Source organism: Leeuwenhoekiella sp. LLG6367-2.1 (genome assembly GCF_045055775.1).
Classification (GTDB): Bacteria; Bacteroidota; Bacteroidia; order Flavobacteriales; family Flavobacteriaceae; genus Leeuwenhoekiella; species Leeuwenhoekiella aequorea.
The window spans coordinates 3,322,205-3,379,875 of sequence record NZ_CP159331.1 but is presented as its reverse complement, the minus strand read 5'-3'; the positions used below and the strand labels follow the sequence as shown (position 1 = coordinate 3,379,875).

49 protein-coding genes and 2 pseudogenes (2 of these 51 running past the window's edge) are annotated in these 57,671 nt (G+C 34.7%); 21 read left to right on the top strand and 30 right to left on the bottom strand.

The genetic code is table 11. The annotated features are described in order from the left end of the window. Together ABVM53_RS15070 and ABVM53_RS15065 are read right to left on the bottom strand one after the other, a co-directional pair. On the bottom strand, positions 1 to 750 hold the 5' portion of the coding sequence (locus ABVM53_RS15070) for a RagB/SusD family nutrient uptake outer membrane protein (RefSeq protein WP_371456688.1). The gene continues 855 nt to the left of window position 1, outside the view; 750 of the gene's 1,605 nt are visible here — the first part of the coding sequence; the start codon lies at positions 748 to 750; its stop codon lies beyond the left edge, outside the window. Between the two features lie 10 nt (positions 751 to 760). Next, positions 761 to 3,679, bottom strand: coding sequence for a SusC/RagA family TonB-linked outer membrane protein (locus tag ABVM53_RS15065; RefSeq protein ID WP_405327725.1), 2,919 nt, complete (start codon positions 3,677 to 3,679; stop codon positions 761 to 763). 222 nt (positions 3,680 to 3,901) lie between these two features. Here ABVM53_RS15065 and ABVM53_RS15060 point away from each other — a divergent pair, with 222 nt between their 5' ends. From ABVM53_RS15060 to ABVM53_RS15045, 4 genes and pseudogenes are all read left to right on the top strand, one after another. Then, on the top strand, positions 3,902 to 4,918 hold the full coding sequence (locus ABVM53_RS15060) for a LacI family DNA-binding transcriptional regulator (RefSeq protein ID WP_405327722.1): 1,017 nt from the start codon (positions 3,902 to 3,904) through the stop codon (positions 4,916 to 4,918). 65 nt (positions 4,919 to 4,983) lie between these two features. Further along, positions 4,984 to 6,867 carry an alpha-amylase family glycosyl hydrolase gene (locus tag ABVM53_RS15055; protein WP_405327719.1) on the top strand — a complete coding sequence of 628 codons (1,884 nt, stop codon included), beginning with the start codon at positions 4,984 to 4,986 and terminating at the stop codon, positions 6,865 to 6,867. A 20-nt stretch (positions 6,868 to 6,887) separates the two neighbouring features. Then, positions 6,888 to 8,621, top strand: coding sequence for an FAD/NAD(P)-binding protein (locus ABVM53_RS15050; protein WP_405327716.1), 1,734 nt, complete (start codon positions 6,888 to 6,890; stop codon positions 8,619 to 8,621). 71 nt (positions 8,622 to 8,692) lie between these two features. After that, positions 8,693 to 9,301, top strand: a pseudogene (locus tag ABVM53_RS15045) (magnesium chelatase domain-containing protein); the annotation flags it as partial. 69 nt (positions 9,302 to 9,370) lie between these two features. Here ABVM53_RS15045 and ABVM53_RS15040 read toward each other — a convergent pair. From ABVM53_RS15040 to ABVM53_RS15030, 3 genes are all read right to left on the bottom strand, one after another. Further along, on the bottom strand, positions 9,371 to 9,559 hold the full coding sequence (locus ABVM53_RS15040; RefSeq protein WP_405327713.1) for a hypothetical protein: 189 nt from the start codon (positions 9,557 to 9,559) through the stop codon (positions 9,371 to 9,373). Between the two features lie 3 nt (positions 9,560 to 9,562). Beyond that, a complete protein-coding gene (locus ABVM53_RS15035) occupies positions 9,563 to 9,718 on the bottom strand; it encodes a hypothetical protein (protein WP_405327710.1) in 156 nt (51 codons plus the stop codon). A 420-nt stretch (positions 9,719 to 10,138) separates the two neighbouring features. Next, positions 10,139 to 10,774 carry a recombinase family protein gene (locus ABVM53_RS15030; protein ID WP_405327708.1) on the bottom strand — a complete coding sequence of 212 codons (636 nt, stop codon included), beginning with the start codon at positions 10,772 to 10,774 and terminating at the stop codon, positions 10,139 to 10,141. Positions 10,775 to 11,236: 462 nt separating this feature from the next. Here ABVM53_RS15030 and ABVM53_RS15025 point away from each other — a divergent pair, with 462 nt between their 5' ends. Beyond that, positions 11,237 to 11,428, top strand: coding sequence for a hypothetical protein (locus ABVM53_RS15025; RefSeq protein WP_405327705.1), 192 nt, complete (start codon positions 11,237 to 11,239; stop codon positions 11,426 to 11,428). A gap of 140 nt (positions 11,429 to 11,568) precedes the next feature. Here ABVM53_RS15025 and ABVM53_RS15020 read toward each other — a convergent pair whose 3' ends face one another. Together ABVM53_RS15020 and ABVM53_RS15015 are read right to left on the bottom strand one after the other, a co-directional pair. Continuing rightward, a complete protein-coding gene (locus ABVM53_RS15020) occupies positions 11,569 to 14,181 on the bottom strand; it encodes a hypothetical protein (protein WP_405327702.1) in 2,613 nt (870 codons plus the stop codon). 225 nt (positions 14,182 to 14,406) lie between these two features. Next, complete coding sequence (locus ABVM53_RS15015; RefSeq protein ID WP_405327699.1) at positions 14,407 to 14,691, bottom strand: hypothetical protein; 285 nt, start codon at positions 14,689 to 14,691, stop codon at positions 14,407 to 14,409. Positions 14,692 to 14,934: 243 nt separating this feature from the next. On the opposite strand from ABVM53_RS15015, the gene ABVM53_RS15010 reads away from it, so the two are divergent. Together ABVM53_RS15010 and ABVM53_RS15005 are read left to right on the top strand one after the other, a co-directional pair. Next, entirely contained in the window at positions 14,935 to 15,249 is a 315-nt protein-coding gene (locus ABVM53_RS15010) for a hypothetical protein (RefSeq protein WP_405327696.1), read from the top strand. A 584-nt stretch (positions 15,250 to 15,833) separates the two neighbouring features. Beyond that, complete coding sequence (locus ABVM53_RS15005) at positions 15,834 to 17,324, top strand: ATP-binding protein (protein ID WP_405327693.1); 1,491 nt, start codon at positions 15,834 to 15,836, stop codon at positions 17,322 to 17,324. 7 nt (positions 17,325 to 17,331) lie between these two features. Here the strand turns inward: ABVM53_RS15005 and ABVM53_RS15000 are convergent, their stop codons facing one another. Continuing rightward, positions 17,332 to 18,849, bottom strand: coding sequence for a tyrosine-type recombinase/integrase (locus ABVM53_RS15000; RefSeq protein WP_405327690.1), 1,518 nt, complete (start codon positions 18,847 to 18,849; stop codon positions 17,332 to 17,334). 129 nt (positions 18,850 to 18,978) lie between these two features. Here ABVM53_RS15000 and ABVM53_RS14995 point away from each other — a divergent pair. Then, a pseudogene (locus ABVM53_RS14995) lies at positions 18,979 to 19,929 on the top strand (YifB family Mg chelatase-like AAA ATPase); the annotation flags it as partial. Between the two features lie 139 nt (positions 19,930 to 20,068). Beyond that, the gene (locus tag ABVM53_RS14990) at positions 20,069 to 22,939 is read left to right on the top strand and encodes a M16 family metallopeptidase (RefSeq protein ID WP_405327688.1); all 2,871 of its coding nucleotides are present in this window, start codon (positions 20,069 to 20,071) and stop codon (positions 22,937 to 22,939) included. Between the two features lie 50 nt (positions 22,940 to 22,989). Here ABVM53_RS14990 and ABVM53_RS14985 read toward each other — a convergent pair whose 3' ends face one another. Together ABVM53_RS14985 and ABVM53_RS14980 are read right to left on the bottom strand one after the other, a co-directional pair. Continuing rightward, complete coding sequence (locus tag ABVM53_RS14985) at positions 22,990 to 23,814, bottom strand: hypothetical protein (RefSeq protein WP_405327685.1); 825 nt, start codon at positions 23,812 to 23,814, stop codon at positions 22,990 to 22,992. Between the two features lie 60 nt (positions 23,815 to 23,874). Continuing rightward, positions 23,875 to 24,612, bottom strand: coding sequence for a hypothetical protein (locus ABVM53_RS14980; RefSeq protein WP_405327682.1), 738 nt, complete (start codon positions 24,610 to 24,612; stop codon positions 23,875 to 23,877). A gap of 136 nt (positions 24,613 to 24,748) precedes the next feature. On the opposite strand from ABVM53_RS14980, the gene ABVM53_RS14975 reads away from it, so the two are divergent. The 6 genes from ABVM53_RS14975 to ABVM53_RS14950 all read left to right on the top strand — a co-directional run bounded on the left by ABVM53_RS14975 (position 24,749) and on the right by ABVM53_RS14950 (position 30,403). Then, positions 24,749 to 25,972 carry an Nramp family divalent metal transporter gene (locus ABVM53_RS14975; RefSeq protein ID WP_405327679.1) on the top strand — a complete coding sequence of 408 codons (1,224 nt, stop codon included), beginning with the start codon at positions 24,749 to 24,751 and terminating at the stop codon, positions 25,970 to 25,972. Beyond that, positions 25,969 to 26,721, top strand: coding sequence for a 5-oxoprolinase subunit PxpA (pxpA, locus tag ABVM53_RS14970; RefSeq protein WP_405327676.1), 753 nt, complete (start codon positions 25,969 to 25,971; stop codon positions 26,719 to 26,721). Before ABVM53_RS14975 ends, pxpA begins: the two co-directional genes overlap by 4 nt. Next, positions 26,718 to 27,446 (top strand): 5-oxoprolinase subunit PxpB, encoded by a 729-nt coding sequence (gene pxpB, locus ABVM53_RS14965; protein WP_405327673.1) that lies wholly within the window; start codon positions 26,718 to 26,720, stop codon positions 27,444 to 27,446. Before pxpA ends, pxpB begins: the two co-directional genes overlap by 4 nt. Beyond that, a complete protein-coding gene (locus ABVM53_RS14960) occupies positions 27,439 to 28,305 on the top strand; it encodes a biotin-dependent carboxyltransferase family protein (RefSeq protein WP_405327670.1) in 867 nt (288 codons plus the stop codon). Before pxpB ends, ABVM53_RS14960 begins: the two co-directional genes overlap by 8 nt. 180 nt (positions 28,306 to 28,485) lie before the next feature. Further along, positions 28,486 to 28,980 carry a hypothetical protein gene (locus ABVM53_RS14955; protein WP_405327667.1) on the top strand — a complete coding sequence of 165 codons (495 nt, stop codon included), beginning with the start codon at positions 28,486 to 28,488 and terminating at the stop codon, positions 28,978 to 28,980. A gap of 775 nt (positions 28,981 to 29,755) precedes the next feature. After that, positions 29,756 to 30,403: a response regulator gene (locus ABVM53_RS14950; RefSeq protein WP_371456675.1), complete on the top strand. Its 648-nt coding sequence runs from the start codon at positions 29,756 to 29,758 to the stop codon at positions 30,401 to 30,403. Here ABVM53_RS14950 and ABVM53_RS14945 read toward each other — a convergent pair. The 5 genes from ABVM53_RS14945 to smpB form a co-directional block, all read right to left on the bottom strand. Continuing rightward, on the bottom strand, positions 30,400 to 31,830 hold the full coding sequence (locus ABVM53_RS14945) for an aldehyde dehydrogenase (protein ID WP_405327664.1): 1,431 nt from the start codon (positions 31,828 to 31,830) through the stop codon (positions 30,400 to 30,402). The genes ABVM53_RS14950 and ABVM53_RS14945 overlap by 4 nt on opposite strands. A gap of 65 nt (positions 31,831 to 31,895) precedes the next feature. Beyond that, positions 31,896 to 32,417: a DinB family protein gene (locus ABVM53_RS14940; protein WP_405327661.1), complete on the bottom strand. Its 522-nt coding sequence runs from the start codon at positions 32,415 to 32,417 to the stop codon at positions 31,896 to 31,898. A gap of 9 nt (positions 32,418 to 32,426) precedes the next feature. Then, positions 32,427 to 32,813 (bottom strand): hypothetical protein, encoded by a 387-nt coding sequence (locus ABVM53_RS14935; RefSeq protein ID WP_371456672.1) that lies wholly within the window; start codon positions 32,811 to 32,813, stop codon positions 32,427 to 32,429. A 33-nt stretch (positions 32,814 to 32,846) separates the two neighbouring features. Next, positions 32,847 to 35,306 carry a DUF5686 and carboxypeptidase regulatory-like domain-containing protein gene (locus ABVM53_RS14930; RefSeq protein ID WP_405327658.1) on the bottom strand — a complete coding sequence of 820 codons (2,460 nt, stop codon included), beginning with the start codon at positions 35,304 to 35,306 and terminating at the stop codon, positions 32,847 to 32,849. Between the two features lie 47 nt (positions 35,307 to 35,353). Beyond that, positions 35,354 to 35,818, bottom strand: coding sequence for an SsrA-binding protein SmpB (gene smpB, locus ABVM53_RS14925; RefSeq protein WP_371456670.1), 465 nt, complete (start codon positions 35,816 to 35,818; stop codon positions 35,354 to 35,356). A gap of 82 nt (positions 35,819 to 35,900) precedes the next feature. Here smpB and ABVM53_RS14920 point away from each other — a divergent pair, with 82 nt between their 5' ends. Then, positions 35,901 to 36,653 carry a DUF6503 family protein gene (locus tag ABVM53_RS14920; RefSeq protein WP_405327655.1) on the top strand — a complete coding sequence of 251 codons (753 nt, stop codon included), beginning with the start codon at positions 35,901 to 35,903 and terminating at the stop codon, positions 36,651 to 36,653. Here ABVM53_RS14920 and ABVM53_RS14915 read toward each other — a convergent pair. After that, the gene (locus ABVM53_RS14915) at positions 36,631 to 37,176 is read right to left on the bottom strand and encodes a phosphoglycerate mutase family protein (RefSeq protein ID WP_405327653.1); all 546 of its coding nucleotides are present in this window, start codon (positions 37,174 to 37,176) and stop codon (positions 36,631 to 36,633) included. The two genes, ABVM53_RS14920 and ABVM53_RS14915, sit on opposite strands and share 23 nt — an antisense overlap. 120 nt (positions 37,177 to 37,296) lie before the next feature. Between ABVM53_RS14915 and ABVM53_RS14910 the strand changes: the two genes are divergently transcribed. Both ABVM53_RS14910 and ABVM53_RS14905 read left to right on the top strand, forming a co-directional pair. Further along, positions 37,297 to 37,482, top strand: coding sequence for a CsbD family protein (locus ABVM53_RS14910; protein WP_371456667.1), 186 nt, complete (start codon positions 37,297 to 37,299; stop codon positions 37,480 to 37,482). A 78-nt stretch (positions 37,483 to 37,560) separates the two neighbouring features. After that, complete coding sequence (locus ABVM53_RS14905) at positions 37,561 to 38,853, top strand: anthranilate synthase component I family protein (protein ID WP_405327650.1); 1,293 nt, start codon at positions 37,561 to 37,563, stop codon at positions 38,851 to 38,853. On the opposite strand, the gene ABVM53_RS14900 is transcribed toward ABVM53_RS14905, so the two are convergent. Next, entirely contained in the window at positions 38,850 to 39,485 is a 636-nt protein-coding gene (locus ABVM53_RS14900) for a Crp/Fnr family transcriptional regulator (protein ID WP_405327648.1), read from the bottom strand. The genes ABVM53_RS14905 and ABVM53_RS14900 overlap by 4 nt on opposite strands. Before the next feature lie 19 nt (positions 39,486 to 39,504). Continuing rightward, positions 39,505 to 41,259, bottom strand: a complete 1,755-nt coding sequence (locus tag ABVM53_RS14895; protein ID WP_405327646.1) for a mechanosensitive ion channel family protein — start codon at positions 41,257 to 41,259, stop codon at positions 39,505 to 39,507. Between the two features lie 340 nt (positions 41,260 to 41,599). Here ABVM53_RS14895 and ABVM53_RS14890 point away from each other — a divergent pair, with 340 nt between their 5' ends. Beyond that, positions 41,600 to 43,135: a glycogen synthase gene (locus ABVM53_RS14890; protein ID WP_405327643.1), complete on the top strand. Its 1,536-nt coding sequence runs from the start codon at positions 41,600 to 41,602 to the stop codon at positions 43,133 to 43,135. Positions 43,136 to 43,271: 136 nt separating this feature from the next. Further along, complete coding sequence (locus ABVM53_RS14885; protein WP_405327641.1) at positions 43,272 to 43,865, top strand: DUF4202 domain-containing protein; 594 nt, start codon at positions 43,272 to 43,274, stop codon at positions 43,863 to 43,865. 32 nt (positions 43,866 to 43,897) lie between these two features. On the opposite strand, the gene moaA is transcribed toward ABVM53_RS14885, so the two are convergent. The 8 genes from moaA to glp are packed head-to-tail and all read right to left on the bottom strand — an operon-like array spanning position 43,898 to position 49,696. Continuing rightward, positions 43,898 to 44,905 carry a GTP 3',8-cyclase MoaA gene (moaA, locus tag ABVM53_RS14880; protein WP_405327638.1) on the bottom strand — a complete coding sequence of 336 codons (1,008 nt, stop codon included), beginning with the start codon at positions 44,903 to 44,905 and terminating at the stop codon, positions 43,898 to 43,900. After that, positions 44,898 to 45,815 carry a bifunctional molybdenum cofactor biosynthesis protein MoaC/MoaB gene (gene moaCB / locus ABVM53_RS14875; RefSeq protein WP_405327635.1) on the bottom strand — a complete coding sequence of 306 codons (918 nt, stop codon included), beginning with the start codon at positions 45,813 to 45,815 and terminating at the stop codon, positions 44,898 to 44,900. Before moaCB ends, moaA begins: the two co-directional genes overlap by 8 nt. A 30-nt stretch (positions 45,816 to 45,845) precedes the next feature. Beyond that, complete coding sequence (locus ABVM53_RS14870; protein ID WP_405327632.1) at positions 45,846 to 46,274, bottom strand: molybdenum cofactor biosynthesis protein MoaE; 429 nt, start codon at positions 46,272 to 46,274, stop codon at positions 45,846 to 45,848. Positions 46,275 to 46,302: 28 nt separating this feature from the next. Next, a complete protein-coding gene (locus tag ABVM53_RS14865; RefSeq protein ID WP_405327630.1) occupies positions 46,303 to 47,349 on the bottom strand; it encodes a HesA/MoeB/ThiF family protein in 1,047 nt (348 codons plus the stop codon). An 8-nt stretch (positions 47,350 to 47,357) separates the two neighbouring features. After that, a complete protein-coding gene (locus ABVM53_RS14860) occupies positions 47,358 to 47,597 on the bottom strand; it encodes a MoaD/ThiS family protein (RefSeq protein ID WP_405327627.1) in 240 nt (79 codons plus the stop codon). Further along, a complete protein-coding gene (locus ABVM53_RS14855) occupies positions 47,594 to 48,172 on the bottom strand; it encodes a molybdenum cofactor guanylyltransferase (protein ID WP_405327625.1) in 579 nt (192 codons plus the stop codon). The genes ABVM53_RS14860 and ABVM53_RS14855 overlap by 4 nt, the downstream gene beginning before the upstream one ends. A 7-nt stretch (positions 48,173 to 48,179) precedes the next feature. Further along, positions 48,180 to 48,518 carry a winged helix-turn-helix domain-containing protein gene (locus ABVM53_RS14850; protein WP_405327622.1) on the bottom strand — a complete coding sequence of 113 codons (339 nt, stop codon included), beginning with the start codon at positions 48,516 to 48,518 and terminating at the stop codon, positions 48,180 to 48,182. Between the two features lie 2 nt (positions 48,519 to 48,520). Then, positions 48,521 to 49,696 (bottom strand): gephyrin-like molybdotransferase Glp, encoded by a 1,176-nt coding sequence (gene glp, locus ABVM53_RS14845; protein ID WP_405327619.1) that lies wholly within the window; start codon positions 49,694 to 49,696, stop codon positions 48,521 to 48,523. A gap of 275 nt (positions 49,697 to 49,971) precedes the next feature. Here glp and ABVM53_RS14840 point away from each other — a divergent pair, with 275 nt between their 5' ends. Next, positions 49,972 to 52,290, top strand: a complete 2,319-nt coding sequence (locus ABVM53_RS14840; protein ID WP_405327616.1) for an FdhF/YdeP family oxidoreductase — start codon at positions 49,972 to 49,974, stop codon at positions 52,288 to 52,290. Between the two features lie 75 nt (positions 52,291 to 52,365). Here the strand turns inward: ABVM53_RS14840 and ABVM53_RS14835 are convergent, their stop codons facing one another. From ABVM53_RS14835 to ABVM53_RS14820, 4 genes are all read right to left on the bottom strand, one after another. Continuing rightward, a complete protein-coding gene (locus ABVM53_RS14835) occupies positions 52,366 to 52,782 on the bottom strand; it encodes a response regulator (protein ID WP_405327614.1) in 417 nt (138 codons plus the stop codon). A gap of 2 nt (positions 52,783 to 52,784) precedes the next feature. Next, positions 52,785 to 55,436: a PAS domain S-box protein gene (locus tag ABVM53_RS14830; protein ID WP_405327611.1), complete on the bottom strand. Its 2,652-nt coding sequence runs from the start codon at positions 55,434 to 55,436 to the stop codon at positions 52,785 to 52,787. A 232-nt stretch (positions 55,437 to 55,668) separates the two neighbouring features. Next, entirely contained in the window at positions 55,669 to 56,937 is a 1,269-nt protein-coding gene (locus ABVM53_RS14825; RefSeq protein ID WP_128756899.1) for a serine hydrolase, read from the bottom strand. 59 nt (positions 56,938 to 56,996) lie between these two features. Continuing rightward, positions 56,997 to 57,671, bottom strand: partial view of a PEP/pyruvate-binding domain-containing protein gene (locus ABVM53_RS14820; RefSeq protein WP_405327608.1) — the 3' portion only. It continues 2,232 nt past the right edge of the window; 675 of the gene's 2,907 nt are visible here — the last part of the coding sequence; the start codon falls outside the window, past its right edge — the gene reads right to left on this strand; the stop codon is at positions 56,997 to 56,999.

Here is a 57,671-nt window from a genome sequence, read left to right as displayed (position 1 = left end):
AACCTCAGCGTTTAAATATAATTTTGCAAGAAGCATATTTGCCACTCCCTGATCTACGCGTGCGTATTCATTTTGTCTTGCAGCAATAAGATCTGGTAATGCAGCAAGTAGTTCTGACTCAATAAAATTAAATAAATCTACACCTACTAGTTCTGGTACCTGATCAAAACCTACAGCATCATTTTCGGTAACTGAAGGAGCCTTGCCAAACATATCAAGTAAGTGATAATTAGCTAAAGCACGTAATACGCGTGCTTCTGCACGATAAGTTTGTATAGTTGCCGTTAGCTCTTCACTTTCGCCTCTACCGCTTAAAGCCTCTGTAGTGGTTTGTCTTAAAAACTCATTTGCTAATGCGATTTCGTAAGAAGCTCTTGCAAAAACCCCTAATATTAGCGGATTGTCTGAGCTCCAGGTATTGCGTTGCATACCACGAAGACCAGGATCATTTTCATACGTCCAGATAACCTCATCTGTAGATAAGTTTTGAAGGTTAAATAAACCACGAATATATTGTCCTGTACCGGCATCAAGACCAGCAATATTAGATCCTCCCGGATCACTTATACTTGTTAAACTTAAGTTTGCGTAAACACCTGCAAGCGCTTGCTTATAAGCTCCTTCGTTTTCAAAAAAGCCATCAGCTAAAAGCTCATCATCATCTTCTGGTGTTACATCTAAATCTGACTCGCAAGAAATGAATACTCCACCCAGGAGTAGCATTAATACGAATGTTCTTAATTGTAGCATATTTTTTATATTAAAATCCATAATTCAGTCCGAATAAGAAAGTGCGCCCTCTAGGGAAAATTGTATTGTCTACACCATTGTTAGTTATTTCTGGGTCAAGACCTGAGTAATCTGTAATTACAAACACGTTTTGAACACCTCCCCATAATCTTAAGGTACCTTTGCCCATTTTGTCTGCATCAAAGGTGTAACCTAGCGTAATGTTATCCATACGTAGAAAATCTGCATCTTCTAGGTAATAATCAGATAGTATAACATCTGGTGTATTTACAAAATTGGTTTCCAGCACCTGCGTAGGAACATTGTTTAATACCGTTCTAAAAACATTACCATATTGTGCATTACCAGAATTCACATTGTTATAGATGTCATTTCCAAAACTTGCTCGTAGATTAAAGCTGAAATCCCAATCCTTATAATTCATAGTAGATTGAAAACCCATTGTTACATCTGCACGACCATTGCCTGCGATGTATTTATCATCATCATTTAAAATACCGTCATTATTAACATCAACATAAGCACCTTCTATAGGAGCTCCTGCAGTATCGTATAATTGTCTATATACAAAGAATGAGTTAGGAGCAAAGCCTTCACGTTGAACTTGTATAGTATTACCCGTACCACCTGAAATACCTTGAGTCAAAATATCTTGTCCAAAGGCAAGTTTATTTATCTCACGGTCGATATACGTCGTGTTGTAATTAACATTCCAATTAAAATTGTCATTAGAAACGACATTGTAATCAATTACAAACTCAACACCCTGAGTCGTAAATTTTCCGATGTTCTGAAACCCTTGATTAGAAAAGTTTACCCCATCAGGTACCGGAGCTGATGATAATAAATCATTAGATTCTTTACGGAAAAAGTCTAAAGAACCACTAAGCTTTCCGTTGAAAAAGCCATAATCAATACCAGCATTGTATTCTGTAATTTCTTCCCATTTAATACCTGCATTTCTGAAGAAAGGCTGACCTATTGTATAGTATTGATCACCAAATAGATATTGAGATCTTGAATCACCCAATCCATAACGAGATAAATAATCATACTGTGAAGAAATATCCTGTTGACCGGTGATACCATAACCTAAACGTAGTTTTAAAGCACTTAAAGTTTCTGAATCTTTTAGAAAATCTTCATCAGAAATTTGCCAAGCACCAGATACTGCAGGGAAATATCCAAAACGCTCATCTGGACCAAAACGTGAAGTACCGTCGCGACGAATAGAAGCACTTAAAAAATATTTGCTTTGGTAATTAAAGTTACCACGTGCAAAATAGGCAAGTAAAACAACGTCTGGACTTATAGTGTTTTCTGGAGGAGCAGAGTTAGGATCACGAACGTTATTTGTTGTGAAATTTTCATTTTCAAATATTTGATAGGAATATCCTGCTGTAATTTCGGTATTAAAATCTCCAAAAGCTTTTGTATGCACTAAATACGCGTCAAATAAGCGGTTAGAAGATTTAAAATCGGTGTCAGAACGTTGTCCTAAGGTTTCACCTTCTTCCGCGTTAGTACCTAAAGCACTGTTGCGATCAACTTCATAAAAACGGTCTGAAGTACTCTCATCAAGACCCAGGTTTACGACTGCACGTAAAGGCTCATAAAAGGGTAGTTTATAATCTACTTTGAAGTTTCCGTAATAACGACGAACGCTAGCAATATCTTGGGTTTGCATTAGCTGGGCCACAGGATTACGAGGTACATTTCCTAATATAAGTCCGTTTGCTCCGGTATATTCATAAAACCCTCCGTATTGTGAATTGGGATCATAAATAGGTTGTGTAGGATTAAATTGTAAAGCGTTACCTTCTATACCCGGTGCAAATTGATTGCGCTCAAAGTTTAAGTTAGCATTGAAGTCAATTTTTAAATTTCCTTCAAAAAAACGTGGATTTAAAGATAGCGAAGTAGTAGTACGCTCAAACGATGAAGTTTTACGTAATCCTTCCTGGTCTGCATAACCTACAGAAAGTCGTGCAGGTAAATTGTCTGCCAGAGCACCACTTACAGATAAGTTGTGCTGTGAAGAAAATGCATCCCGGTAAATAGCATCTTGCCAGTCTGTATTTGCATTTCCTAATAAATCTACACGGTCGGGAAATCGCTCTGTTACTAAACTACGGAATTCTGCTGCGTTAAATACATCAATTTTATCGGTTAGACGTGATACACTTGCTTGGCTGTCAAAGCTTACTTTTAAGCCTTGCTTTCCTTTTTTAGTAGTAATAATAATAACGCCATTTGCACCACGGTTACCATAAATTGCCGCTGCAGAAGCATCTTTTAAAACCGAAAAAGATTCAATATCTGCAGGGTTGATAGAAGAAATAATAGAGCGGGTACCATTTGCAACATTGCTTACCGGTAAACCATCTATTACAATTAATGGATCGTTAGAAGCATTTAAAGAAGCACCACCACGTATTCTAATTTCAGAATTAGATCCCGGCGAACCTCCTGTGTTTACGGTTAAACCGGCAACCCTACCATTAAGTAAGTTTTCTGCCGTTACATTGTTACCTTTATTAAAATCATCTTCTCCTATAAGTGCTACAGACCCTGTAAGATCTTTCTTTGTGGTAGTACCATAACCTACAACAACTACAGCATCTAATTCTGAAGCATCTTCGGTGAGTGTGACATTTAATGTGCCCTGGCCGGTAAACGGTATCGTTTGCGTTCTAAAGCCGAGATAAGAAAAAGTAATTTTAGATCCTTGATTTACACCTGAGAGGGTATAATTTCCATCAAAATCTGTTGTTGTTCCATTGGTTGTACCATCTACTATAACATTAACACCGGGAACGGGTTGTTTAAGTGTGGCATCAACTACAGTTCCACTTATTACCGATTGCGCAATCGTTGTAATTGGCAATAAGAGTAAGAGAAAAAGCGTTCGTTTAAATAACATTTTCATAAAATAGTTTGAGTTGAGCTTTAATTTTTTTGAATAGAATTATCTTTAATTTGCTTGTTTAATGCAACAAACTTACCTAAAACGATAGGTTAATAGGGCATTGCTTAGTGTTAACTATACACACTCTAACGTTTTCGTGTTGATAAGTTTTTCGCAATTAAAAACCCTTGATTTTATCAAATAGTTAAATAAAGGGTCAAATTTGAAGTGCAGATTATTATAATGAAAAGAAAAATTACACTTAAAGACATAGCAAAAGAGCTCGACGTCTCTATATCTACCGTTTCTAAAGCGCTTAAAAACAGCAATGAAATAGGTTTTGATACCCGAGAAAAAGTTCAGGCGTTTGCAAAATTATACAACTATAAACCTAACAATATTGCCGTTAGTCTTCAAAATAGTCGAACAAAGCATATTGCCTTATTCATACCAGAAATTGTACATGATTTCTTTACAACTGTTCTTAAAGGAGTGGAAGAAGTAGCTCATAAGAATGGATACAATGTACTGGTATGTGTATCTAACGAATCTTTTGAGAAAGAAGTTTTAAGTATGGAGATGTTTGCACGTGGAGGAATTGTGGACGGATTTATTATTTCACTATCTAAAGAAACGCAGTTAAAGGAAGATTACAATCATTTAATAGAAATTGAAAATCAAGGGATGCCTTTGGTTATGATAGACAGAATTACAGATAAGGTAATATCAGATAAAGTGATTGTAGATGATATGCGCGGCTCTTATACTGCAATTAGTCATTTAATTAATCAGGGGCGCAAGCGTATCGCATTAATCACTACGGAAGATTACATTAGTGTGGGATCTCTTAGAAAAAAGGGATACAAAAAAGCACTGGCAGATCACGATATAGAACTTGATGAGCGTCTTATTTTGACTATAAATAATATAGAAGATTCAGATAAAGCGATCGAAAAGTTTATTAGAGAAACGACATTTGATGCGGTTATGGGTGTAAATGATGTATTTGCAGTAGTAGCTATGAAGGCTTTGCAAAATCAAGGAAGAAAAATACCCGAAGACGTTGCGATTATAGGCTTTTCTGATGGCAAATTACTTAAATATGCAGCGCCCACAATATCTGCGGTGAACCAGCACGGTGACGAGATGGGTAAAGCTGCAGCTCAAATGCTTATCGATCGTCTAGAAAGCGATAAAGAAGCTGAAAATTATAAAACAACTGTAATTACAACAACACTCATTGAAAGAGAATCTACTTAAAATATTAATTCATGTGTTTGATTCAGTAAATAGCTATTATTAAAAAATATTCAGATTATATTAAAATGATTAGAAACGCAGGACTGGTTATACTTATCTTAACCCTAATTTTAAGTTGTAAAACTGAAAGAAATACACAATCTAGCACCGCTATGAAATTAAAGAATACGCCTAAAAAAGAAGTTGTTTATCAAGTTTTTATCCGACTTTTTGGAAATACAAATACAACCAATAAACCCTGGGGAACTTTAGCCGAAAACGGAGTAGGGAAATTTGATGATTTTAGTAGTCTAGCCTTAAAACAAATTAAAGATTTAGGTGCCACTTACATCTGGTATACGGGAGTTCCGCATCACGCAGTTATAACAGATTATACGGCTTATGGTATTTCAAATGATGATCCTGATGTAGTAAAAGGTCGTGCCGGTTCGCCCTATGCGGTGAAAGATTATTATCAAGTAGATCCTGATATGGCTAATGATCCCGCAAAAAGAATGCAGGAGTTTGAAGCGCTTATTAAGCGTTCTCACGATGCTGGTCTAAAGGTTATAATTGATATTGTGCCTAATCACGTGGCTCGTAAATATGAAAGTTTGAATACTCCTGAGGGATTAATTCCCTTCGGAAAAAATGACGATACCTCAGTCGATTATAAACGAGATAATGATTTCTATTATATACCTAACACCGAGTTCAAAGTGCCAGAATGGCAAAATGGATACCTTCCTTTAGGTGGTGAATTATCTGATGCGTTAGATAATACATTTAAAGAATCTCCGGCAAAATGGACAGGCAATGGCAGTAGAGATGCTCAACCTCATCAAAATGACTGGTATGAGACTGTAAAAATTAATTATGGTGTATGGCCAGATGGTGGAATTGATTTTGAACCCTTACCTCAGGAGTCTTCACAATGGGAAATTAAAGAACATCAGGAATTTTGGACTGGAAAAGAGGTGCCTGCGAGTTGGGTTAAATTTAAAGATATAGCACTTTTCTGGACAAATAAAGGTGTTGACGGATTTCGATTTGATATGGCTGAAATGGTTCCTGTGGAGTTCTGGAGTTATATGAACTCTGCTATAAAAACCAAAAATCCCGATGCATTTCTTCTGGCTGAAGTTTATAATCCATCATTATATAGAGAGTATATTTTTAAAGGAAAAATGGATTATTTATATGACAAAGTGGAGCTGTATGATACCATAAAAAATATAATGCAAGGTCACGGAAGTACAGACCATATTGCACCAATTGTAGAGCATCAGAAGGACATTGCTGTAAATATGCTTCATTTCTTAGAAAATCATGATGAGCAACGTATAGCAAGTCCGGAGTTTGCAGGAAACGCAGAGAAAGGAAAACCGGCAATGGTCGTTTCTACATTATTATCCAGTTCGCCTACCATGATCTACTTTGGTCAGGAGCTGGGAGAACCGGCATCAGAAGATTTGGGTTTTGGCGATCCTTCGCGCACTTCAATTTTTGATTATGGTAGTGTTCCTTCTGTTGTACGCTGGGTAAATGATAAAAAGTTTGATGGTGGAAAATCTTCAACGTCAGAACTTGAATTACGTGATTTTTACAAGCGTTTACTGAATTTCAGTACCCAGAATTATGCAATTACCGGGGAGTATGCAGATATTCACGCACATAATAGACAAAATACAGAGTGGTATAATGATAAAGTTTATTCATTTGTTCGCTGGTCTGATACTGAAAAATTAATTGTTGTAACCAATTTTGATGCGCAAGACACATTTGGATTCGAATTGCAACTTCCGGAATCAATAATAAAAAAATGGAACCTCTCTAATGGAAAATACCAGGTTATTGATCAGTTGTATGGCAACCAAGAAGGAGAATTAAATATTTATGAAGGAAAAGCGGAGTTGAGAGTAGATATAAAACCCCTACAATCATTTATTTTTAAAGTTATTCAAAGTTAGATTTGTATTAATAATCTACTATGTCAAAAACGCTAAAGGTTGCAATAATAGGAGTAGGTCCCCGAGGTCTGGCTGCTTTAGAAGCATTATTTTTAGCAAAAGAAGAATACAAATCAAGTGTATCTATACAGGTAATACTATTTGAAGATTTCAAATTTCCCGGTGCAGGTCCTATATGGAATCCTGATCAGGTTATTACAAATCTATCTAATGTAAGTGAGCGTCATTTATTCTCAAGTTTAAAAGGTAGAAAAGAAATTGATTATAACGGAATTTACATTCCGGGATTTCCATCTTATGCGGAGTGGAGTCAATCTGAAGCACAAATTAATAAATCTAACATAGACTATTTTCCGCCCCGCGCCACATTAGGTATGTATCTCTATGAGCGCTTTGAGTCCATTAAAAGGAGCTTGGTTTCAACCGGAAGTCTTACTCATATCGAGCAAAAAGTTGTTAAGGTGAGCCCCTTTGAAAATCAATGTAAGATTATAGACGTTAAAAATTGCGTTCATATCGTTGATGAAGTTGTGCTAACTGTGGGACACCAGAATACCCAATTGACAAATCAGCTAGAAAAATGGAAATGGCATGCATCCGAAAATAAAAGTTTAAAGTTATTTGAAGATCCTTATCCGGTAGGAGCATTAGAAACTTCAGTAATAAATACAAATTCGATTATTGCATTAAGAGGTTTTGGTCTTACCATGATTGATCAATTACGTGCATTAACAATAGGATTTGGTGGTGAATTTGTAGAAGATTCTGATTCTGAGTTAAGATATATTCCGTCAGAAAAAGGTCCGAAGAAAATTCTGGTATTTTCATTAGATGGTTTACCGCCGGTTCCAAAACCTTTAACTGCTGAAATAGATAATTGGTTCAAACCAACAGAAAATGAATATAAAGCTTTTCGTAATTCCTTAGATACCGCCTTAAAGGAAAAACAAAATCTAAAAAATGCAACATTCTTTATAGATGCTCTTGCCACTCTTAATAGCTCTGTTTACAGAAGGCTTGGGTATAGATCACGTCAAGATAATTCTGATAAAATTTCACTACAAACGCTTACTAGAGATCTTATAAACAATTCACAATTATCGCATATACTCATAACCGATTTAACCTTACCAGCATCAGAACAAATGCAACTCTTCGTGAATATGGCAGTTGGCAACCAAGAGATTAGTTTAGATTATTGTCTAGGACAAGTGTGGCGTTATGTTTTAGGAGTAATTTATAAAGACTACACCTATCTCGATATCAATGAGGAAGTTTTAGTAGAAATTGTACAGCTTATTGAAGCCAGCAAGCGATATTCTTATGGACCACCTGTGTTAAGTTTGCAGCAACTAATTGCAGTGCACAAAGCCGGAGTTTTGGATTTAAATTATGTGTTAGATCCTAAAATAAAGTTACATCCTGATGGTTGGGAATTATACAAAAAGAACAAAACCTGCATTGCAGATACATTGGTAAATTCTGTAGTAGATCCTCCGCAGTTAACCGCCGTCACTAGCAAAATAATCACAAGTTTATTAGCTGATCTTCACGTAAACCCTGTTGGACATAAATTGGGTTTACATACTTTGAAAGATGGCAGACTTTACCGGGAAACTGGTGAAATTATCGAGCATATAGCTTTTTTGGGAAGATTAGCTAAAGGTAGCGTTATTGGGGTAGATGATCTTATTGAATGTTTTGGTAAACCGGTGAGTCGATGGGCAAGCGGTATTTTTGACAGATTGAAATAATCGCTATAAATCTCATTATCAAGGGTTAAGTTTCTAAGAAAAGTTTATTTTTAGAAATCTAACTTAAAATTATGTTAACTAAAGTTTACGGTTCGGCCGTTTTTGGCGTTGAAGCCACTACAATTACTGTTGAGGTAAATATTGATAAAGGGATAGGATATCATCTTGTGGGACTTCCAGATAATGCAATTAAAGAAAGTAATTACCGAATAGCAGCAGCCCTTCAAAACAATAATTTCAAAATTCCGGGAAAGAAAATTACGCTGAATATGGCACCGGCAGATATGCGCAAGGAGGGTAGTGCATATGATCTTACGTTAGCAATAGGGATTTTAGCCGCCAGCGGACAAATTAATGCCGAAAATCTCGATGAATATATTATAATGGGCGAACTCTCTCTGGATGGTAGTTTACAACCTATTCGAGGCGCCTTACCAATAGCAATAAAAGCACAGGAAGAAGGTTTTAAAAAATTTTTACTACCCAGTCAAAATGCTCGTGAGGCAGGAATAGTAAAAGACATAGAAGTATATGGCATAGATTCAATTTCACAGGTAATTGATCACTTTGATAATGGTGCAGAACTCGAGCGAACCTATGTAGATACGCGGAATGAATTTTTTAATGCCTTAGAGCATCCCGATTTTGATTTCGCTGATGTAAAAGGTCTAGTATCTATTTAGTTAATGTGTTATATTATAGATTTTTATAAATATTTTTTGTTATAGTGTACAACAATTGTACATTTCTTAGCTATTTAATTCTTCTTTTATACGGTTTAGGTCTTCTATTACATTTAAAGAAGTACCATCTAGGAAAACAATATTAGTAACGTTTATTCCATCCCTATGTAAAACAGAACTCATACTTTTTATACTGGTAATTATATAGGTATGCTTTTTGTCTAATCCTTGTGGTGTTAAGTCAATAGTTTTCATAAATTATCTTCTATATGAATTATCGCGACCCTCTTCACAAAGTTCTCTGGCTTCACTCCTTGACATACCATCTTCAACAAGATTATCAATACAGCTATCCATTTTACCTCTACAAGAGGTAAGTAAAACTAAAAGTAAGCAAACACCTAAATATTTCATTTTTTTGATTTTAGAAAGTTAAAATACAATAATAAATTGATAAAATAATTTGTTTGTTCGGTATCTATGTAGGGAGCATCCCTAGTAAATGGGTTTATTATATACCCTTAGATATCTAGCTTGCATATCTTGCACCCCCTACGCCCATAACTGTAAGATATTCTTGATAATGCACCCCAAGTTATCAATATGTTGTTCAGACCTTACTAATTTCCCCTCGTTGTTAATATACTCTTGTATAAGTATTCTACAATCAAAAGTTTGCTGACCTGTTGAGACCCCAATACTTGGAGAATCTCTTTTAATCGCAACACAATTAAATTTGTGATTATTCATTATATTAATTTTAAAGTTGATACAAATATAATCATTTATTTATCACTATCGATTTTAGTTATATAAATAAATATTTAAATAGCCTTAAGCTATTGTTTGTATATCTGTTAATGCTTTTTTGACCTTTTGTACGGTTGCAGGACTTACCTTGGCTGCTTCGGCTGTAAGTCTTATGCTATTTCCTTGCTTCAAATATTTGATAACGGTCTTATGCTTGGCTAAAAAATCTTTAGTGTCCTCAACGCTACCGCGAACACGCCCTTTGTAAGTACCTTTGGCTTTTGCTATCGCTATACCTTCTTTTTGACGTTCCAGCATCGTTTCGCGCTCCATCTCTGCCACGTTAGCCATTACGCTTACGATTAACTTGAATGTGCTGTTAGGTTTACCATCTACTAAACTAGTAATTCCTAAATTCTCGACCATTAGGTTAACCCCGTTGTTAGTGAAGTAGTTAACAGTATTGAGAACATCCAACAAATTACGTCCTAGTCTATCTATACTACTAACTGTAATGTAATCAACCTCATTGTTAGCGATTGCATACATTAGCTTAATTGCCTGTGGACGTTCACCAAATGGAACTGAACCACTTATAACATCATTATACAGGGTGTCACCCTCGTTAGCTTTTGCTAATTGTCTTTCTAGCTTCTGGTTTGCTGTTGAGATTCGGTTGTAACGTGCTTTCATTCCCTGTACTGTTTTTGATTGAGACAAATATAATATATTATCTTTTACTGTACTAATTTTGGGATATACTTGATTAGCACACTTCAATCTTAGAAAAACCGTTAAAATAAAATATAATAATGTACCATAAATAGACCATAATCTAAATGTGGTACAAACTAAAAGCATACCATCTACGCACATATGTAAGAATCATACATCATTCAATTTTTAAAACCTTTTACATTTACTCAATAATCATATTAACGATTTCTGTTTATGTCTGGCTAACTCTAAAAAACTGTGTCACAACGTATATGTTTTCTATTGGTTAGATTGCATAGAATCTTATAGAAGTCAATAATAACGGGACTTGTAGCGTTGTCCTTTTTTATTTTGAACTCAAAAGGTAGTTTTGATTTATAACTTAGTAAAGGATGTCAAAACCTGTACTTTGGTAGGATTGAGTAATAGGGTAATTTGGTTTTTGTATTAGAAATAGTTGGTATTATGAATAAGGTATTAGATTTTTTTGGTGGTGGTGGTGGTCTGTTGATAGTTGTTTTTTTTACAATATCAGGTTTTCTATTTAGCACATTTATTATGCTTTTGATATGTAATAAACTCAATACAAATAAAACAGTTAAACAAATGGAAAAACTTCTTAAAGCTGTTAGTCGTAATAATAACCCCCGTCCTTAGTTTTATTCTCTATACATACCATTTCTTAGGACGTGGGTAATTTTAATTATACAATCTCAATGTTTACAGAACTTAACAACGTTTAATACATTTTATCTGTGGTGTCAATCCCCGTAAACCAACACCAAAAGAATGTATTACTATATATGCCAGTTGGGTATCAATACACCTTCATTAACTGCTAAATTCGTTGTCAATCCCTTATAATCACTACTGTCATTAAATATCTCAACGTGGTATCTGTACCCGTTAACCTCGGTTGGTAACTCTAGGTGGTTATCCTCAATCAACTCCAACGGCATAATGATGGCATCGTGAAAACGGTAGGACTTGACAGGTAGAATACTCTGGTAATTCTGCATTAACTTCTTTTCATTTAACGTCATAACCTCATAAAATGCTCCCTTTTCTGTATTTGCTGTCAACCTTGCCAATTGTTCAGCCTGCTCTGTTGTGTAACCACAATCGATATAAAAACGTTTGGCATCACAAACTCTAAGCTTATGATTGTTCAGAGTTGCGTTGTATAAAGTCTTAGCTTCATTCCTACTAATCCCCCTTATACGCATTAAGTTCTGGTACACACTTAAACCTATATCAGTACCTAAAATTTGGTTTACAATTTGAGGGTTAGCACTTGTTAGGTCAACTGCAATGGTCTTAACTGGTATTATACATCTTAATGCCTTGGGTAACTGTGTTAGGGGGGTGTACTCTCTGTTCTTAGTTTCCGTTTTTATACCAACTTTGCCGTTAGTCAAAAGGAACACCAAACCGTTTAGCATCTTATTTTTAATTACCGTTCTGGTGTTATGATTAACATATTCGCCCGTTTCGTCAAGTTCCCTAAAAATCTTGATTGAAACCGTTTTTAACCAGTTAACCTCTTCTAGTTGAAGTTGGATATCTAAGCCAATTAAATTGCCAGTAATTAAATTCTGTACATTTCGTACACGGTGGGATTTATCGTTAACCAATGGCTTATACAGGTCGGAATTGTAAAAAACCTCGTATAACTTAATCTCACGTTCTATCACATCGGGAAGGATGTTATTTGAAACCTTATGACAGGAATACAGGTATTGCCAGTCGGTTGGGATTTGTGATCCGATAGGATCACAACTACCAACGCTCTCATATATCCGTTTTGCCGTGGCTAGTTGTTGGGTTGTTAACTGTTCAAATAAGTACTCTGTGTCTGTGTTTGCTCTTAGGTATAAATTAACCGACTTGTAAAACTCGTTAGGTCTAACTCTGGTACTATTCAACTTATCAATTAAAACTGTTGCCCTTGTGGTCTTTAATATATAAGCGGTCAGGTACTCAAAGCAAAGCTTATGGTTGTAACTCCCATTATCTTTGGTCTTAAGATTATATTTAATACGGTTGTATGATTTTAGTAACTCAATAGAATCCAGTTCCAACAAGTTTCTTAAACGTTCTGCGAAGGTTGCACCTGCAATACGTCTAAAGCTTGTCGGCTGTTCAACCTCGTAATCACTTACATTAAATCCATAACCCTGTAAAGTGCTTCTAAATACCGAATCATTATATAATTGGTAATCCATAATCTTATATAAACAAGGCTCTAACAATAAACCACGATTAACGTACAATTGCGGTGTAATCTGCTCTATACCTTCAACCTCGTATGAGTAGGTTGCCCCATGGGCAACCGTTGTGTAATAACTAACGGTTGATTGGTACAGCTCGTAAGCTTTATTTATCTCATTCAAGGACTTAGGGTAATACTCATTACTCATCTGTATATTCACAAATAATGCATCGTGAACAGATTTCCGACAACGCCCGTAGCATTGTACCGCATCATTAACGCTAATCTTAAACGCATCGTTCAGTTGGTCGCTAACTATACAGATACTGCAATCCCTATCTATATCAAACCCTGCATAGTAGGTACTACTTAATAAAAGAACGTCAATATCTACATAATCTAAATCCTCAACTACATCCCCACGTTTAAACGGCTTCAATTTGGTATTTAATGTTTTTCCCGTCAAATTGGCTACTCTCAAATCCCTAAAATCCTTGTGAATATTGATATTATTAGAGAATACAACCACTAAACGCCCCTTAGAAACCTCATCATAAACGAACTGCTTAACGTGGTTACGTTTGGTTGTAATCTGTATTGGTTTCTGTTCCTGGTCTGCTCTGGTAAGTTTGAAAAATACCACATCTTTATCCTGTGGCACATCTATATTCTTAAAATTGGGTGTTGCTGTGGATAGCTTAAAGTGTGCTATCCATTCATTCCAAACCAACTCCAAAAATACACCCATAACAGAACGATACTCACTCTGTACTGTGTATGCATTAAACTCGTCTAAAAAAATTGGTATGTTAACCAGTAGCTTATATAAGTCTGCCTTACGTTCCTTAATAACTGCTATCTGGTCGGGAGTACAGTTTATAATTATATTCTGTTTGTCGTCTTCTGTATTATTTAAGTAGGTATAAACCTCATCCCAATTATTAGCCGACTGGCTGTAAATGAAGCATTGCTTATCGCTGTTATAGTTCCCGTTCTTCTTGCTCTCAATCATCCCAACGTTAGGACTAATTATAAGACAGTTTCCGTGTGTGTAGTTAAGTAGAGCAGTAGTACACCCAATGCCTGTAGAACCCTTAATTATGTAGGTATTTCGTGAAAAATCGGTAATAGCTTCTAAGGCTTCACCATTTACATATCTACCATTAAATTCAACTTCATTAATCTCATATTCAAACATTTATAAGTTCGAATTCGGAGCAAATGCAACAAGAAAACCCTTGATTTTTCGGGTATTATTTACTATACTTGTTAGGAGGTTTGCCCTCATTCTGCACCCCGTTACTCTATGCTAACGGCTTTAACTTGGGTGCAGATTATTTATAGGTGAGAAGTCTGGGTAGTTATGGAAGTTTGCGCTTTTGGCTACCTTTTCTTTTGCCCTTATCTCTAGGCAGTTTTAGTATTAGTTTACTTGAACTATATACTTAGAATAAAGCGTTTTAAGACGTTTAAACGTGTTGTATCGACCACTTGTACTATTACTGTATTCGGGTGTACCATATTCGCCCGAAATAGGCTGTATTAGGTTTACCCACCTTGTCTTTATATGCTTGAAAGCTTCCTTAACATCCTCATAGTGATTGAGGAAGATTAACAACGTAAACATATCTTTTCGTTCCTGTAGGGTTAGGTTATTCCATTCCGTGTTTATTCCATACTTGGTCGTGTCATTCATTAAATAAATCATTCTTTTCTTTTTTTATAAATTTTATTATCGTATACAACAATTATAGTATATGTTCCAAAGAAAGTCAAGTATAATTACTATTATTTATTCACTTTTATCATATTATTATTAAATATACGTATATATTAACAATAACATAATTAATTTTATGTTTTTCAATTTTTAATAGCTTACTTGTTAATAAGATTTTTTTAGAATATAGGAATAATACCATAATATTGTAATGATTCCAATTACTATATTATGAATGATGAAAAAGAAATAATTGATGACTCTTATATTGAACAGCTTATTGATGCTGCTTATATTGGCGGTAATGGTCGATTTATGGAGGTAAGTGATACAGGTAAGAACTTTGCCAGATTAGAGGGTGGCACATATAGTTATAGAAGTCCTAAGACCTTCGGAGTTGTAAAGCAATTTGAAGGTGTTGAGTTGAGAAGATTAAAAAAGATATTTATGGGGTTGATAAGTCGGTACAATTACTTTAAGATAAAGGAATATCAATACAGCTATCGCGGTGGTGAGTGGCATAGAACTTATGATTTGGGCAAATAGATAATCGTCAAAATCAGTACCTAAATGCCGTCACGTGTACGGGTAAATACACCTACTTAATTTTTAATGTTATGGTTATCAATATTATAAACGATATTTACACCACCCTAACCCCCTGTAGTTAGTTTCTCTCTAGTAAATGATTTAACGCGGTAACCTTTCTTACTATTCCATTATTACCATTAATTATATATAAAGTTAATGTGGTATTTAAATTTTTTACAAAATTTTTGAGATATTTATAGTAAAAAGAAATATGATTATTAGAATGACAATAAGCCAGTATGCCAGATTACATCATTTATTTGGTTTTAGGCATACTGTAAATGTGAAGGGTAAGGAATTGGCTAATCAATTAAGGAGGATTTACGATGTACACCAAACGAAATAAAAACGAGCCGACGTACTATAAGGATAGGGGAGATAGCCGTTTAGTATTGCTCTCAACTCTTAAAGGTAGGATTATAGTTTTTGTCGTAATAGCTATACTATTGATTTGAGGTTATCTGGTAGAATAGATTTTATTTATTTCCTATATGTATGTTAAATCTGATTAGTGCATATTTGCTAATTAAATTTAGAGAATGAAACAAGTTAACCTGCTCTCGGTTTTTAACGCTTATAAAAAATTAACAGACGCTGTCTACGGAAAATATTTTAATTATTTAGGTTTTGAGATAAAAGTTAATGAGCTTAAATGTCTGGAATCTCTACTTCCAAACCTTCTGAATGACTATTACGATATATTAAATTTAAATAATTTCTATGTTGGTTTTAAGATACCTCAAATAAGTAAAGAATTTGACTTATTGAGGGTTGGAACTAAATACGTCATTAATATTGAGTTAAAAAGTAGGAATACTGGAGAAAAAATGCTAACCCAGTTAGAAAGGAATAAATATTATCTAAATTCTCTAGGTCTAGAAGTTTTTAATTTTACATATGTTTCTAGTGAAAATACTTTATATAGGTTAGGGGATTATTCTTTACTAGAGCCAATCAATTTTAGCATATTAAAGAAACTTCTTAACGAACAAGAAATAGGTAATATTGATAATATAGGTTCATTGTTTAATCCTTCAAATTACTTAGTATCTCCCTTTAATTCTACTGAACGTTTTGTGAATGGCGAATATTTTTTAACAAATCAGCAGGAAGAATTTAAAAAAACAATTTTAGCTTTATTTGGTTCAGCTAATGAAAGTTTCGTGTCCATATGTGGAAAAGCAGGAACTGGTAAAACTTTACTAACATATGACATTGCTAAAGAATTTTTAAATTACGGGCAGAAAGTTTTGTTCATTCATTGCGGTAAATTAAACAATGGTCATCAGATTTTAAGCGAAAATTATAAATGGGAAATACTAGCCGCTAAGTATTTGAAATTAGAACGGGATTATTCTGAGTATTCATTAATTGTTATTGATGAAGCACAAAGAATTTATCCAAATCAACTCGAATACGTAATAAATAAAATTAAACAAGCTAAACTCAATTGTATCTTTTCCTTTGATAATGAGCAATGGTTAAGACGTTGGGAAGCTAGTAATAATATAAGTGAAAGAATACAGAATCTTACAGCGTCAACAGTTTGTAATTTAACTGATAAAATTCGGACAAATAAGGAAATAGCATCTTTTATTACCGCTTTTTTTGATAGGGCTGCACCAATTTATACTTTTAATAGAGAGAATATTGAGCTTCACTTTTTTTCATCTCACCAAGCCGCTAGGGTTTATTTAGAGTATCTAAAACCATTTGATTGGACTGTAATTAATTATACCCCTGATAGTAGAATTACTTATCCGTATGAGAAGTTTGCAATCGGTGGTGCAGATAATACACACGAAATACTAGGGCAGGAATATGATAAAGTTGTTGCAGTCATTGATAGTCATTTCTATTATAATGATAAAAATCAGTTATCCACTAAAGGATATGAGAGCAGACCTTATTATCACCCTTCTAAAATGCTCTTCCAGATAATGACACGAACTAGAAATGAATTATGTCTAATTATTATTGAAAATCAAGAAGTTTTCAATAGATGTTTGTCAATAATAAATAATAAATAATAAAATCTCAATTGAAGGTATTACTTAACACCTCATTTATATCCAGTAGCTTGTTATTTGGTAATTGCTGTATGTATGCTTGAGTGGTTGCTATATGGCTATGACCTAATGACTGGCTAACTGCTACTAAATCTGCGTTATTATTGAGTAGTAGCTGTGTGTAGGTGTGTCGTGCTACGTGGCTAGTTAAATTAGTTGCAATATCACATTGTTCAGCAATTTTCTTTAGGATTTGGTTATAGTAGGAGCGTGACCCAGTAAGACTTGTATACTGCTTATCTGTTAGGTCTGCACCGTCTTTATAGTAGCTAAACTCATCATTATCTAGGAAGTGGAAAACAAACTTTGACGGGTCGGCAACTTCCGTAATTGTATGGATGTACAGATTGTAAATGTCGGCTTCAATATTCTTAATAGTCGTTTGAAGGGTTGCTAATCTTTCATTTATAGAGCCGCGTTCGATAAGCTTTTCAAATTCCGTGCTAGTGGCTTGTATACCTGCATTCTCATTATACTTAATTGTAATATCATTTACCCATTTTTTAGATTTTTGAGTTTCAAGTTCCTTTTCGGTTTTCTTCAAATTAATTAGCCTTATCTCTCTTTTACGTTCTAAAGACTGTATTTTATCACTAAACGTATTATCTAATTTAGATAGTCTGCTATTAAGCATTTTTAAAGCTATTAGAGTTAATCTAAGCCGCATTTTCTTCTTAGTCTTATATTGTGTGTACTCCATTATTAAAGACCCTTCCACGCTCTTGAAATCACCCCAACGTAACAACTGAACATCAGAACACCGTAAACCTTGGGTGAACAGTTGGAACAGGAATATATCTCTAAATTCTTCTATACATACACCTAGATTATTATATCTTACTTTTCTGTGGTCTACAAATTTATCTTTAGCAATTAATCTGCTAACCTCATCTTGTGTAAGTGTCTTGTTGGCGGTCTGTGTGTATTTCATTTTTAACAACGCAAACGGGTCGTTTGTATAGTTTACTAAACCAGACTTTACCGCTTTGTTAATTATGCTTTTAAAGCTCTTTAGATTGTAGTTTGCTGTGTTAATGGCACTTCCACAATTTCTTATGTATGTATGGAATCCGTTAACGTATTGAGGTGTAAGTTGTGATAACCTCAAATCTCTGTGTCCTTCTGTTTTTAAATAAGCTTTAAACCTATTCCGAATATCAATATATTTCAACCTTGTACCATTGTTTAAAGTAGTTGAAATAACCTCATCATAAAAATCTAAGATTGTCTTACTTGTTGTCTTTAATGCTTGGGTGGGGGTGTCGTGTTTGGCTAAATCCCTTAACACATCCTGTATTTTTTCGTTTATGGCATCCGCGTTACTTTCAGATTTACTAACACGTTGTTTGTCGTCTAACCAGTTCTTACCACTAATTTTAATACCTAGGGTCTTAAACGTGGTCTTACGGTTTTCAATCACCCTAATTTTTAAATACCCATCTTTATCGTCCTTGTTAACTGGTCGGTAAACTATCTTAATACTCATCGTACAACCTTTAGATTTGTACAACAATTGTACAACAAATTGATATAATATTGCGTATGTAATTAAAATAAATTATTTATTATATTGATAAACAGTTTATTATATAATTTAAATATATACAATTCAGTTGTAAAAGGGCAGGAGTCCATAAAGCGTTGTATGGAAATTGCAGCTGCTGGAGGTCATAATATAATTTTAATAGGTCCGCCAGGAGCTGGTAAGACAATGCTTGCAAAAAGATTACCTTCCATATTGCCGCCTATGACATTACGAGAAGCACTTGAAACAACAAAAATACACAGTGTTTCAGGAAGAATGCGAGAACACGTAGGTCTCATGGCTCAACGACCTTTTAGAAGTCCGCATCATACCATATCTGATGTTGCTTTAGTAGGAGGTGGTGCATATCCGCAACCGGGAGAAATATCCCTTTCGCATAACGGAGTTTTATTTTTAGATGAATTGCCAGAGTTTAAGCGCACTGTGCTTGAGGTAATGCGCCAACCATTAGAAGACCGCGAGGTAACCATTTCGCGTGCAAAATTTACAGTTACCTATCCCAGTAGCTTTATGCTTGTAGCAAGTATGAATCCCAGTCCGGGAGGATATTTTAACGATCCTAATGCACCAGTATCAAGTACTCCGGCCGAAATGCAACGCTATCTAAGTAAGGTGAGTGGTCCTCTTTTAGACCGTATAGATATTCACATAGAAGTCACACCCGTACCATTTGATAAGTTGTCTGATGAGCGAAAGGCCGAAAGCAGCGTTTCAATTCGGGAGCGGGTAACTAAAGCCCGCGCATATCAAACAGAACGCTTTAAAGAAAACACCAGTGTTCATTACAACGCGCAAATGAATGTGAAGCAAATACGTACACATTGCGCTCTGGATGAAAATTCAAAGAATCTTTTAAAGACGGCTATGGAAAAACTCAATTTATCTGCCAGAGCGTATGATCGTATATTAAAGGTTTCCAGAACCATAGCAGATCTAGAAGATTCTGCCACTATCGAAAGTCATCATATTAGTGAAGCCATTCAATACAGAAGTTTAGATCGGGAAGGGTGGTTGGGGTAGCCCATTAAATTATCTTCATCATTTTTAACTTTTTATTACATATACTTTAGCACTTTTGTAACTTAGTTGTTCTAAATGCGTCATTTATAAATAAATACCGAACGTATTTATTGTTCTTATTAATCAAAAATCAAATTCAATGATCAAAACAAAATGGACACCGATGGCTCTTATGCTATCTCTGTTTGTAGTATCATTCGTTTCCTGTGATGACAAAGCAGAGAAAAGCGAAGATATTGCAGAGGCAAATCTCTCAATCGATTATGAGAAGTACGAATTAGAAAACGGCTTAAATGTTGTTTTACACAAAGACACGAGTGATCCTATAGTGTCTGTTGCTATTCAATATGGTGTAGGTTCTAACCGGGAGAAAAAAGGGCGTACAGGTTTTGCTCATTTATTTGAGCATATGCTATTTCAAGAGTCAGAAAATGTTCCGCAGGATCAATTCTTTAAAACGATCCAGGATGTAGGAGGTACGCTTAATGGTGGGACCTGGCAGGATGGAACAGTTTATTATGAAGTAGTACCTAACAATGCTCTGGAGACTGTGTTATGGCTTGAGTCTGACCGTATGGGATTTTTAATAAATACCGTGACCGAGTCGGCATTTGCAAATCAGCAAGAGGTGGTTCAAAATGAAAAGCGCCAGCGTGTAGACAACAATCCATATGGCCACACAAGTTGGGTGATAGATAAAAATTTATTTCCAGACGGGCATCCGTATAGCTGGCAAGTAATTGGAGAACTTGAAGATCTTCAAAATGCAACAGTGGCAGATGTTAAAGAATTTTATGACAAATATTATGGTCCTAATAATGCGACACTAGTAATAGCAGGAGATTTTGATGATGCTAAAACAAAAAAGCTTGTTGAGAAATATTTTGGTGAAATAAAGAAACGTCAAGAAGTTGAGCCATTAGCGGTACAAAATGTAACCCTTGATGCAACTAAGCGCTTATATCACGAAGATAATTTTGCAACTGCGCCGCAATTAAATATGGTGTGGCCTGCAGTAGAATTTTACACAGACGATGCCTATGCATTAGATTTTTTAGGTGAAATACTTTCTGACGGAAAAAATGCGCCGCTGTATCGAGTTCTAGTAGAAGATATGAATCTTACGTCTCAACCTTATGCTTGGAATAGTGCAGATCAAATTGCCGGAAAATTTAGAATTTCAGTTACTGCTAATTCCGGAGTCGATCTCGATAGTGTAGAAACAGGTATTACTAAAGCCTTTGCTCTGTTTGAAAAAGAAGGAGTTAAAGAAAGCGATATTGAGCGTATAAAAGCGGGGCAGGAAACCGAGTTTTATAACGGTATTAGCAGCGTTTTAGGAAAGTCCTTTCAGCTTGCTCAATATGATGTATTTGCTGGAGATCCTGATTTTATAGAAAAGGATATTCAAAATATAAAAAATGTATCGGCTGCAGATGTGATGCGCGTATATGAGAAGTATATAAAAGGAAAGCCATTTATACTAACCAGTTTTGTTCCTAAGGGACAGTTAGATCTTATAGCTGAAAATTCGGAAAAAGCAGAAATTGTTGAAGAAGAAATCACTGAAAATGTTCAAACGGAAATAGTAGAAAATACGAAGGAAATAGAGAAAACTCCATCTAAGTTTGATCGTTCCGTTCCTCCGGCAATGGGCGATACCCCAAAATTAAATATTCCGGATTCTTGGACGGCAAAACTACCTAACCAGATGCAGGTATATGGTATTGTACAAAACGAACTACCTCTTGTGAATTTCAGCCTTGTAATGGACGGCGGTCACTTACTTGATGATTTAAGTAAAAATGGAGTAGCAAACTTAATGAGTGATATTCTTATGGAAGGTACCGCTTCAAAAACTCCACTAGAACTTGAAGAAGCCATTGACCGGTTAGGAGCTAGTATTTATATGTACACAACAAATGAGTCTATTGTGATTAGAGGAAATACACTAGCCCGTAACTTCGATAAAACGATGGACCTTGTACAGGAAATCATTTTAGAACCCCGATGGGATGAGAAAGAATTCGCACGTTTAAAAACAAGCACTATTAATGGTATAAAGCGTTCTGATGCTAATCCTGAAGTTATTGCTAACCGCGTTTATAACAAAATGCTTTATGGTGAAGAACATCCTTTAACGCAATCTACATCTGGTACCATAGAGTCTGTAGAAGCTATCACAATGGAAGATTTGAAAGCTTATTATGAAAATTACTTTTCACCTTCTGTAAGTAAATTTCACGTTGTGGGAGATGTTTCAGAAAATAAAGCCTTAGCGGCGTTAGAAGGATTTAAAGAAAACTGGAAAGCTAAAGACGTTAAGATTCCAGAATTTCCTGTAGCTAATAATAGAGATAAAACATCATTGTATTTTGTAGATGTTCCTAATGCTAAGCAATCTGTTATTAATATAGGATATATTGCTATGCCGCGTACCGATAAGGATTTTTACGCTGCTGAGGTCATGAACTATAAGTTAGGAGGTTCATTTTCTGGTAATGTGAATTTAGTCCTTCGGGAAGAAAAGGGATATACCTATGGTGCACGTTCTGGTTTTAGCGGAACAAAAATACCGGGAACCTTTACAGCTTCTTCAAGTGTACGTACGAATACAACTGGTGAGTCTGTGAGTATCTTTAAAGATGAGATTGCCAACTATAAGGCGGGAATTTCTGAAGAGGATTTAGCTTTCACAAAAAATGCGCTTATCAAATCTAACGCACGTCGTTTTGAAACTCAGGGTTCGTTATTAGGAATGCTTCAAGAACGTAGCGCTTATGGTTTAGATGCAAATTATATCGAAAAAGAAGAGGCTACGATTAATAATATGACGCTAGAACAACACAAAGCCTTAGCTAATAAATATCTGGACGAGTCTAAAATGGCCTATTTAGTTGTGGGGGATGCTGCAACACAATATCAACAGTTTAAAAATATGGGCTTCGATGAGGTTGTATTGCTAGATAAAGATGGTAAAGAAGTGAAATTAAAAGAGATTAAAAAATAAAATAGTTTAATTTTTAAAAACCCGCTAAACCTATGTTTAGCGGGTTTTTTTTATCCCTGTGGCCACTCAACTATAAATTTCATTTCAAAATTTATAGCAGCATCCTTAACTGTAATTTCTGTAGGTCTTTTTGTGTTGTATTCTTTAAAGTCAAGGACACGATAAACAGGAGTGTCAAGCATTAAAGACTGTCCAATATTTCCTCCGTCATCATCTCCCAAAGTTATACGCATTTCTTTGGATAAGTCTATGTACAGATCTTCAGAAGAAAAATCAAAGAATAAATCATTTTGATTTTCTCGTGTTTCAGAAATATACCACATATCAAATTCAAACGAAGGTGTGTCAAAACGCTCTACTAATTTTGATTTTGAGAATGCAATTTTCACATCTGCCAGTCGGTTGGGGTCATTTGCATTAAATTCTGGATCCCAGGTTTGATCTTTGTTGTAGAACGAGATTACTTCCGCAGAAATTATACGTACTGCATTTCCGCGAGTGACTGTAATTGTTTCACTAAAAGGCACTTTCTGATTATAAATATCTGTAACTAGAAATTCTAACTTATAGGCGCCTGGAGTAGAATACATAAAAAACAAATCTACGGTTGTTCCTAAATCATCACCGGTAGAGGAAACCTTTGTAGTGTATGATAACCCGCCATTATCTGTAACTTCAATTTCTTTAATGGGGTTTGAAGTGCTAATAGTAGCTTCTAAAACATAGTCTACAAATGGAGTAGCGGTATTTGTAGTTATTTGAACACGTAAAGCAGGTAACTGCTCTGGGATATCTTCTTCTGTATTCGATTCGGAATCACACGCGCTAAGCATAGCTAGAAAAAGTGTAGAAGCTAAAATTAATTTTAATCGCATATTTCAGTTTAATAAGTCCACTTGAAAAGTACTACTTAAAAGAATCTGATTTTTAAAAAATTACTTGTCTTGCATTAATGCTTCGCCTTTAACTAACCAACTAAATCCAAAACACTCTACCGCTAACGCTTCCATCCAGAATGTAAGGTTTAATCGATCATAGCTTTCACGGGGTATGATATTTAAAAGACCTAAGAAAATTACACATAAAGCAAGAAGCATTATAATGCCGGAAACACGATAAACGCGATTGCGTTTTATCTTTTCTGGACATCTCTTTTCTTTAGGAATATTAGACTTTACAAACAAAAATAGCGACATAAAAGCCAGGGCCAGTAAAAACAAAGCGGCTGAAATATAATGTACAAGTGCACGCCAGTATTCATAGCGATCTTCAATATAAGTCACTGCATAAGGAAGGCTGGAGTCACAACATCCTGTTCCTAAATTACTCGTCGGAAAAAATACCACAAACAGAGCAGCTACGCCTGCAATATTTGAAATCCAGAAATCTATAGGCTCTTCACCGCTATAAACGATTAAGAAAATACCTATAAGACTTACAATGCCTATAAATAGTGGAGTAGCTCGAGTATAGTAATAATGACTGATAGATTCTAACGGTCCATGAAGCTCAAAAAAGGTAAGTGAGACTGCGAGGAGTAGAATAGGAAGTAACATACCGGCCGTACCTACAATCTTACGTAAGGTTTTGCCTTTATGAAGCCAGATGCCATTATCTGTTTTGTAATTTAAATTCAGTTTATGATTAACAACATCCTGCTCTTTAGTATTCATAACCTACTATTTAATTCATTAGAACTCTAAATTAGTATTTTAATTAGAGTTACATTTTAGGAACTCAGCGTATTTAAGTGACAATACCATCTGGTAACGCAACATTATTTTTATATTTAAAATTTACATTTACTCTATGCGTAATCCATTTAAAAATATAGGACCGGGGGCATTAATTGCAGCGGCCTTTATAGGTCCCGGTACGGTTACCGTTTGTACACTTGCAGGTATTAAATACGGGTATACCTTACTATGGGCAATGACATTATCTATAATAGCCACCATCGTTTTACAAGAAACGGCTGCGCGTATAGGACTTGTTTCCCAAAAAGGTTTGTCACAGGTTTTACGTACACAGTTACCAGAAGGTATGTTGCGAAAATTCATTTTGGGTTTAGTTCTCGCAGCCATTGTAATAGGTAATGCTGCTTATGAAGGTGGTAATATAAGCGGTGGTGTTCTAGGATTACAAGCTCTGGGAAGTAGCGGAATATACTCTGTAGGAGCTGTTTCAATTAACCTGTATAGCTTATTGATAGGAGGTATTGCTTTTGTGCTATTATATATAGGAAACTATAAAGTTTTAGAAAAGGTTTTTCTGGTACTGGTGATTTTAATGAGTTTATCGTTTGTAATAACTGCTATTTTAACCAAGCCGGATGTATTAGGTTTATTGAAAAGCAGTTTTATTCCTTCGTTTCCTAAAGATAGTATTTTGATGATAGTAGCACTTGTAGGAACTACAGTAGTGCCTTATAATTTATTTTTACACGCATCTCTTGTTAATCAAAAATGGAAAAATAAAGCTGATTTGCCCGCAGCACGAAAGGATACTATTGTTGCTGTTATCTTAGGTGGACTTGTGTCTATGTGTGTAATTATTGCAGCCAGTTCTTTAAGTGGAGAAAATATAGATAGTGCTGCTGGACTTGCTCAAAGTTTAGAACCACTTTATGGTAGTGCAGCACGCTACTGCATAGGTTTAGGATTATTTGCTGCTGGTATTACTTCAGCTATTACCGCGCCGCTAGCTGCGGCTTATGTAGCTCAGGGTTGCCTAAATCTTGGCCACGGATTAAAGTCTCGAAATTTTAGGTTGATATGGATGTCTATATTAACTGTTGGAGTTTTGTTGGCGACTTTTGGCATTAAACCCATCCAAATAATTCAGTTTGCACAAATAGCGAATGGAATTTTACTTCCTGTAATTGCAGGTATATTAATCTGGCTTGCTAATCAGGAAGATCTACTAGGTATTTATAGAAATTCAAAAGTGAAAAACAGTATAAGTTTAATAATATTAGCGATTACTCTCATACTGGGTGTTCGCGCAATTTTAAGCGTATTAGGAATTTTATGATAAAACAAAGGCAGTTTATAGATCTTAATTGTGATCTGGGAGAAGGTGTAGGTAACGAGCGTGAATTAATGCCTTTAATTAGTTCGTGTAATTTAGCTTGCGGTGGACATGCAGGAGATTCAGAAACAATAAACTCGGTAATTGCCTTAGCTACTAAATATAATGTTGAAGTAGGGGCGCACCCGTCTTTTCCCGATCGAGAAAATTTTGGCAGAACCGCTATAAAAATTTCCTTTGACGAACTGAAAAATTCACTTCTTAAACAAATTGATCTAGTAAAAGAATCTTGTCATAGATTTAATATAAAACTTCACCATATAAAATTTCACGGTGCTTTATATAATCTGAGTGCTTCAAATGAAGATTATGCACAATTTATCACCAGATTAATTGAAGAATATTATCCGGAAATACCCATTTATGTTCCATTTAATTCTGCAATTGGCAACCTAGCAAACGGACGTGTAAAAATGATCTATGAAGGTTTTGCAGATCGTAATTATGAGAAGGATGGGAGTCTGGTTTCAAGATCAAAAAATTATGCTGTTCTAACCGATTTAAATAGAATTTTTGAGCACGTTTTTGGGATGGTAAATAGCAATGAAATTAAAACCATATCAGACACTATTCTGAATGTAAATATTGATACAATTTGTGTTCACGGAGATACCCCAAAAGCAGTTCAAATTTTAAAAGATTTAAATCACAATCTCCTAAATTCAGGAATAGAAATTAAAGCTGTAAAATGAATTTGAAACCGCAAATTATTAAATATGGAGAACGGGCTATTTTACTACAATGGGATTTTAAAATTGCTTCAGAAAATTTACAATTTATACTAAGTTTTAAAAAATATTTATGTGATTTTTATATTAAACGACAGGTTTATATAAACAATACATATAATTCATTATTAGTTGTTTACAGAAGCTATATAGATTGTATCTATGATGATTTTTCATACTTGAAAACACTGGATTTTTCTACGATTAAACCACTTAGAAATTCTGGAAATTCTTATCGTATTCCGGTATGTTATGATCTTAAATTTGGACTTGATTTAGAGTTTCTAGCTACTCAAAAAAGTATGGAAGTTAATGAGATTATCAACTTACATACTGCTGCAGATTACACTCTTTATTTTATGGGTTTCTTACCCGGATTTTTATACTTGGGCGGTATGCCTGAAACGTTAGCTTATCCACGAAAAATACACCCTCGAAAATCTATTTTAAAAGGGGCAGTTGGTATTGCTGAAAATCAAACCGGAATTTACCCAACTAGTAGTCCTGCAGGATGGCAAATTATTGGTAATTCCCCGGTAAATTTATTTGATAAAAACAAAACAAAACCGTCTCCTTTTGAAGCTGGAGATCGTATTAAATTTTATGAAATAACTTTAAAGGAACACCAGCTCATTACCAATGATATAGCTCAGGGAACTTTCCAATTAAAACCGGAAACAGATGTCTAAAATACATATTCTTCAGCCGGGTTTCTTTAGTACAATTCAGGATTTGGGGAGAGATCAATTTTCACATTTTGGAGTACCTGTAAGTGGAGCAATGGATAGCTTTTCAGCAACGCAAGCAAATCTTTTGCTAAATAACGATAGAAATGATGCCGTGTTAGAAATTACAATGACCGGGCCTGTATTACAATTTGATAGTGAAACTCAAATATGCATTTGTGGAGCAGAATTTGAAATGCTATTAGATGACAAGCCTATTGTAAACGGAAAGGCATACGTAGTATCTAGAAATTCTAAATTGGTATTTAAGTCTATAAAAAAGGGATTTAGAGCGTATCTCGCGGTACAAAATGGTTTTAAAACCACAGTTGTTTTGGGAAGCCGCAGTCAATATCAAGGTATAACCGAGCAAGCACGTTTGCAAAAAGGAGATGTTTTGAATATAGAAACAGTATCTACAACTTCAGGCAATGCCGGAGCGCGCATTAAAATTGAAAACGAACAGTTGTGGGAAACTGAAATACCTATTTTTAAAGGACCCGAATTTGTAAAGTTATCTTTAGAGCAACAAAATCTTATTTTAAATACGAAATTCTCGTTGATGCCTGAAGGCAATAGAATGGCTATTCCTCTAAAAGAACCCATTTCAAATGAACTACAAGGAATAATTACAGGACCGGTACTTCCGGGTACGGTGCAGCTAACACCTAGCGGATCTTTAATTGTTTTAATGCGTGATTGTCAAGTAACAGGTGGCTATCCTCGAATTTTACAAATTCTAGAAAAAGGTCTATGTAAAATTGCACAGAAGAAGCCAGGAGAGTTTATTACTTTCAAAATGGTTGAATACGATCCGCATTAATAGTTAAATCCTCTTCAAATCGTATTATCAATAATAATTACATTTGGCAGTTACTGTGATTTCCCTATGATTTTGGTAAGTGATTAAAAATCAACGGGGAATTTCCCCCTATTTATAGCGTTTGACCTTCTAAGGATATTTAAATGTATATTTTAGATGTGATCTCAAACACTTTTAATAATGCACATTAAATTTCATCATCATCGTTTTTGCTATGTGTTCTTAATTACAATTATTACTAGTTGTAACGATCAAGATCCCTATGTAAAACCTCCCGGAGGTGTAATCTCTATCGAAGAAGCAAAACTACTAGATAGAACCTATACAGAAACCCGTCAAGGTATTTTAGAAAATGCATTAGGAAGAGAAGAAAGCAGATCTAGCTGGTGGTCTGTTGAGGAGTTAGAAGCTTATATAGCCTACGCAAAATACCAAGCAGAAGAAAAAGGAATGCGTGTAAAGGGTTTTAGAATTTATCAAGGTGCGTATCCTAAAAATTACGGAGATCATAAGCGTGCGGGCTCTGCAACTCTGTTCATCGTTCCTACAGGTACGACTGCAAAAAAAGAAGGAACGATTTTAATTAATCTTGCACCCCTGCAGGGAGGCGATGATTTAGAAATAGCTCCTTTAAATATGGGTCATCCACGCAATCCTCCATCAGCTAACTACTAGATATTTCGTATGGATGCGCTGGACTCATATTCATATTATCTCGAAATTATCACGCTTATTATAGGTTTAATACGGTACAAAGAATATAGATACTTTAAGTTTAGGTATATCCTGTACTTTTTAGCTTATGTTGTTTTAAATAATTTGTTTCTAGATACTTATTTAGGCAGTGCTACACAGTTTTTTCACGCTATTTATACGTTAATATATTTTGTGTTTTTTCTATTATGGTATCAATCTCTATTGACAAATAAACATCGCAAAAGAATAGTCAATATCTTCCTAATCATTTTTATAGTATTTTGGATTTATGATGTTTTTCTACTTGAAGGTTTTCAGCAAATCTTTACGAGATACTCGTTTTCACTGGGTACATTCTTACTTATAATCGCTGTGGTTTTTTATTTTATTGAGATGCTAAAGCGTAATGTGGTTCTCAATATAACACGCTCTCCTTATTTTTGGGTTTCTTTCGGGATATTAGTCTATTGTGCAACTTATTTCGCATTTTATATATCATCACTCATTTTATCGTCCGAAAATCCGGTTATTTTAAGTGTTTTGCTATTTCTCATACATAGCATTCAATTTTGTTGTTTTGCAATCGCTTTCATAAGAGCAGATCGCAAAAAGTTAGAACATCCATTATAATTTATATCTAGATTTTAAATTTGTAAAACGAGAATCTATTCCCTCAATTATCCTAAAAAATTAATATTCATTTAATTTCACTAAATTTAAAACACTCTAAAAACACAACTTAAGTTCTTATTTTATGGATGACTGCATTGTAGGGGTGGTTGATGACCATATGTTATTTGCTCAATCTCTTCAAGGATTGATTAATAGCTTTGATGGATTTTCAGTAGCTTTTATAGCACGTAATGGGAGTGATCTTATCAATAAATTAGAAACTATAGACCAGGATCCTCATATTATTTTACTGGATATTAATATGCCCATAATGAATGGTTTTGAAACCATTAACTGGTTAAATGAGCATAGAACCCAAATTAAAACTATCGCATTATCGATGGATGATGATGAGGAAACAATAATCAAAATGCTCAAATTTGGAAGTAAAGGATATTTATTAAAGGACATACACCCCGATACTTTAAAGCTCGCCCTAATTGAAGTGGCAGAAAAGGGACACTATTATACAGATAATGTTACTACAGCACTACTCAGAGGCTTTTCTCGAAAAGAGGATGCTAATTCTCAAATGAACTTTTCTGATCGCGAATTAGAATTTATGGAGCTGGCTTGTTCTGATAAAACATATAAAGAGATTGCCAGTGATATGTGTTTAAGTCCTAAGACAATAGACAATTATCGAGATACGTTATTTAAAAAACTAGAGGTTAGGAGTAGAATAGGGCTTGTTCTTTACGCCTTAAAAAATAAAATTGTAAAAAATTAAAGCCAGTCGATTAGCTTCTTTATCCATTTTAATTTTCCTTGGTATGGCGCGTAGCGCATAGGAATATCTATCCATGTCCCCCGATGAACAATTGATTTTTTGTGAGAAAAGGTTTCAAATGATTTTTTTCCGTGGTAGGCACCTATACCACTTTTACCAACTCCGCCAAAGGGTAGGTGGTGATTTGTAAACTGCACAATAACATCATTAATAGCGCCACCGCCAAAAGCATAATCAATACTTATTTTATCAATCATCTTCTTACTTTTAGAAAATAAATAGAGTGCCAAAGGTTTGTCAAATTTTTGCACCCAATTATCTAATTCTTCGTGATCGCTATAGGAAATTATAGGAAGAATAGGTCCAAAAATTTCGTTTTGCATAACCTCAGGAAGCTGTTCTATTTGAGTAGAAGAATTGAGATCGGAAAGATCTAGTAGTGTAGGAGAGATGTACAAGTCTTTGAGATTGCACGTTCCTCCATAAACAATGTGCTCTTTTAAGATGAGACGCTGAAGCCTTTCAAAATTAGATTGGTTTACGATGCGTGGATAATCTGGTGATACAAATACATCTTTTCCATATGCATTTTCTATTTCTTCAATAAGATAGGTTATGAGTTCACTTTTTATTTGATGATTAACGAGCAAATAATCAGGTGCAATACACGTTTGACCGGCATTAACAAACTTACCCCAAACAATGCGCTTAGCTGTAAGTTTTAATGGAGCAGTCTCATCTACAATACACGGATTTTTACCTCCTAATTCTAGGGTTACCGGTGTAAGAAATTTTGAAGCTGCCTCATATACAATTTGACCAACTTTAGGGCTACCTGTAAAGAATATATAATCCCATTTTAAACTTAGTAATTTTTGTGATTGCTCAACATCGCCTTGTACAACTGCAATGTATTTAGGATCAAATAGCTCCGAGATGATTTGAGCTACAAGCTGCGAGGTGTGAGGTGTAAGTTCGCTGGGCTTAAGCACAATCGTGTTTCCGGCCGCTATAGCAGCAATCAATGGAGCCATAACTAACTGGAAAGGATAATTCCACGGACCTATTATTAATGCATTGCCATAGGGTTCAAAAATAATTTTAGAGCTTGATGGAAAGTTCAAAATACCAGATGAAACACTTTTAGGTTTCGTCCATTTTTTCAGGTTCTTTATAGTTCTGTTGATCTCCATAACTACGATCAAAAACTCAGTAAGCTCGCTTTCAAAAAAAGGTTTTTTGAAATCTGCATATAGAGCTTCACAAATAGCATTTTCCTTTTCAAGTACAGATTTTTTTAGCGCACGTAACATTTTGTATCTATATGCGATAGAATAAGTTTCTTTAGTCTGAAAATAATTTTGCTGGGTTTCGTGTATTCGCTCTATTTCTTGAACAGAAGTATAATTTGCTGCAGATTCTCTCAATGAATTATGGGCTTTAGTTTATGTGTTATAAATTAAACAAATCTTGAAGAATAAGCTACTATTACTTAATAAGCAGAATTGTTCTTGAGAATGCTACACGTTACCAAAAGTTGTCCTAAATGTCTTTGACTATGTTCTGCGGCGTGAAATAATAAACCTATAACTGTTGACGGTAATTTTTTACGCCCTACAAAACGTTCTTCAATTAAGATTTTGTCGTCTAATGTTTTGAAGTAGTTCAATGCTTCGTTCAGCTTAACGTGATATTGATCAAGGAGTATTGTTATAGAAAGCGAGCTGTTCTCGACACCTTCATTTTTTAGATATTCAAATTGTGTATCATTCAGTTTTAAATCTTTAGCATAGGTCATCATTCGATCTAAAACACCGGTTATATGTTGAAGATGAAATGCAACACTAGCTCTGCCGGCAGGCTTTAACCATAATTGATTATCTGTAAAGTCAGATAACCAATAATTCAAATCTTCTCCGGTCTGCCTCAAAGCGTGTGCCGCCGGTTGTAGATAAGGGGATATATTATCAATAGGACCTCTTAACCAAACTTCTTCTTTTTTTTGATTATCCATAGTTTAGTTTTAACATCCACATTCTCCATATATTGGTGTTGTAAATACTGCGCCATCGGGAGCGGTTACCGTTAGAATACCTTCTTTGTGAAACAGTTCTTGATCTAATTGAACCTCTTTTTCAACTTCAATTTGTATCTGATAATTTTTTAAATCTTTATTTTCCGGATCTACAGCAATAAGATCACCTGCAACATTTATCATACCGGGAGCTTCACCATATTTATCGAGATAAATAAACTTTTGAGCTGCAAAGTCTTCTTCACTTACAGCATAATAGCAGCTGCAACCTATCATTTTTGTTGGGAAACCCTCTATTTTATCGAGTTCCAGGACTTTGTCTGATTTGCAACCACTAGCAATTAAAATAATACTGAAAATTAATAGTAAACGCATAATTTTTTAAATTAAAATACAAAGAATAAGCGATCAAAAGCTTATACCAAATACAAATGTTCCTTCTTTAATAGGACCATTAAATGATCTAACGTAGTCAACTCGTAAAAATTTTAATTTCCCAAAACCTAGATTATCAACTCCAATATTAAATTCGGTGTATGGTTTATTTTCATTGGTTAGAAGGGTATGAACTCCGGTTACTAGATTTAAATTTAGTGCTCTAAGAGCTGGTACTTTCCCAAGAATAAATCCTTTAAAATTATGCTCGATATGTACCTCAAGAAAGCTATTATTTGTACTAAAATCATAGTTCGGCATCGCATTAAAACCTGTTAATCTTTGGTTTCTGAGATTTACAAAGGTTTGGTTACCATTAAAGTGCTGGTAATCTACAAAACTTATATTTTCAGCATTTAAAAATGTACCTCCGGTAACAGCATAACCAAAATCTCCTTTGTTTCCTAATGTTAACTTCTGGCGTATTTCTGCTTTGAGCTCTGTAAAGTTATAATCTGAATTTGTAGCTCCAATAGTTTGCTCGGCAGTTACATAAAGTGTCGGATATTTTGAATCATCTACTTTGAACTTTCCATCGGGATAACTCATGTATTTCTGATCAAAATTTACTACAGCCTGTAAATTAAATTTGGCAAGACTATGGGTTTCAAAACCCGGATTTGTAAAATCTTGAGGATTTAATGGATTGTTTGAAGTATATGGAAAATCCCAATCAAAAAATGTCTGGTCTGTAGTATTAAACAGGGGTGAACGTTTTTCATATCCTGCTTGCGCTGTAAGTTGCAATCCATTAACTACTTCTTGGGAAAACGTAAGTCTTGCAAAATCAAGCTCATATAATTTTGCATAGTTCTTTTTCCAAATAAGAGTCGCTAAACTATTTTCTAAGGTAGAGATCGGTTGTTCAGAATTAAACTGTTGCGTTTGTGTTCCCGCAGCTAGGGCTAAGGTTGTATTTTTTATTCTATCAAAACGTTTGGCAAATCTTCCGGTAACTCTCAAACGTTCCTCATCAAGACCATAATTTGCAGTTAAACTCACGTTAGTTGCCTGTTTATAATTTTCTGTCCACGTAGAATAGTTAATGCCGGCTGAAGCGTTAAACCCCTGAATGGTATTAAAAGCCACCGAAGTTAAAACGGGATCGTAACTCAATCGCCATCTGTCGTATGTATTCTGAAAACTGTAGCCCATAAGTATATCACCCAACCTAAATTTGTTGTGTGCAGTATCTACGGAATCTTTATAAGGTTTAGAATCGCGTTTTTCCTGCAAACTATCCTTGATTACATAATCCTGGCGCTCTGCAGAAGTAAGCGGAATTGGACGGATTTGCTGCCAGAAAATACTATCTTTTGTATTGGCTTCGGGCTTAAAACTTAATACTTCATTGGTAAAACTCGTACGATCAAATTTCGGGTTGAAATCATAGTTACTATATACAGCTGAAAATCTTCCGTTTCCACTAAAACCAAATAGCTTAAAACTGAAATCGATACTTTGCGAAATTTTCACCCATAAATCCTGGATTCCGTCATACTTAAAATTATGCTTGAAAACTAAAGACTCTACAAAAGGAACTTGAATTGCAGCACCTGTGGTTGTAAGTTCTACACCATAAAGCTGCCAGTCATCCTCAACTACATACAATAGGCCTTCAAATACGCGGTCATTTTTACGTTTTGGCGTAACCTGAATTTTATTTATGAGTTTATTATCTGTTTTAAATGTGCCTATCAGTTTGTAGGTATAGTAGTTAAAGGCGTTATCTGCGATAGGAGAAACAAGTTGCGCCTGTATTTCTAAGGTATTGTTGTAAAATGAAAAGTCTGCTTCTTGAGCACTATTAAAACTAAAGCCATTACTATCACCACTCACTTTACTAGCCGTAATAACTTCTTTAAAATCATCTGGAGCCTTATAAGCGATCTTAGATATAGTTTCACTTAGATAAACAATTCCGGTTCTTGTTGAGTCTAAGCCGCCTCCGAGATCTCCAATTTCCTGACCAAAGAATTTCTCTGGAGCATTTTCTACACGCCATAAACCCCGGGAATAAAAATCTGCTGTGTACGCTCTTTGTTTATCTAAAATTTGAGGTTTAGACTTAATAACCTGGCGTATAATTCGATCTGCGGGGTTTGTTTTGGAGTTTAAAACAACTTCATCGAGAGAAGTCGTTTCCTCGGTTAATACCGCATTTAAAGTAAAAGGAAACTTTTTGATATCAATTTCAATATCTTGAGTTGTATATCCTAAAAATTGAAAAGTAACGATGTGTTTTCCTAATTTATCTACATTTAAGCTATAAACACCATCACCGTTAGAAGTTGTACCGGTGTTGGCATTTTTTAGATAAATATTTACATAGGGTAGCGGCTCATTTTGAGCATTAGTAACAGTACCGTTTATTTGACTATGAACAAAAGAAGATACAACTAGAAAAATGGAGAATAGTAACTTTTTTATCATCTATACGCTTTTGCTTTAAAGACTTAAGTTACTTTTAATACGTTGCATTAATTATTAAATGCCTTCTTAATTTGTCCTAGTCTCTTCTTAGAATCCCTATCTTTTATAACCTCACGTTTATCATATAATTTTTTACCCTTAGCAAGCGCGATCTGCATTTTTGCAAGGCCTCGGTCATTTATAAATAAGCGTAACGGTACGATTGTGAGTCCGCCATTTTTTACTTCTTTATGCAGTTTGTTAAGTTCTCTGCGATTAAGCAGAAGCTTACGACTACTTTTAGGGTTGTGGTTAAAATAAGTAGCGTGAGAATATTCCTGAATGGTCATATTAATAACAAATAACTCATCACCAGAAAATTCACAAAAGCTTTCTGCAATAGACGCCTTTCCTTCACGAATAGATTTTATTTCGGTGCCTGCAAGTTTGATACCTGCAATATATTTATCAAGAATCTCATATTCAAAACGAGCCTTCTTGTTTTTAATGTTTATTGTGTTTTCTTGCTTCATAAGATTGTAAAAGTACTAATTTATCAAATGGACTGCTATTGGCATCAATTACTTTAATTTTGTAAGTCACAAAAAATATATAATGAAAAAATTACTTCTTTTATCCTTTGCAATTTTAAGCTTTGTAGGATGTAAAAAAGAAATCAAAGACTTAGACTCAGATACAGTTATTTCGCAGGCCATAGAACGTGCGGGAGGAGGTATTATAGATACTGCAACCATCACATTTAATTTTAGAGACAAATTCTACAGAGCATATCGCAATAATGGTGCGTATCGCCTGGAGCGCTGTTCTGATGGTGCTTGTAACGATACGCTTGATCAATTGACAAATTCAGACTTTAAACGTTTGATAAATAATAAAGCAATTACTCTAGAAGATTCCTTGATAAGTAGTCTTGCAGGTGGTGTAAATTCTGTTCATTATTTTTCGGTGTTACCCTATGGTCTTGATGCAGATGCAGTACAAGCAAAGAATGTAGGAGAGTCTGTTATTAAAGGAAAAACATATTATAAAATCGAAGTTAAGTTTGATGAACAAGGAGGAGGAGAGGACTTTGAAGACAATTATATGTATTGGATAAATACCGAAGATTTTACGGTCGATTATTTAGCCTACAACTACCACGTCAACGAGGGAGGAACACGTTTTAGAGAAGCGTATAACGAGAGAACTGTGAAAGGTATACGTTTTGTGGATTATAATAACTACAAAACGGAAGAACAATTTCCTCCGTTAGAATCCTTAGACAGTCTTTTTGAAAATGGAAAACTCAAGCTTCTTTCAAAAATCGAACTAGAAAATATTGAAGTTACTGGTTGTTCCAGTTGTTAAGATCTTTTAGCTCAACTTCAGCAACGCCATTAATAATGCGTACAATGTATAAATTTCCGTAAGTCGCATCATTAATTTCTGAATATTTTTGAGTTCCTAAAATCGCATTCACAAAGGCAGGTGTTGTATTGCTATGTCCTACAATTAATACGGTTTTTCCAGAGTTCTCATTTTTAAAATTAGAATAGAACGTGGTCGAGGGCTCATAGATCTGTACCGAAAGATTGTTCTTTTTCGCAGTGGGTAGTGCGGTATTGCGTGTACGCGTAAAATCTGTGCTATATACAGCATCAAAATCAATGTCTTTAAATTGCTCTGCCCAGAAATCGGCACGTGCTTTTCCGGTTTCGTTTAAAGCGGGATTTTCTCCAGCATTAGGTCCCCTCTCTTTGTCAGCATGCCTTATAAAATAGTAGGTAGCATCAGCAGAAGCATTTTCATTAAGTGTAGCTTTGTTTTTAGATGAATTATTACATGCTGTTATAATCAGGAGCAATATTGCGGAAAAGATAATTTTAGGCATCATTTTTTAATTTTAAGTAAATTTAACGCTTGCTTATTAAAGATTGGCTTTTTCTTGGGCGAAATAGTTTATTGATAGAAGTAATTTTAAATATTACTAATAATCAAAAATCTAAATATTATGAATAGCGATCAATTAGAAGGAAAGTGGAAGCAAGTAAGAGGTAAATTTAAAGAGGAGTATGGTGATCTTACTGATGACGATACTACACATGCAGAAGGAAAATTTGACCAAATGCTAGGAAGGCTTCAAGAGAAAACAGGAAGAACGAAAGAGGATATCAAATCCTGGATAGATAAACAATAATCTATCTTTAAATTTAAAAGTAAACCGCTAATTATATTAGCGGTTTTTTTATTTCAATAACTGTAATTTTACGCTCATATGCGTAGTACAGTCACAAAGCAAATTCCGAAAGATGTAAATATTGAAACCAGTTTACTTCACTGGTTAAAGCCTCACAAAGTAGGATGTTTATTATTATCTAATAGTCATATTGATCGGTATGGGAAATTTGATTTTTTATTAGGGGCTGGTGTTAAATCCCAATTTGAAATTCAAACAGATCACATTTTTAGGGATCTTGAATATTATAGATCTAAAACTAAAGATTGGCTTCTGGGTTTCTTAACCTATGACTTAAAAAATGAGGTAGAAGATCTAGAATCCGCTAATACTGATGGACTAGGCTTTCCTAAATTATATTTCTTTCAGCCGCTGAAGCTCATAAGAATTAGAGGTGGTGTCATAGATTTTATGTATCTGCCAGATGTTGTAAAGGACATTGAAACAGATTATCAGAATATATTTTACACGTCTCAAAATGATCAATCTTCTCAGCGTTATGAATCACCTAAAATTAAAGTAAGATTTAATAAAGATGCGTATTGTAATCAAGTAAGTAGTATGCTTGACCATATTCAGCGAGGTGATATTTATGAAGCAAATTTTTGCCAGGAGTTTTATGCTGAAGCACAAATAGATCCTATAAAGAGTTTCACTCATTTAAATAAAATTTCTCAAGCGCCATTTGCCGCATTTTTAAAGCTGGAAAACAGGTATGCGTTGTGCTCTTCTCCAGAACGTTATTTATGTAAAAGAGGAGATGAATTAATTAGCCAACCCATAAAAGGTACTGCCGGTAGAAATGCAGATCCTAACAAAGACCGACAGGTAATCTTTGAACTACAAAATGATCTCAAAGAACGTTCTGAAAATATCATGATAACTGACCTCGTTCGTAATGATTTATCTAAAATAGCTAGCAAAGGAAGCGTGGAAGTAGTAGAACTTTGTAAAGTATATTCATTTAAGCAGGTTCATCAAATGATTTCTACTATAACTGCTAAAGTTTCAGGATCAACAAATCCCGTTATGTGTATTAAAAATACGTTTCCGATGGGTAGTATGACAGGTGCTCCTAAACTTTCAGCAATGCAAATTATTGAGTCATTAGAGTATACAAAAAGAGGATTATATAGCGGATCTATCGGCTATTTTGAACCCAATGGTGATTTTGATTTCAATGTGGTCATACGTAGTATTTTATACAACTCAGAGAAACCTTATGTTTCCTTTTCAGTAGGAAGTGCAATTACCGCTCAGGCGACACCAGAAAAGGAATATGAAGAATGTTTGTTAAAAGCAAAAGCAATGCGTGAGACGCTAGAAGCTTAGTCTATATTAAGAAGTTCTATTTTATTCCGTTGAATGCGAATACGGCCTTCAATTTCTAGTTTTTTAAGTAATCTTGAAATTACTACTCTGGACGTATGCATCTCATATGCAATATCTTGATGCGTGCTTTGTAAACTAGTACTTTGAGTTAATTTTTGTTTATCTCTAAGGTATTTTAGCAACCGTTCATCCATACGCATAAATGCAATACTATCGATGGTGTCTAACATTTCCTGAAGTCTGTTTTGATAACTGTCAAATATAAAATTGCGCCAGGATTTGTAGGCAGAACTCCATTCTTCCATTTTTTGAATAGGTATCATTATAAGAACGGTATCTAATTCTGCAATCGCTCTAATCTCACTTTTACGTTGACCGCGGTTAACAGATAAGGTAAGTGCACACGTATCTCCTTTTTCTAAAAAATACAATAACAATTCATTTCCTTCTGCATCCTCTCTAAGGATTTTTATAGCGCCAGAAATTAATAAGGGCATTGCAGAGATATACTGTCCTATATCCATAAGTTGCTCTCCTTCATGAACTTCTTTGACGATTCCCACATCTATTATTTCCTGCATTAATTCAGGTTCAAAAATATGGGCATAATTTGCGTGTAATAAATCCTTCATAATTAAGTAACCTAACAATCTATTGATCTGGGTTGTTTTCTATCGTTTTCTCGTGCTCAATACGCATTTTAGATAAATGCTCTCCATTATCCAATTTGCAAATATACGTGATGAGTTTCTCCCGTAGTGTACAATGCAGGTCCCAAGTTGCTGATGCATCTTTAGCGCTACATAATGCACGTACTTGCATTGTTTTCTCGCTCATATCTACCACCTGTACCACGGGTGGGTGATCCCGATCCCATTTCTCTTCATTTTCAAGTAATTCTTCAAATTTAGATCTAATAGCATTTACATCCGTTTTATAATCTACGTGGAGAATTATAGGTCTAATTTGATGAGCATTAGTCATGGACCAGTTTTCAAAAGTTTTAGAAATTATTTCCTTAAGCGGTACAATTAAGCGTCTCTCATCCCAAGTACGAACGACCATATATGTAAATCGAATATCTTCAACATAGCCCCAATCGTCATCAATTATCACTGTATCACCTATTCGCGCGGGACGAGTAAGAGCTATTTGAATACCCGCAATAATATTTCCTAAAGTACTTTGAGCAGCAACACCCAAAACAACTGTTGCTAGTCCGGCGGAAGCTATAAGTGAAATTCCTAATTTTTCTAATGATCTAAATTGTGATAGTATTACTGAAAAACCGACGATAATTACTACAAAAGTGAGCACTCTTCGTGCGACAGAAATATAAGTAAGCATCATTCTGGACTCGTTATTCTCTTCCAGATTAGTATCACCTATTTTGGTCTCTGCAACGTAAACCATAAATGAATCGATGAAACGCATTATAAACCAAGTGATTGTACCAATGACGGCAATTAGAAGTATCGCATATAATGTACTTGCAAAAGTTCCGCCAAAGGAAATAAGTTTATTTAATGAGATGTAAAAAAACAAAACACCTATTGCCCAACCTGCGGGAGTTGCTAATCGTTTAGCAATGGTCTTTACCCAAATTTTATTAGATTTTTTAAAGAGCTTTCTTAAAACTATTAAACTCAATTTCCCTAAAAGGTAACTCAGAAAAATAAGCAGTATCGTTCCTACAAACTTCCAGACGGGCATATTTAGAAATTGAATACGAGCCCAATCTGGCATCATACGATCTAATTCTCTAGGACCATATTTATCATATAGATCATCTATATTTTCTACAGTGTTTGCAGAAATCACCCAGAAAGCACCATACTCTTTGTACTTAATGCGTTGTAAACGTAAAATTATATCTCTGCCATCAAGATCTACTTCGCCAAATACAACACTACGCATTGGTTTTCCTGCAATAGCCTGATTTGTGGTTGTACTTATATCTATTTGTCCATCTGGACGGTCTGAGAGGCCGCCCCAATTAATTTTGACCCGTTGATTTAGAACAAAGTAAAATTTTTCAGCGAGTGTGGCAGCTTGCTCTTTAGTTATCGTATTAGGTAATAAATTTAGGTTTAGAGCATAGCTGGCATCTTCAAAATTTCCATTACGAGAACTGTATATAAAATGCTCTAAGGTAGCTTGAGGGGATTGAAAGTTGAACTTGTTTGGAGGTAATCCTGTCGAAGTGTTTAATCGGTCAAGTACAAAATAAGCTTCGTTATATTCTCTGATGGCATTAGACAAGTAGGGTCCATCTTGAGAGATAGAAGCCTCATTATCCGGCAAAGAATCTCCAGCTTTACTAGTGGTTAAATCTTGAGCTGTTCCATTAAAACACGTAAGGAATACAAGGATTTTGATTGTGGTGGAGAAGTGGTTGTATCGCATAAAATGTAAAATACTCCCATTTGAGAAAAAAGCGTATTAGTAAATCGTTAAAACTAATTTTAAAGAAGTTTTTTATCACTAATTGTTACACAAACCAACTCTTAATTTAAAATTTATACAGACTTAATTTTTGCTTAAAGTTAAAAGCTATAGATTTAGATTATGAGTTTATGGAAATCGCATTAGATATAATGGAGCGGTAGTGTGTTTTAAATATTATTTAAGATAATATAATTATTGAAGTGCTAATTTGTTCTTCCTTGGAACTATTTATAAAAAGTTCCACAATATGAATAGTTGTTTATTTAACGTGCTTATAGCTAGTTCAATACCGAAGTAGATGAAAAATTTCTTATTTGTTTCCGCAGAAAATGATGCGATTGCTAATTGTAAAGCGGGAGGTATGGCAGATGTAGTGAGAGACGTTCCAAGACAACTGGCTGCAAATGGAGATCAGGTTCACGTAGTTGTGCCAGCTTATAACAGACTGCATCACAATGCTTATTTTATAAGTGACTTAAAGATTAGAATACGAGGTGAAGAAAGTATTGCCTATTTATATGAAGTAAAACCAAAGAAGGATTATTCAGGTATTAAACATTATGTAATACATCATCCTGAAATTGTAGAGGGAAATATTGCTCATATTTATAATGATGATCCTGAAGAGCCCTTTTTCACCGATGCTGTAAAATATTTCATTTTTAATACTGCGGTAGCACAAGCAATAAAACAGAATTTATTTGATCACGTCGATGTGATACACCTTCACGATTGGCATACGTCATTTTTGCTTTTTCATAAACGATACAATTTAGAATACAGTCTTTTAAAAGAGAGTTGGTTTGTTTACAGCATCCACAATCTTAGTTTACAGGGAATACGGCCTTTAAATGGGAATTTTGCTTCAGTAAATAATTTTTTTCCTGAAATAGGATATGAATATGAAGTGGTAAAAGATGATCGTTATGACGATTGTATAAACTTGATGGCATTAGGTATACGCCTTGCAGACCGGGTGCATACGGTAAGTCCGTCCTATAAACAGGATATTTTAAAACCCAGCCAAAAACCGGAGTTCATAGGTGGTGAAAGTTTGGAAAACGATCTTATCAAAGCAGATCAGGAGGGTCGTTTATTTGGAATTCTAAATGGTGTAAACTATAAAAATATCCGCATTGCTGAAAAAGGCAAATTATACCCAAACATTTTAAGGCAGTTATTTAAATGGATCCAGGAAGAATCAAAAAAATATAAATCGGATATCTTGGCTAATACCGGTGAGAAAGTAGTTTGTCTATTAGATAACCCGCCTAGTTTTATCGCTTCGAGTGTAGCTAGAATGACCGAGCAAAAATTCTATTTTTTTAAACGGAATCCGGAGGCTTTTAAGGCAATATTAAATGACTTAGCAGCACAAAACGGAATTTTTATTTTGTTAGGAACTGGTGAGCCCGAATATGAAGCTTTAATGCGCGATATAAGTTATGAGCATCCTAATTTTATATTCATAAATGGGCAATCTGAAGATATCATTGATTCTATATATCTAGAATCTGATCTCTATTTTATGCCAAGTCTTTTTGAGCCCTGTGGTATTAGCCAGATGCTAGCTATGCGCAATGGCGTGCTTTGTCTGGTACATCATACCGGTGGTTTAATAGATACTGTAAATGCGAATATTAATGGTTTTGCATTTGATGGAGACACAATTGATGATAAAATCAACAATATGGTTTTGGCTTTTAATAATGTGCTTGAAGTATTTTATACCGATAAACCAAGATGGAAACGGATGTGCAAAAACGCAAAAGAAGCTCGATTTTCTTGGGAAAATGCAGTTGAGCAGTACTACAGCCAACTTTATACTAAGTAGTTTTCTAAACAGGCTCTAAGCAGATAGATATAAAAGGTCTATACATCGGGCATCTTTATTCGTATCTTAGGTTTTATTGTAAGCACGACTATTAAAACCAAAATAGCGTGTATATTCATTTATATCACAAATCATTTTGGACAAACAAATCCTAACTCCATTCAATAAAGTTATAGAAGCCATAGATAAGTTAAATGCTGAAGATCCCAACTTAGAATTTTCAGAAGGGCAGGAGATACCTAAAGAACTTTTGTATTCGCAGCGTATGACCTCACAATTAAATTCTTTTGAAATAGATGCTTCTCACGAATTACAAATCGCTGCCCGGGCACAACATATCTGTAGATGGAAAATTCCGCGACAGAGTTATCCTATGAATAGAGTGGGTTATTTGACTTGGCGTGAAGACTTGAAAAAAATGCACGCAGATCTTACCGGCTCAATTCTTAGAGAATTTCATTACAAACAGGGATTTATAGATCGGGTTCAGTTTTTAATAAAGAAAAAGCACATAAAGAAAGATGAAGAGTCTCAAACACTGGAAGACGTTATTTGTTTAGTTTTTCTACAGTACTATTTTGAAGATTTTGCAGCTAAACATGACGAACAAAAAGTGATTGATATTGTTCAAAAAACCTGGGCCAAAATGTCTGAAAAAGGACATTCAGCTGCATTAAAGTTGCCACTCAGTTCAATAGCTTTAGAACTCGTAGGAAAGGCTTTAGCGTAATTTGATTAAACTTTATAATGAAGAATTAATATTTAACCACCTATTGCGATCATACTTCGATTATTTGAATGGAGATCAGGATTTGTTAATTGATCAAAATCGGTCATTCCGGCACGAACGGCCTCTTTGCTATTTAGCGACTTATTAATTAATTCTTCAATATTTTCACCATTTCTAAAGGCGGTCAGCAAGTTAGTTTCATCATTAGAAAACAAACAGTTTTTTAATTTGCCATCAGCTGTTAGCCGTATACGATTACAGCTATCACAAAATGGATTTGTAACCGAACTAATTATTCCGAAGCTGCCTTTAAAGTTTTCAATTTGAAAATTACGAGCCGTAAAATTTTGTTCATTTGTTAGAGGTTTTAGTGCTTGTACTCCGTAGAAATCGGTAACTCGATTTAATATTTCGGCTTGACTAACGAGTTTATTTTTATTCCAGGCGTTACCATCAAATGGCATAAACTCTATAAATCGAACATTAATCTCTTGATTCCGGGTTAATTCAATAAAATCGGTGATTTCATCTTCATTAAAATCCTTCATCAAAACAGCATTTATTTTCACATTAAATCCCTCATTTATAAGTTGCTGAATATTGTCGTAAGCTAATTTAAACTGGTCACGCCGAGTAATGAACTTGAATTTTTCAGTATCTAAAGTATCTAGGCTAACATTAATATCATGTAGTCCGTATTTTTTAAAATCTTCAATATATCGATCTGTTAGTAATGCATTTGTAGTGATTGAAAGCTTAACGGGCAGCTTAGAAAGCTTCTCTAAAATGATCTTAAAATCTTTACGTACTAATGGTTCACCACCAGTAAGTCTAATTTTGTCAACTCCATAATTTACAAATACTGTAGCAATAGACTCAATCTCATCTGCAGTCATTAAATGGGCACGCGGGCTCAATGCAATACCATCTTTAGGCATACAGTAAGTGCAGCGTAAATTACATTTTTCGCTTAACGAAATTCGCAAATAATTATGCGTTCTATTGTGGGTATCTGTAAGAATATTTGAGTCTTTAATCATTAGAATTGTGTTGGGCACCTCTTAAAATTTTAAAAATGTGCAGTAAGTGAGGAAATACAGCATCCATAGATTCGCTTGCTCCGTTTGTAGAGCCTGGCAATGCCAGAATTAAACAATTGCCTAACGTACCAGCAACACTACGAGAAAGCATTGCGTAAGGCATACGATCCTGACCATAATTACGAATAGCTTCTTCCACACCTGGAATTCGCCTTTCTAGAATGGGCTCTAAAGCTTCTGGAGTAACATCTCGCATACTCAAACCAGTACCGCCGGTAAATATTAATAAGTTAACCGTATCAGAGAGTTGAAACGCTTTGCTGCGTATAGTCTCTAAATCATCTGGGATAATCTCATAACCTTGAATTTGAACATTGTGGTTTTGTAATTTGCTGATGATAGTTTTTCCTGCCTGATCTTCTTTTTTACCTTCTGAAATTGAATCTGAACAAACTATTATATGTGCAGACAAACGGGACGGATTCTGATCTTTAAAGCTGCTTTTACCCCCTTTTTTATGCAGCAACTTCACCGAATTTATTTCAATGCCTTTATCTATAGGTTTAAGCATGTCATACATGGTAAGTGCGATTACCGATGCTCCGTGCATAGCTTCAACCTCAACACCGGTTTTATAAATGGTTTTTACAGTTATTTCAATCTCGATAGATAAATCTTTAATAGTGTAAGCTACAGCAGTATATTCTATAGGTAATGGATGACAATCGGGAATTGTCGTATGTGTATTTTTTACGGCAAATAAACCTGCTGTTTTTGCCATTTCAAATACATTTCCCTTGGGTACTTTATTCTTTTCTAGGGCTTCAATTGTTTCCGGTTTACTAACCGTTACAGTTGCTTGTGCTGTAGCGGTACGTAAGGTGGTTATTTTATGAGTTATATCTACCATTATAAAAATTCTAATTGAGAGATTTTAGCTTTAACTATTAACTTTCCATTGATGACTATCATCTTCAAATAATTCTTTACCAAAAATAGGAGTGCGGTCTTTTACAGCATTTACAATCCATTCTGTAGCAGCATAGACTTCTTTGCGTCTTTTTGAAGATACAAATACAAAGAAGCAAACTTCGCCAGATTTTATGGTGCCTATACTATGATAGATATGCATACATATTAAATCAAATTTTTCAAAAGCTTCTTCTCGTATCTCATGAAGCTTTTCATTTGCTAATGCTTCATAACACGTATATTCTATGGCTGCTACCTTTTTGTCATCAATAACATCTGCGCGTACCTGACCCAAAAAAATATTATGTGCGCCTATGCTCGTTTTACTTTGATGTTTAGCAATTGATTGTGCTATAAAATCACTGGAGATAGGGCCTTCAATAAAAACTTTTTTCATTTTTTTTAATTTGTAATACTATTGGTACTTAATTCTTAATAGTTTGATTATTGTGGTTCGCAATTACTTCTGCACCATCTGTAATGGCTGTTACATAATTGAAACCAGTATCATACATCTGTTGGGCAGCATTTAATGCTCGCTTTCCACTTTGACAAAACACATAGTAAGTTTCAAATTTATTCAGCTGGTTCATTTTCTGGTTCAACTCTAAAAGTGGAATTTCTATTAGCTGATTAAAATTGACTCTTGGTAACTCATCCAGTTCCCGAACATCTATAAAAGTCCCGGCATCTGATTGGTTATTATTAAAATCTGCTGTGTTTACCTCTTGTTTCATATGTGATTTTTCAAAAAAATCATGAGAGATTTCTGCTCTTTCCGTTTTTGTAAATTCAAAGCACTGTTGACTTGCTGTAAGGGTATTGTACATTATTAATTTTCCAGATAACACATCCCCAATACCAAGAATCACCTTTATAACCTCTTGAGCCTGAATTAATCCAATAAAACCCACACTGGTACCTAATACACCTGCCTCTGCACAATTAGGAACTTCAGCAGCTTTAGGAAATAGACATCTATACGTAGGACCATTCTTATAATTAAATACCGAGACTTGACCTTCAAAACGATGAATACTTGCGTAAACAATCGGTTTATTACATAAAACAGCAGTGTCATTGATTAAATAGCGCGAACTAATTCTATCTGTTGCATCAACAATAACATCATATTCTTCAACTATTTTACGGGCATTCAATCCTGTTAAGTAGGTTGAATATGTATCAATCACAATATCGGGCCTTTGCTTCAATAAAAACTGTTTTGCTTCGTCCACTTTGTACTTACTTACAGAATCTGGTGTATAAAGAATTTGTCTATGCAAATTGCTCGAATCTACACGGTCGCCATCTATAATACCTATACGCCCTATTCCCGAACCTACTAAATAGGGCAGTAGTGCACATCCTAATCCACCGGCACCTACAACCAGAATACGGGCATCAGCTAGCTTTCTTTGCCCTGATTCCCCAATCTCAGGTAAAATTATTTGTCTTTGATAGTTGCTCATAATTTTGGTTAACCTCCTGCAAAAGGAGGAAGTAATGCGACGGTATCACCATCATTTAGGTTTACTTGTTCGTTACGATCAATTATTTTTTGATTTATGGCTATTTGATAGGGAATGTGATCGAGATCATAATCACTACTTATTTCCTTTATTAAATCAGTTACATTTATATTCTCAAGGTCGCGGGTCTCCTCACTAGTTTTAAAAACCTCTGCTAGTTGTCCAAAATACTTTAAAGTAATTGTCATAATTCTATTTTATTTTCAAGCTCTTGCAATTCTAGAGGTGTATTTATATTACTTAAAGAGCGTGCATCATCAATTTCTATTTTTTGAAAATTTTGTTCCTTAACAAAATTCATCACCTTCAAATTGTTATTATCTAATGCGTTTTCTAATTTTTTTAATAGGCTCTTTTTATAAAATCCCACTAGAGGATGATCTTTGCCGTTTGCAGTTGCGTACACAACTTCTTTTTCAGGCAAAGCATTTGAATGAAGGGTTGTAAGCGTTTGAGAATTGAATAATGGAATATCACAACTAAGGATCAAAATGCTTTCCTTTTTGCAGTCTGCTAAAGCCGAGTGTATTCCAGCTAAAGGACCTTTGTTTTTATAAATATCTGGTAAAATTTCATAACCCATTTCTGAATAATTTTCATTCTCAGTAATCAACTTTAATAATATATTTTTAGATTGTAAAATACTGGTAATACGTTCTATAAATGTCTTTTCTTGAAGCTTTACTAAACCTTTTTCCGTATTCATTCTACTACTTTTTCCTCCACATAATATGTAAGCCGGAATTTGATCTAATGGTTCCATATTTGTATTATTGCAATTGATAGAGCTTGTTAAATTCTGTATTTAAAAAATCCTCACAGGCTGCATTTAACGTTTCAAAATTTACAATCATTTTTTTGCCATATGCAGTTAATGTTGTTCCGCCACCATCTTTCCCTCCGGTGTTAGTAATTACCAATGCTTCTTGCGAACTTACATTCATTGAATTAATAAGTTTCCAAGCCTTTTTATAAGACATATTTAATTCTTTTGCTGCAGCTGAAATAGAATTGGTTTCCTCAATTTTTTTTAATAGCTGAACACGTCCATATCCTAAAAACACATTTTCATTATCCTCGATCCATATTCTACTTTTGATGCTTTTCATAACTAATAATTGAGATCTAAATAACTTACTGAATCACCTATCTCTAAATCCTCTATCTGTTCAGGAACAATTAATAGTGCGTTACTATTTGCAAAAGTATTAAGCATAGAGCTCGCTTGTCCTGTAAAGGGGGTGATCTCGTTGTTATAGACACCAGCTTTTAGAAAAAGTGTTTTGCTATGGATGTTTTTAATTTTTTCAGTTAAAAATGCGGTACGTTTTTCTAAAAACGGATTGAGACTGCCCGATCTTTTTTGTATATGTGGTAATACGTATGCATAAAAACAAGACAAACTTGAAGCAGGATTACCTGGAAGTCCAAATACAGATTTTGATCCCTTAGAACCAAACCATAGCGGTTTGCCGGGCTTTTGATTAACTTTATAAAAGTGCTCTTCAATTTCGTTTTGTTGAAAGGCCTCTCGCACAAAATCAAAATCTCCCACAGAGATACCTCCCGAAACAAGAAGGACATCGGCACTCTTGAGTGAATTGTGTACTGCATCGATTGTTTGAGACAAACTGTCTTCAACTTTTACTATTTGAATGTCAAAAACACCCAATCGTTTTAAAGCAGTTTCAAGCATTATCCCATTGCTTTCATAGATATGGTTTGGCTTTAGAAGAGTTCCTCGTGTTTGCAATTCGTTTCCAGTTGTTAATATGCAAATTCTAGGTTTTTGATATGCTTTGAGATGAGTTAAACCCAGCCCGGCCATAAAACCTATAGATGCTTCATTTATTTTATGCCCAGTTTTTAGTACTGTAGTTCCTGCTTTTAACTGTTCTGCAATAGGCCGAACATTTGCACCAAGTGCAGGAAGTTTTTCAATATGTATAGAATCACCATCCCGATTAACGTGTTCTTGAATTACCACCGTATCTGCACCATCAGGAAGCGGTGCGCCTGTAAATATCCGAATGGCCTCACCAGATTTGAGTTGTGGAGTTATAGAATCTCCTGCTTGAACCTGACCAATAACTTTGAGATGTTTGTCGCCCGTATTAATAAAGGCATAACCGTCCATTGCAGATTGGCGAAATGAAGGTAGTGAAATAGGGGCTATACAATCTTCAGCTAAAAAATACCCTAAACTGTTTTCAAGTTCGATGTTACAAATAGGTAACTTTTCGGCATATTTTATAACAAGAGTTTGAGCTTCAGAAACAGATATCATATTTGAAGGCGTTATGTCTTAGCGAATATAACGATTGTTTATTTGCAAGTTTTTAAAATAGGATGGGTTTAACAGCAATTTTGGTTTTTATAAATAAGTCAAGAGCACTGTATTTAGTGTTTCATTAGTATTTCAGGGTTAAAATATTGTTTAAATTGAAAACTGAAATTATCAATTCTGTTTGTACTTAAAGCGCATATCTAATATTCTAGTTTGTAGTTTTTTGATTATAAAATTCAGAAAAATGATAATTGAAAATTCTCAATAATTTTACTATGTCTCAAAACTTTAAGCGTAATATTTCACTAACTGGAGCTGAAGAATTTACAAATATTAAATTGGGTGATCCTGTTCGCGACGCAGCGGGAATGTTAGGTGTCAAAGAAGCACTTAAGCACGGCTTTAAAGAGATGGGAGTTTTGCGCTCTATGGGAGCGCTTCTTAAAATGAATCAAAAAGATGGATTTGACTGCCCCAGTTGTGCATGGCCAGATCCTGAAAAGAGATCATCTGTTGCAGAATATTGTGAGAATGGTGCAAAAGCACTCGCCGATGAGTCAACTACAGATAAAATAGGTGCAGATATGTTTCAGAAATGGTCTGTGGAAGAATTGTCTCATTTATCGGACTACGAACTGAATAAATTTGGTCGTTTAGTAGAGCCTCTTGTGCTTAGACCGGGAAGTTTACATTACGAATCGATAAGCTGGGATGACGCATATAAACTCATTGCAGACGAACTAAAAAAATTAGACTCGCCAGACGAAGCTATATTTTATACCTCAGGTAGATCCAGCAACGAGGCAGCTTTTCTTTACGGAACATTTGCTCGTGCTTTTGGCACAAATAATATGCCCGATTGTTCAAATATGTGCCATGAATCTAGTGGTGTAGCGCTTGGTGAAACGCTGGGAATAGGTAAAGGTTCTACTGTTTTAGAAGATTTATACGAAGCAGAAGTTATTATCATAGCAGGTCAAAATCCGGGGACAAATCACCCGAGAATGCTTTCAGCTTTAGAAAAGTGTAAAAATAATGACGGCAAAATTATAAGTATAAATCCATTAGAAGAATCCGGACTTGTAAATTTTAAAAATCCGCAGCATTTAAGTGGCGTTATTGGGAGTGGTGTAGATATGGCAGATGTTCACCTACCTGTTAATATTAATCAAGATATCCCACTTATTAAATTGATTTTAAAAAAGCTTGCGATTCTTGATTCAGTTGACAAATCGGTTTTTGATCATGCATTTATTGAAAAGTACACCAGTGGTTACGATACGCTAATTGCAGACCTTATGCAATATGATGAGAAAGATTTGCTTAATCGTACCGGTGTAGATGAATCTGCAATCAATAAAACAGTAGCATTACTTCGTCATTCTTCAAAAATCATTATTTGCTGGGCAATGGGACTCACTCAACATAAAAATGGAGTTGAGAATATTAGAGAATTTGTAAACCTATTGCTGTTAAAAGGAGCACTAGGAAAACCCGGTGCAGGAACTTGTCCTGTACGTGGTCATAGCAATGTACAAGGAGATAGGAGTGTAGGGATACAACACTTTGTTGATAAGGATATGAATGCTCGTATTATGAAATATATGCATTTTACACCACCTTCAGAACAGGGACTTGATGTTGTAGAATCAATGCAGGCTATGCATAATGGAAAAGCTAAAGCTTTTTTATGTCTGGGCGGAAACTTTTTAATGGCAGCTTCAGATACAAAATATACGGCTGAAGCTTTACAGAACTGTGATTTAACGGTGCAAATAAGTACTAAACTAAATCGAACTCATTTAGTAACCGGTAAAACCGGAATTATATTGCCAACGTTAGGTCGATCTGAAAAAGATGAGCAAAATGGTAAAAGACGGTACTTTACGGTTGAAAACAGTATGGGTAAAATAAGCCAGTCAAAAGGTGTATTGAAACCTGCATCAGATAACGTGCGTTCTGAACCACAAATTATAGCAGAGCTTGCAGATGCTTATTTTGAGAATCATCCGTTAGACTGGAAAGCAATGGGTGAAGATTATGAAATAATAAGAAATTATATAGATCTAGTCGCAAAAGGTTTTGAAGATACAGCTAAAAAATCTGAGGGACACGGTTACTATTTACCTAACAATGTGCGTAATCTAGACTTTAGTATGTTACCTGAAGGTAAAGCTCAATTAACCGTAAATAAACTTCCCGAGCATGTATTAGCTCCAGATGAATTGATGTTGATGACTATACGATCTCACGATCAATTTAATACAACCATTTATGGTCTTGATGATCGCTATAGAGGTGTTTATAATGAACGTAGAGTTGTTTTTATGAATCAAAAGGATATGGATGCCAGAGGACTTAAAAAACTTGATGTTGTAAATCTTACAAGTACGTATGATGGGATTGTACGAGAAGCGAATAAGTTTTTAATTATACCCTATAAAATCCCTACAGGTAATGTTGCGGCATATTTCCCGGAAACTAATTTACTTGTTCCCTATAATCATTTTGCAGAACGTAGTAATACGCCAATAAGTAAATCTATACGAGTTAGAGTTTATAAAAAAGAATCAAATCCTGTGGCGATAGATTAACCTCAGTGTTATCAGTTAAGTAAGATGTTTTGAAAAAAGTTGAATACTCTATGAAGAACTAAAAATTTATGCAGTTTATAAACTCCCGTGCTCTTCGAGTTTCTTAATGATATCTACAAGTTCCCCCTTTTTAATAGGTTTAATTATATAATCAGAAATTTCGTTGAGACTTTTTGCACGTTCAATATCTACAGGATCAACAGATGAAGATACCATATAAATGATAATTTGTTTATTTACCTCTGGTTTGATCTTTATGTACTCTTCCATAAACTGAAAACCATCCATTATTGGCATATTCACATCCAGAAATATCACATCAGGGAGTTCATTCTGTCTGTTTAAGTTACCTATCATAAAGTCCAGAGCCTCTTCACCGTCAGAAAACAGAATAATTTTCTTAGATAAGTTTAAAGATTCTAGTATTTTAATCATTGTAAATTGATAGATGTCATCATCATCAACTATACAAATATTAAAAGGGTCTTTCATAATTAATTTAAGTTAATAATAAAGGTAGTACCTTCGTTAACCTTACTCTTTGCGGCTATTTTACCACCCATTGCCTCAACCTGCATCTTGGTCATAAATAATCCCACACCTTTAGCCTCGGGATGTCTATGGAATACTTTATTAAGCCCAAAAAGTTTATTTCCGTTTCTCATTAAATCTATCCCAAGACCGTTGTCTTCAAAACTCAATATAATCTTTTTATCGATAATTTCAGACATTATATGGAGTTTGGGTGGTTTTTCTTTAGAACGGTATTTTATAGCATTACTCATTAAATTAAGAAATATACTCTCTAAATATACTTTATTATAAGATACATTTTTTAGAGCTTCAAAATCTGAAGTTATTTGAATATTAGATTGAATAATTTCACCACTAAGTATTTCCTGAGTTTTGCTTAAAACTGAATCTAAAGAAATTACCTCTAGAACTTTATCTGTCTCACTTTTTGTTTTTAATGCTTCTATTAACGTGTTTAAAGTAAGTGTTAGGTGATTAATTACTTTTTCAAACTTGTCAAATAAAATATCCTTTTCTTCATCAGTGTCTGATGAATTATAAAATTCTAATAACGAATTTAGATTGCTTACAGGAGCTCTAAGATTATGAGAAGTAATGTGTACAAAGTCTGCCAATTGCGTATTTTGAGCAGTAAGTTTATTCGCAAGTACTTCAAGGTTCTCTTTTGCCTCAAGTATTTTTCTCGATGCTTGTTTTTGAGTAGTTATGTCGCGTATGGCTGCTGAAACTAACAGACCTTCTTCTGTTTGTAAGGGACTTAGACTTATTTGAATAGGGATTTCTATACCTTCTTTATTTATCCCGTATAAATCTTTACCGCTACCTACGCCAAAAGCTTTTACTTTTGGTTTAGCAAAGAAGCCGTTACGAAGACCTATATGTGCATCATTACCTGTAAAACGTTTAGGAATAAGAATTTCTACAGGTTTGTCAAACAACTCATCAAGAGTATAACCAAATAGCTTTTCAGCTTGATTATTAATGAGTTGAATTTTACCCTTTTCATTTACAATTACCATTGCATCAGGAGCAGATTCTAATAAGCCTCTAAACTTATTTTCTGCCATCTTGTTAGTGGTAACATCCAAACAGGTACCCACAAGTTCGATGACTTTCCCTTCCTGATTTTTTGTTGTAACCGCAGAAAGTTGGATAATTTTTAAAGTGCCATCTTTTAATCTAATTCGATGTACAACCTTATTAAAATCCAACCCATTTAAACATTCTTTAATGCTCTTATTAACTTTGTCAAAATCATCAGGATGTATAAACGAAAAATACGTATCAATTTTTAATCCGGATTCTTTATCGACTCCAAAGATTTTGTACATATTATCAGACCATTTAAGTCCGTTTGTAACCACATCCCACTGCCAATTACCCATAAGTGTAATTTTTTCAGCAAAATTTAGAAGTTGGTTTTTTCGCAATAATTCGTCCTGAGCTTTTTTGCGCTCTGTTATATCAAATGAGACACCTAAAATTCCTATAGGATTGCCGGTGTCATCTTTTATTGTATTTAAAGTGAGTTGTACAGGAAATGACAAACCATCTTTTCGCTTAAAAATCCATTCGCGAGTGTCTGAAAGATTAGAGATTTTAGCATTATTCGAAGCGATTGTCGAGTTGCCGGTGCCTATTTGTAAGGAATATAACAGTTCTTTTAACTTCGGAATTTCATCTTCTGTGTGAAAAATTTCTAATGAATGTTTCCCCACAAGATCTGATGCAGAATATCCTAAAAGTGATTCTGCAGCACTATTACAATGATTGATAACACCTCTTTTATCTGTTGTAATAATTGCGATAGATCCAGAGTTAAAAATCGCACTCATTTCTCGGTTTGCTTTATTGAGAGCTGTTTGAGAGCGTTTCATTGTATCTATATCTTGAAACATCCCCGATAATCGTACACATTTACCATCTACCATTTCTGGCTGGCCTATAGATCTAGCCCACACCGTCGATCCCTTAGCCGTAATAATCTCTACTTCAATATCAAAGGCTTCGCCGTTGTTTATAGCATTATCAACGGCATTTGTAATAGCCAATCTACTAGCTCCCTCTTTATAAAAATCGATACTAGAATCCACAGTGGGTTTATGGCTTTCTGATATTTCGTGAATTTCATAAACGACTTTACTCCAGAACACTTCCTGAGTTAAAACATTTACTTCCCAAATGCCAATACGTGCAATTTCATTTGTTTTTTCAAGAACTTTCTCAATGCGTTCTTTTTCAAAATCATGTTTTTTAAGATAGGTAATATCGCCAGAATGCATAATTATACCACCTACATTCTTATCAGAATCATACCAAGGGCGAACATCCCAATAAATCCATTGGACAGTTCCGTCAGCTCTAACGAATTCTGCTTCGTCACAAATATCTATAGCTCCATTAAGACATTTTTGATGATTTTCTTTCCATTCTTCACCAATTTCAGGAAAAACCTCATAATGGGAGCGCCCTATAATTTTTTGATTTTCGAGTTTATAATCTGTTATCCATTTTTTTGATACAGCTAAGTAAATCATATTTTTATCGAGCATAGCGATAGCAGTGGGAGCTTGCTCAATTAAAATTTTATTATAGGTTTCAAAATTTTCCAAAATTTTTAATTTAGTGATAAGACTTTATAGACTCTAGTCTTATCAATGTAACAGGGACAATTGCAAATTAAAATAAACTTAATTTATTATTAACATTTATTATTTACATATCTGTAAGATTTTTTAGAAGTCATCTCAGTTTACAAAGCACATGCATATACTGAAGAATTAAAGAAGCCTCTTTAAATTTAATTTTAAAGAGGCTTCTTTTTTATCATTTTCAAGAACTTATCTACTGTCCAGTATTAGATTCTTGTAAGGCTTTATCTATTCTACCGGCAAGATACATGTGATCTGAAGCCGAATTTTTCCGTAATACATTGGTCATTAAACAAACGATATATTTCGGTCCGCCACCGGGGTGTTCAACTATAATTACTGAATTCATATAATTAAAAACATTTCCTGCATAATCTCCGCAAGCACCTTTAGATCTGTCACACTTGTAAAAACTTCCACTTTTAAAATATACGGCAGCAGAATCAAGAGTTTTTGACTGTGCGTATCGAATACGACGCTCTGTCTGATACATAATGCGTTTCATTTCTAGGCTAGAAAGCGAATCTACCGCTTTACCCTGTTCAATATTCACTAAAAATTTCATTAATCCCTTAGGCGAACCAATGCTACCTCCTTGACGACTAACATAACGTTCTGCACCATTTGTAAAAAAACCTCCTAAACGCCATTCATCTTCTGTAATTCCTAAATCTCTAAGTGGCTGATTAACCACTTCAAAGGCAAGATCTGAAATTTCTTTCCGGTCTGTTTCTTTAAACCATTTCATCGCTTCCTCGTCGGTAAGGGTAAAATATTTTTCTCCAAAAACTTTCAATAAAAGTGCCTCCCTGTACACCACACTTGCTGCACCATTATTACTCACAGCTACCATATGATCTATCCACTCATACAAACTAAAAACATCATCTTCACGAGCTGTTCTTCTCGTTAATTTATCTTGCTCAATATCATATAGTGGAATAGTATGATGATCATACACTGCGAATGGTCCGCCTTTTACTTTTTTATGCTTTAGTAAGCTTTCTCGCGCACCCCAGTCATTTGGGCATAATTTTTCAAGCTGATCAAACATGGCAAGTAAGATTGCTAACTTACCTACGCTACCCGGTTGGTAGCCTCTAGTTTCATTACGAGCAGCATATTTTAAATTTGTTGTATCACTCATATCCATAACAGAAATCGAGTAGCTAGCATCTAAACCATAAAACAAACCAGATATTTTTTTCTGTAATTCTGGATCTTCAGTCATATAAGAACTGGCACTATCATTTTTTGAGGTGAGTCTTAATTTGATATCTTCAGTCTTTAAATAAGCTCCAGCAGGAATTCGCGTATATTTTATACTGTCTTTCACGATTTTTTGTAGCTGTGCAAGTCTAGCTATTCCCGTACGCTCATAACCGTCAATAGGGTAGAAGTTAGGGCCTGTAAATGCAAGTACTAATAGTAAAACCGGTAATAAAAGAAGATATTTTTTCATAGTAATTATTTAATGGTGTTATCAAAACAGTGCTAATCGCAAGTATTCTATTTTGATAATTAAAGTTTAGTATCGAGATCTATATACTCCTCTGGATTTGTTTTTGGCGATATCGAATCGAGATAACCATTGCTGAGTGCATTTTTATTTTCTACAAATGGACGTATCTGAAATAACCATAATTTATCGTCTTGAAAGCCTAATTCTACATCATAAGCACCTTCGTAATCGGTATCGGTTTGTTGTGGAATTTTCTCACGAATCTCCTTTGCTACTTCACGTAAACTTTCGATATTTTTTTGATTAATAATGGGCTTTTCAAAACTTGTGCTGTATTTTTTTGTGCCACCAGTTGCAGGTAATCGTATATAATCAGGTTGACGTGCAGGAGCCAGTAATAAATCAGAATTAGAAGATACAAGTCTGGTCTCTGCAGCTTGACCATCTACAGCACCACCTGCTCCGCGACTAAAAGCAACTGTTAGATCTTCATCTGTACCTTCATTAATACCTTTAGTAATCATTACTCCCGAATATTCAACGTCTACACTAGGAATAACTAATATAGAAGGAAATACATTCTCAGGATTTGAGAGGTAAACTTGTCTCCATTTAAAACTACGTTCAGTGTAAGGAGAAGCCCAAACGGATTTAATACCCTCTAAGATTTTTTGTTCTTCAACAACATTAAACAAGGTTAAGTTTAACCCCGCTCCAGTAAACTCCTTTAAATC

Excerpts from the sequence above, each read along its gene's own strand:
- ABVM53_RS15065 (WP_405327725.1), bottom strand. The coding sequence starts at position 3,679 with ATGAAAATGTTATTTAAACGAACGCTTTTTCTCTTACTCTTATTGCCA.
- ABVM53_RS15060 (WP_405327722.1), top strand. The coding sequence starts at position 3,902 with ATGAAAAGAAAAATTACACTTAAAGACATAGCAAAAGAGCTCGACGTC.
- ABVM53_RS15055 (WP_405327719.1), top strand. The coding sequence starts at position 4,984 with ATGATTAGAAACGCAGGACTGGTTATACTTATCTTAACCCTAATTTTA.
- ABVM53_RS15050 (WP_405327716.1), top strand. The coding sequence starts at position 6,888 with ATGTCAAAAACGCTAAAGGTTGCAATAATAGGAGTAGGTCCCCGAGGT.
- ABVM53_RS15040 (WP_405327713.1), bottom strand. The coding sequence starts at position 9,559 with ATGAAAACTATTGACTTAACACCACAAGGATTAGACAAAAAGCATACC.
- ABVM53_RS15035 (WP_405327710.1), bottom strand. The coding sequence starts at position 9,718 with ATGAAATATTTAGGTGTTTGCTTACTTTTAGTTTTACTTACCTCTTGT.
- ABVM53_RS15025 (WP_405327705.1), top strand. The coding sequence starts at position 11,237 with ATGAATAAGGTATTAGATTTTTTTGGTGGTGGTGGTGGTCTGTTGATA.
- ABVM53_RS15020 (WP_405327702.1), bottom strand. The coding sequence starts at position 14,181 with ATGTTTGAATATGAGATTAATGAAGTTGAATTTAATGGTAGATATGTA.
- ABVM53_RS15015 (WP_405327699.1), bottom strand. The coding sequence starts at position 14,691 with ATGATTTATTTAATGAATGACACGACCAAGTATGGAATAAACACGGAA.
- ABVM53_RS15010 (WP_405327696.1), top strand. The coding sequence starts at position 14,935 with ATGAATGATGAAAAAGAAATAATTGATGACTCTTATATTGAACAGCTT.
- ABVM53_RS15005 (WP_405327693.1), top strand. The coding sequence starts at position 15,834 with ATGAAACAAGTTAACCTGCTCTCGGTTTTTAACGCTTATAAAAAATTA.
- ABVM53_RS15000 (WP_405327690.1), bottom strand. The coding sequence starts at position 18,849 with ATGAGTATTAAGATAGTTTACCGACCAGTTAACAAGGACGATAAAGAT.
- ABVM53_RS14990 (WP_405327688.1), top strand. The coding sequence starts at position 20,069 with ATGATCAAAACAAAATGGACACCGATGGCTCTTATGCTATCTCTGTTT.
- ABVM53_RS14985 (WP_405327685.1), bottom strand. The coding sequence starts at position 23,814 with ATGCGATTAAAATTAATTTTAGCTTCTACACTTTTTCTAGCTATGCTT.
- ABVM53_RS14980 (WP_405327682.1), bottom strand. The coding sequence starts at position 24,612 with ATGAATACTAAAGAGCAGGATGTTGTTAATCATAAACTGAATTTAAAT.
- ABVM53_RS14975 (WP_405327679.1), top strand. The coding sequence starts at position 24,749 with ATGCGTAATCCATTTAAAAATATAGGACCGGGGGCATTAATTGCAGCG.
- pxpA (WP_405327676.1), top strand. The coding sequence starts at position 25,969 with ATGATAAAACAAAGGCAGTTTATAGATCTTAATTGTGATCTGGGAGAA.
- pxpB (WP_405327673.1), top strand. The coding sequence starts at position 26,718 with ATGAATTTGAAACCGCAAATTATTAAATATGGAGAACGGGCTATTTTA.
- ABVM53_RS14960 (WP_405327670.1), top strand. The coding sequence starts at position 27,439 with ATGTCTAAAATACATATTCTTCAGCCGGGTTTCTTTAGTACAATTCAG.
- ABVM53_RS14955 (WP_405327667.1), top strand. The coding sequence starts at position 28,486 with ATGCACATTAAATTTCATCATCATCGTTTTTGCTATGTGTTCTTAATT.
- ABVM53_RS14950 (WP_371456675.1), top strand. The coding sequence starts at position 29,756 with ATGGATGACTGCATTGTAGGGGTGGTTGATGACCATATGTTATTTGCT.
- ABVM53_RS14940 (WP_405327661.1), bottom strand. The coding sequence starts at position 32,417 with ATGGATAATCAAAAAAAAGAAGAAGTTTGGTTAAGAGGTCCTATTGAT.
- ABVM53_RS14935 (WP_371456672.1), bottom strand. The coding sequence starts at position 32,813 with ATGCGTTTACTATTAATTTTCAGTATTATTTTAATTGCTAGTGGTTGC.
- ABVM53_RS14930 (WP_405327658.1), bottom strand. The coding sequence starts at position 35,306 with ATGATAAAAAAGTTACTATTCTCCATTTTTCTAGTTGTATCTTCTTTT.
- smpB (WP_371456670.1), bottom strand. The coding sequence starts at position 35,818 with ATGAAGCAAGAAAACACAATAAACATTAAAAACAAGAAGGCTCGTTTT.
- ABVM53_RS14920 (WP_405327655.1), top strand. The coding sequence starts at position 35,901 with ATGAAAAAATTACTTCTTTTATCCTTTGCAATTTTAAGCTTTGTAGGA.
- ABVM53_RS14915 (WP_405327653.1), bottom strand. The coding sequence starts at position 37,176 with ATGCCTAAAATTATCTTTTCCGCAATATTGCTCCTGATTATAACAGCA.
- ABVM53_RS14910 (WP_371456667.1), top strand. The coding sequence starts at position 37,297 with ATGAATAGCGATCAATTAGAAGGAAAGTGGAAGCAAGTAAGAGGTAAA.
- ABVM53_RS14905 (WP_405327650.1), top strand. The coding sequence starts at position 37,561 with ATGCGTAGTACAGTCACAAAGCAAATTCCGAAAGATGTAAATATTGAA.
- ABVM53_RS14900 (WP_405327648.1), bottom strand. The coding sequence starts at position 39,485 with ATGAAGGATTTATTACACGCAAATTATGCCCATATTTTTGAACCTGAA.
- ABVM53_RS14895 (WP_405327646.1), bottom strand. The coding sequence starts at position 41,259 with ATGCGATACAACCACTTCTCCACCACAATCAAAATCCTTGTATTCCTT.
- ABVM53_RS14890 (WP_405327643.1), top strand. The coding sequence starts at position 41,600 with ATGAAAAATTTCTTATTTGTTTCCGCAGAAAATGATGCGATTGCTAAT.
- moaA (WP_405327638.1), bottom strand. The coding sequence starts at position 44,905 with ATGATTAAAGACTCAAATATTCTTACAGATACCCACAATAGAACGCAT.
- moaCB (WP_405327635.1), bottom strand. The coding sequence starts at position 45,815 with ATGGTAGATATAACTCATAAAATAACCACCTTACGTACCGCTACAGCA.
- ABVM53_RS14870 (WP_405327632.1), bottom strand. The coding sequence starts at position 46,274 with ATGAAAAAAGTTTTTATTGAAGGCCCTATCTCCAGTGATTTTATAGCA.
- ABVM53_RS14865 (WP_405327630.1), bottom strand. The coding sequence starts at position 47,349 with ATGAGCAACTATCAAAGACAAATAATTTTACCTGAGATTGGGGAATCA.
- ABVM53_RS14860 (WP_405327627.1), bottom strand. The coding sequence starts at position 47,597 with ATGACAATTACTTTAAAGTATTTTGGACAACTAGCAGAGGTTTTTAAA.
- ABVM53_RS14855 (WP_405327625.1), bottom strand. The coding sequence starts at position 48,172 with ATGGAACCATTAGATCAAATTCCGGCTTACATATTATGTGGAGGAAAA.
- ABVM53_RS14850 (WP_405327622.1), bottom strand. The coding sequence starts at position 48,518 with ATGAAAAGCATCAAAAGTAGAATATGGATCGAGGATAATGAAAATGTG.
- glp (WP_405327619.1), bottom strand. The coding sequence starts at position 49,696 with ATGATATCTGTTTCTGAAGCTCAAACTCTTGTTATAAAATATGCCGAA.
- ABVM53_RS14840 (WP_405327616.1), top strand. The coding sequence starts at position 49,972 with ATGTCTCAAAACTTTAAGCGTAATATTTCACTAACTGGAGCTGAAGAA.
- ABVM53_RS14835 (WP_405327614.1), bottom strand. The coding sequence starts at position 52,782 with ATGAAAGACCCTTTTAATATTTGTATAGTTGATGATGATGACATCTAT.
- ABVM53_RS14825 (WP_128756899.1), bottom strand. The coding sequence starts at position 56,937 with ATGAAAAAATATCTTCTTTTATTACCGGTTTTACTATTAGTACTTGCA.